Annotated in this window: 51 protein-coding genes and 1 tRNA gene; 29 read left to right on the top strand and 23 right to left on the bottom strand. The window is 63.4% G+C overall.

Annotated features, from left to right (window positions below):
* Nucleotides 1–309: hypothetical protein (locus AC1DWF_RS07925; RefSeq protein WP_476841575.1), on the bottom strand; the 309-nt coding region annotated here is incomplete at its 3' end.
* Nucleotides 310–714: 405 nt separating this feature from the next.
* On the opposite strand from AC1DWF_RS07925, the gene sdhC reads away from it, so the two are divergent.
* The 7 genes from sdhC (at nucleotide 715) to AC1DWF_RS07890 (ending at nucleotide 6,212) form a co-directional block, all read left to right on the top strand.
* Nucleotides 715–1,131, top strand: a complete 417-nt coding sequence (gene sdhC, locus AC1DWF_RS07920) for a succinate dehydrogenase, cytochrome b556 subunit (protein WP_476782130.1) — start codon at nucleotides 715–717, stop codon at nucleotides 1,129–1,131.
* A 1-nt stretch (nucleotide 1,132) separates the two neighbouring features.
* The gene (gene sdhD, locus AC1DWF_RS07915) at nucleotides 1,133–1,531 is read left to right on the top strand and encodes a succinate dehydrogenase, hydrophobic membrane anchor protein (RefSeq protein ID WP_476782129.1); all 399 of its coding nucleotides are present in this window, start codon (nucleotides 1,133–1,135) and stop codon (nucleotides 1,529–1,531) included.
* A 4-nt stretch (nucleotides 1,532–1,535) separates the two neighbouring features.
* Nucleotides 1,536–3,371: a succinate dehydrogenase flavoprotein subunit gene (sdhA, locus tag AC1DWF_RS07910; protein WP_476841574.1), complete on the top strand. Its 1,836-nt coding sequence runs from the start codon at nucleotides 1,536–1,538 to the stop codon at nucleotides 3,369–3,371.
* A gap of 97 nt (nucleotides 3,372–3,468) precedes the next feature.
* The gene (locus AC1DWF_RS07905) at nucleotides 3,469–4,326 is read left to right on the top strand and encodes a glycosyltransferase family 25 protein (RefSeq protein WP_476782127.1); all 858 of its coding nucleotides are present in this window, start codon (nucleotides 3,469–3,471) and stop codon (nucleotides 4,324–4,326) included.
* A complete protein-coding gene (locus AC1DWF_RS07900) occupies nucleotides 4,323–4,799 on the top strand; it encodes a DUF3052 domain-containing protein (RefSeq protein WP_476782126.1) in 477 nt (158 codons plus the stop codon). The genes AC1DWF_RS07905 and AC1DWF_RS07900 overlap by 4 nt, the downstream gene beginning before the upstream one ends.
* A complete protein-coding gene (locus AC1DWF_RS07895; protein WP_476782125.1) occupies nucleotides 4,787–5,566 on the top strand; it encodes a succinate dehydrogenase iron-sulfur subunit in 780 nt (259 codons plus the stop codon). The genes AC1DWF_RS07900 and AC1DWF_RS07895 overlap by 13 nt, the downstream gene beginning before the upstream one ends.
* Nucleotides 5,567–5,579: 13 nt before the next feature.
* Nucleotides 5,580–6,212: a YceH family protein gene (locus AC1DWF_RS07890; RefSeq protein WP_476782124.1), complete on the top strand. Its 633-nt coding sequence runs from the start codon at nucleotides 5,580–5,582 to the stop codon at nucleotides 6,210–6,212.
* A 139-nt stretch (nucleotides 6,213–6,351) separates the two neighbouring features.
* On the opposite strand, the gene AC1DWF_RS07885 is transcribed toward AC1DWF_RS07890, so the two are convergent.
* Together AC1DWF_RS07885 and AC1DWF_RS07880 are read right to left on the bottom strand one after the other, a co-directional pair.
* Nucleotides 6,352–7,470 carry a Glu/Leu/Phe/Val family dehydrogenase gene (locus tag AC1DWF_RS07885; protein WP_476787813.1) on the bottom strand — a complete coding sequence of 373 codons (1,119 nt, stop codon included), beginning with the start codon at nucleotides 7,468–7,470 and terminating at the stop codon, nucleotides 6,352–6,354.
* 270 nt (nucleotides 7,471–7,740) lie between these two features.
* Nucleotides 7,741–7,917 (bottom strand): hypothetical protein, encoded by a 177-nt coding sequence (locus tag AC1DWF_RS07880; RefSeq protein ID WP_476782122.1) that lies wholly within the window; start codon nucleotides 7,915–7,917, stop codon nucleotides 7,741–7,743.
* A gap of 231 nt (nucleotides 7,918–8,148) precedes the next feature.
* Between AC1DWF_RS07880 and AC1DWF_RS07875 the strand changes: the two genes are divergently transcribed.
* Nucleotides 8,149–9,123 (top strand): AraC family transcriptional regulator, encoded by a 975-nt coding sequence (locus AC1DWF_RS07875; protein ID WP_476782121.1) that lies wholly within the window; start codon nucleotides 8,149–8,151, stop codon nucleotides 9,121–9,123.
* A 44-nt stretch (nucleotides 9,124–9,167) separates the two neighbouring features.
* Here the strand turns inward: AC1DWF_RS07875 and AC1DWF_RS07870 are convergent, their stop codons facing one another.
* A complete protein-coding gene (locus tag AC1DWF_RS07870; protein ID WP_476782120.1) occupies nucleotides 9,168–9,593 on the bottom strand; it encodes an OsmC family protein in 426 nt (141 codons plus the stop codon).
* Between the two features lie 84 nt (nucleotides 9,594–9,677).
* Between AC1DWF_RS07870 and AC1DWF_RS07865 the strand changes: the two genes are divergently transcribed.
* Together AC1DWF_RS07865 and AC1DWF_RS07860 are read left to right on the top strand one after the other, a co-directional pair.
* Entirely contained in the window at nucleotides 9,678–10,001 is a 324-nt protein-coding gene (locus AC1DWF_RS07865; protein WP_476782119.1) for a hypothetical protein, read from the top strand.
* 1 nt (nucleotide 10,002) lies between these two features.
* Nucleotides 10,003–10,359, top strand: a complete 357-nt coding sequence (locus AC1DWF_RS07860) for a YciI family protein (protein WP_476782118.1) — start codon at nucleotides 10,003–10,005, stop codon at nucleotides 10,357–10,359.
* Here the strand turns inward: AC1DWF_RS07860 and AC1DWF_RS07855 are convergent.
* Nucleotides 10,356–11,618, bottom strand: a complete 1,263-nt coding sequence (locus AC1DWF_RS07855; protein ID WP_476841573.1) for a ubiquinone biosynthesis hydroxylase — start codon at nucleotides 11,616–11,618, stop codon at nucleotides 10,356–10,358. The genes AC1DWF_RS07860 and AC1DWF_RS07855 overlap by 4 nt on opposite strands.
* Nucleotides 11,619–11,710: 92 nt before the next feature.
* On the opposite strand from AC1DWF_RS07855, the gene tesB reads away from it, so the two are divergent.
* The 3 genes from tesB (at nucleotide 11,711) to AC1DWF_RS07840 (ending at nucleotide 14,557) form a co-directional block, all read left to right on the top strand.
* On the top strand, nucleotides 11,711–12,583 hold the full coding sequence (tesB, locus tag AC1DWF_RS07850; RefSeq protein ID WP_476782116.1) for an acyl-CoA thioesterase II: 873 nt from the start codon (nucleotides 11,711–11,713) through the stop codon (nucleotides 12,581–12,583).
* Between the two features lie 222 nt (nucleotides 12,584–12,805).
* Complete coding sequence (locus AC1DWF_RS07845; RefSeq protein ID WP_109574243.1) at nucleotides 12,806–13,144, top strand: P-II family nitrogen regulator; 339 nt, start codon at nucleotides 12,806–12,808, stop codon at nucleotides 13,142–13,144.
* 30 nt (nucleotides 13,145–13,174) lie between these two features.
* Nucleotides 13,175–14,557, top strand: a complete 1,383-nt coding sequence (locus tag AC1DWF_RS07840; protein ID WP_476782115.1) for an ammonium transporter — start codon at nucleotides 13,175–13,177, stop codon at nucleotides 14,555–14,557.
* Between the two features lie 144 nt (nucleotides 14,558–14,701).
* Here the strand turns inward: AC1DWF_RS07840 and AC1DWF_RS07835 are convergent, their stop codons facing one another.
* Nucleotides 14,702–15,121 carry a hypothetical protein gene (locus AC1DWF_RS07835; RefSeq protein ID WP_476782114.1) on the bottom strand — a complete coding sequence of 140 codons (420 nt, stop codon included), beginning with the start codon at nucleotides 15,119–15,121 and terminating at the stop codon, nucleotides 14,702–14,704.
* Between the two features lie 277 nt (nucleotides 15,122–15,398).
* Here AC1DWF_RS07835 and AC1DWF_RS07830 point away from each other — a divergent pair, with 277 nt between their 5' ends.
* The 3 genes from AC1DWF_RS07830 to xth all read left to right on the top strand — a co-directional run bounded on the left by AC1DWF_RS07830 (nucleotide 15,399) and on the right by xth (nucleotide 19,835).
* Nucleotides 15,399–18,056 (top strand): DNA translocase FtsK, encoded by a 2,658-nt coding sequence (locus AC1DWF_RS07830; protein ID WP_476841572.1) that lies wholly within the window; start codon nucleotides 15,399–15,401, stop codon nucleotides 18,054–18,056.
* 117 nt (nucleotides 18,057–18,173) lie between these two features.
* The gene (locus AC1DWF_RS07825; protein WP_476781967.1) at nucleotides 18,174–18,851 is read left to right on the top strand and encodes an outer membrane lipoprotein carrier protein LolA; all 678 of its coding nucleotides are present in this window, start codon (nucleotides 18,174–18,176) and stop codon (nucleotides 18,849–18,851) included.
* A gap of 177 nt (nucleotides 18,852–19,028) precedes the next feature.
* A complete protein-coding gene (xth, locus tag AC1DWF_RS07820; RefSeq protein ID WP_476781966.1) occupies nucleotides 19,029–19,835 on the top strand; it encodes an exodeoxyribonuclease III in 807 nt (268 codons plus the stop codon).
* A 184-nt stretch (nucleotides 19,836–20,019) separates the two neighbouring features.
* Here xth and AC1DWF_RS07815 read toward each other — a convergent pair whose 3' ends face one another.
* Complete coding sequence (locus AC1DWF_RS07815; protein ID WP_476781965.1) at nucleotides 20,020–20,475, bottom strand: cyclic nucleotide-binding domain-containing protein; 456 nt, start codon at nucleotides 20,473–20,475, stop codon at nucleotides 20,020–20,022.
* A 70-nt stretch (nucleotides 20,476–20,545) separates the two neighbouring features.
* A complete protein-coding gene (locus AC1DWF_RS07810; RefSeq protein WP_476781964.1) occupies nucleotides 20,546–21,229 on the bottom strand; it encodes a response regulator transcription factor in 684 nt (227 codons plus the stop codon).
* Between the two features lie 146 nt (nucleotides 21,230–21,375).
* Between AC1DWF_RS07810 and AC1DWF_RS07805 the strand changes: the two genes are divergently transcribed.
* Nucleotides 21,376–21,906: a L,D-transpeptidase family protein gene (locus AC1DWF_RS07805; protein ID WP_476781963.1), complete on the top strand. Its 531-nt coding sequence runs from the start codon at nucleotides 21,376–21,378 to the stop codon at nucleotides 21,904–21,906.
* 71 nt (nucleotides 21,907–21,977) lie between these two features.
* Here AC1DWF_RS07805 and AC1DWF_RS07800 read toward each other — a convergent pair whose 3' ends face one another.
* Entirely contained in the window at nucleotides 21,978–22,226 is a 249-nt protein-coding gene (locus AC1DWF_RS07800) for a hypothetical protein (RefSeq protein WP_476781962.1), read from the bottom strand.
* Between the two features lie 134 nt (nucleotides 22,227–22,360).
* Here AC1DWF_RS07800 and gcvA point away from each other — a divergent pair, with 134 nt between their 5' ends.
* Nucleotides 22,361–23,278 carry a transcriptional regulator GcvA gene (gene gcvA, locus AC1DWF_RS07795; RefSeq protein WP_476781961.1) on the top strand — a complete coding sequence of 306 codons (918 nt, stop codon included), beginning with the start codon at nucleotides 22,361–22,363 and terminating at the stop codon, nucleotides 23,276–23,278.
* Here the strand turns inward: gcvA and AC1DWF_RS07790 are convergent, their stop codons facing one another.
* From AC1DWF_RS07790 to tsaD, 5 genes are read right to left on the bottom strand one after another with little or no spacing between them, the layout of a single operon-like run.
* Entirely contained in the window at nucleotides 23,279–23,992 is a 714-nt protein-coding gene (locus tag AC1DWF_RS07790) for a class I SAM-dependent methyltransferase (protein WP_476841571.1), read from the bottom strand. It abuts the gene before it with no gap.
* Nucleotides 23,947–24,381 (bottom strand): EVE domain-containing protein, encoded by a 435-nt coding sequence (locus AC1DWF_RS07785; RefSeq protein WP_476781959.1) that lies wholly within the window; start codon nucleotides 24,379–24,381, stop codon nucleotides 23,947–23,949. Before AC1DWF_RS07785 ends, AC1DWF_RS07790 begins: the two co-directional genes overlap by 46 nt.
* Nucleotides 24,382–24,413: 32 nt before the next feature.
* Nucleotides 24,414–24,710: a YciI-like protein gene (locus AC1DWF_RS07780; protein ID WP_476781958.1), complete on the bottom strand. Its 297-nt coding sequence runs from the start codon at nucleotides 24,708–24,710 to the stop codon at nucleotides 24,414–24,416.
* Nucleotides 24,711–24,738: 28 nt separating this feature from the next.
* A complete protein-coding gene (locus tag AC1DWF_RS07775) occupies nucleotides 24,739–25,722 on the bottom strand; it encodes an NAD(P)H-dependent glycerol-3-phosphate dehydrogenase (protein WP_476781957.1) in 984 nt (327 codons plus the stop codon).
* On the bottom strand, nucleotides 25,719–26,804 hold the full coding sequence (gene tsaD / locus AC1DWF_RS07770; protein WP_476781970.1) for a tRNA (adenosine(37)-N6)-threonylcarbamoyltransferase complex transferase subunit TsaD: 1,086 nt from the start codon (nucleotides 26,802–26,804) through the stop codon (nucleotides 25,719–25,721). The genes AC1DWF_RS07775 and tsaD overlap by 4 nt, the downstream gene beginning before the upstream one ends.
* A 98-nt stretch (nucleotides 26,805–26,902) precedes the next feature.
* Here tsaD and hemC point away from each other — a divergent pair, with 98 nt between their 5' ends.
* The 6 genes from hemC (at nucleotide 26,903) to AC1DWF_RS07740 (ending at nucleotide 32,867) form a co-directional block, all read left to right on the top strand.
* Complete coding sequence (gene hemC / locus AC1DWF_RS07765) at nucleotides 26,903–27,832, top strand: hydroxymethylbilane synthase (protein ID WP_476781956.1); 930 nt, start codon at nucleotides 26,903–26,905, stop codon at nucleotides 27,830–27,832.
* Complete coding sequence (locus AC1DWF_RS07760) at nucleotides 27,833–28,549, top strand: uroporphyrinogen-III synthase (RefSeq protein WP_476781955.1); 717 nt, start codon at nucleotides 27,833–27,835, stop codon at nucleotides 28,547–28,549.
* A gap of 121 nt (nucleotides 28,550–28,670) precedes the next feature.
* Nucleotides 28,671–30,041 (top strand): COG4223 family protein, encoded by a 1,371-nt coding sequence (locus AC1DWF_RS07755; protein ID WP_476841570.1) that lies wholly within the window; start codon nucleotides 28,671–28,673, stop codon nucleotides 30,039–30,041.
* A gap of 10 nt (nucleotides 30,042–30,051) precedes the next feature.
* Nucleotides 30,052–31,626, top strand: coding sequence for a heme biosynthesis HemY N-terminal domain-containing protein (locus AC1DWF_RS07750; protein WP_476781953.1), 1,575 nt, complete (start codon nucleotides 30,052–30,054; stop codon nucleotides 31,624–31,626).
* A gap of 46 nt (nucleotides 31,627–31,672) precedes the next feature.
* Nucleotides 31,673–32,152 (top strand): tellurite resistance TerB family protein, encoded by a 480-nt coding sequence (locus AC1DWF_RS07745; RefSeq protein WP_476781952.1) that lies wholly within the window; start codon nucleotides 31,673–31,675, stop codon nucleotides 32,150–32,152.
* A gap of 7 nt (nucleotides 32,153–32,159) precedes the next feature.
* Nucleotides 32,160–32,867 (top strand): glutamine amidotransferase, encoded by a 708-nt coding sequence (locus AC1DWF_RS07740; protein ID WP_476781951.1) that lies wholly within the window; start codon nucleotides 32,160–32,162, stop codon nucleotides 32,865–32,867.
* A 61-nt stretch (nucleotides 32,868–32,928) separates the two neighbouring features.
* Here the strand turns inward: AC1DWF_RS07740 and AC1DWF_RS07735 are convergent, their stop codons facing one another.
* Nucleotides 32,929–34,170, bottom strand: coding sequence for an MFS transporter (locus AC1DWF_RS07735; RefSeq protein ID WP_476781950.1), 1,242 nt, complete (start codon nucleotides 34,168–34,170; stop codon nucleotides 32,929–32,931).
* A 322-nt stretch (nucleotides 34,171–34,492) separates the two neighbouring features.
* Between AC1DWF_RS07735 and AC1DWF_RS07730 the strand changes: the two genes are divergently transcribed.
* Entirely contained in the window at nucleotides 34,493–36,502 is a 2,010-nt protein-coding gene (locus tag AC1DWF_RS07730; protein ID WP_476781949.1) for an acyltransferase family protein, read from the top strand.
* Nucleotides 36,503–36,539: 37 nt separating this feature from the next.
* Here the strand turns inward: AC1DWF_RS07730 and AC1DWF_RS07725 are convergent, their stop codons facing one another.
* Nucleotides 36,540–37,805 carry an AGE family epimerase/isomerase gene (locus tag AC1DWF_RS07725; RefSeq protein WP_476781948.1) on the bottom strand — a complete coding sequence of 422 codons (1,266 nt, stop codon included), beginning with the start codon at nucleotides 37,803–37,805 and terminating at the stop codon, nucleotides 36,540–36,542.
* 225 nt (nucleotides 37,806–38,030) lie between these two features.
* Here AC1DWF_RS07725 and AC1DWF_RS07720 point away from each other — a divergent pair, with 225 nt between their 5' ends.
* Nucleotides 38,031–39,125, top strand: coding sequence for a fatty acid desaturase (locus tag AC1DWF_RS07720; RefSeq protein ID WP_476787810.1), 1,095 nt, complete (start codon nucleotides 38,031–38,033; stop codon nucleotides 39,123–39,125).
* On the opposite strand, the gene AC1DWF_RS07715 is transcribed toward AC1DWF_RS07720, so the two are convergent.
* A complete protein-coding gene (locus AC1DWF_RS07715; protein WP_476781946.1) occupies nucleotides 39,100–40,596 on the bottom strand; it encodes a glycosyl transferase family protein in 1,497 nt (498 codons plus the stop codon). The two genes, AC1DWF_RS07720 and AC1DWF_RS07715, sit on opposite strands and share 26 nt — an antisense overlap.
* 284 nt (nucleotides 40,597–40,880) lie before the next feature.
* Here AC1DWF_RS07715 and AC1DWF_RS07710 point away from each other — a divergent pair, with 284 nt between their 5' ends.
* Nucleotides 40,881–42,929 (top strand): TonB-dependent receptor domain-containing protein, encoded by a 2,049-nt coding sequence (locus AC1DWF_RS07710; protein WP_476787817.1) that lies wholly within the window; start codon nucleotides 40,881–40,883, stop codon nucleotides 42,927–42,929.
* A 29-nt stretch (nucleotides 42,930–42,958) separates the two neighbouring features.
* On the opposite strand, the gene AC1DWF_RS07705 is transcribed toward AC1DWF_RS07710, so the two are convergent.
* Both AC1DWF_RS07705 and AC1DWF_RS07700 read right to left on the bottom strand, forming a co-directional pair.
* Complete coding sequence (locus AC1DWF_RS07705) at nucleotides 42,959–43,969, bottom strand: Lnb N-terminal periplasmic domain-containing protein (protein ID WP_476783304.1); 1,011 nt, start codon at nucleotides 43,967–43,969, stop codon at nucleotides 42,959–42,961.
* A gap of 313 nt (nucleotides 43,970–44,282) precedes the next feature.
* A tRNA-Ala gene (locus AC1DWF_RS07700) sits at nucleotides 44,283–44,358 on the bottom strand.
* Nucleotides 44,359–44,610: 252 nt separating this feature from the next.
* Here AC1DWF_RS07700 and AC1DWF_RS07695 point away from each other — a divergent pair.
* Both AC1DWF_RS07695 and AC1DWF_RS07690 read left to right on the top strand, forming a co-directional pair.
* Nucleotides 44,611–44,901: a YggT family protein gene (locus tag AC1DWF_RS07695; RefSeq protein ID WP_476783303.1), complete on the top strand. Its 291-nt coding sequence runs from the start codon at nucleotides 44,611–44,613 to the stop codon at nucleotides 44,899–44,901.
* A 6-nt stretch (nucleotides 44,902–44,907) separates the two neighbouring features.
* Nucleotides 44,908–45,222, top strand: a complete 315-nt coding sequence (locus tag AC1DWF_RS07690) for a DUF167 family protein (RefSeq protein ID WP_476787809.1) — start codon at nucleotides 44,908–44,910, stop codon at nucleotides 45,220–45,222.
* Between the two features lie 117 nt (nucleotides 45,223–45,339).
* On the opposite strand, the gene ppa is transcribed toward AC1DWF_RS07690, so the two are convergent.
* From ppa to AC1DWF_RS07670, 4 genes are all read right to left on the bottom strand, one after another.
* Complete coding sequence (gene ppa, locus AC1DWF_RS07685; protein ID WP_476841569.1) at nucleotides 45,340–45,876, bottom strand: inorganic diphosphatase; 537 nt, start codon at nucleotides 45,874–45,876, stop codon at nucleotides 45,340–45,342.
* A gap of 104 nt (nucleotides 45,877–45,980) precedes the next feature.
* Nucleotides 45,981–46,487: an N-acetyltransferase family protein gene (locus AC1DWF_RS07680; RefSeq protein ID WP_476783300.1), complete on the bottom strand. Its 507-nt coding sequence runs from the start codon at nucleotides 46,485–46,487 to the stop codon at nucleotides 45,981–45,983.
* A 128-nt stretch (nucleotides 46,488–46,615) separates the two neighbouring features.
* Nucleotides 46,616–47,254: a TPM domain-containing protein gene (locus AC1DWF_RS07675; protein ID WP_476783299.1), complete on the bottom strand. Its 639-nt coding sequence runs from the start codon at nucleotides 47,252–47,254 to the stop codon at nucleotides 46,616–46,618.
* A 6-nt stretch (nucleotides 47,255–47,260) separates the two neighbouring features.
* A complete protein-coding gene (locus AC1DWF_RS07670; protein ID WP_476841576.1) occupies nucleotides 47,261–48,046 on the bottom strand; it encodes a TPM domain-containing protein in 786 nt (261 codons plus the stop codon).
* Nucleotides 48,047–48,128 lie beyond the last annotated feature (82 nt).

Genomic DNA, 48,128 nt, shown 5'->3' with positions numbered 1-48,128 from the left:
GCCATACATATAGTCGCGGCCCTTCAACAGCATCGGCGGACGGTAGCAATTGCTGACGGTGTTTTCGCCCTGCTGGTCGAGATAGACGACCTTGGGCCCGCCCGCATTCAGGTAGTTCGACATCTTGCGGGCCGAACTGCCCTGGCCGACCAGAATGCGCTTGTAGCCGGCTGCGCCGTCGATGACGAGGTTGCCGAACGAATCGGCATGGACGCGGTCCCGGTCCCAGCCACCGGCCGATGCCGGTGCCGAAAGGCCGATGGTTGCGGCCAGCGATGCAGTTGCGGTCAAGGCCAGTGCCAGACGCATGGCGCCATCTCCGTGGTTAGTCGAGTCGGAGATTAATCGTTTCTTAATCTTTGTTAAGCCTTGGGCGGCAAAGATTAAGAAACATGGTTAATTTTACCTGAGGGCCGGGCACCCTTGCGTCCCAACGGACGGGTAGTGCGACGATTGTGCCATCGGGGAGGTGTTCGCCACCGGTTTTGCTGGGCCGGTTGGTGCCTGCATACCCATCCGGGTGGTCGTGCGAGGCTTCAATCGATTGAAGGCAGGTCCGGTCATCCGCTGCGACTAAATAGGTGCGCCAGAACGGTTTTCCGACTTTGACGCGGTGCAAAAAGAGCATTAGAAAGCGCGCAGTCCGACGTCGCAAAACGGTGCGGCGGCGCCGTATTCAAACATAGCCACGCTCGGATGCAGACCGGGGGAGCCATGAGCAAATCACAAGCAACCCAATCGACAGTACGAGCGCGGCCCTTGTCGCCGCATCTTTCGATCTATCGCCCGCCGATCACCATGACGACGTCGATCCTGCACCGCATCACCGGCGGGGGGCTTTATTTCGGCACGCTGCTGGTTGCCTGGTGGCTGATCGCTGCGGCGACGTCGCAGCACTATTTCGAATTCGTAAGCTGGGTGTTCGGCACCTGGATCGGGCAGCTGGTTCTGCTCGGCTACACATGGGCGCTGATGCTGCACATGCTGGGCGGCATCCGCCATCTTGTCTGGGACGCCGGTGCCGGGCTCGAAAAGCACACGGCATCCAAGATCGCCTGGGCATCGCTGGTCGCATCGGTGGTGCTGACGGCGCTGATCTGGATCGTCGGCTACATGGTGCGGGGAGCCTGACATGAGCGGCAGCAACAACAATGACATGCGCACGCCGCTCGGCAAGGTGCGCGGCCTCGGCTCCGCCCGCGAAGGCACCGAACATTTCTGGCGCCAGCGCCTGACCGCGGTCGCCAACATTCCGCTGATGCTGTTTTTCGTCGGCCTTTTGATCGCGCTCAACGGCGCCGATTTCGCGACCGTCCGCTCCTCGCTCGCCAACCCGTTCGTATCGCTGGTGATGGCGCTGATGCTGATCTCGGGCCTCTACCACATGCGGCTTGGCATGCAGGTCGTCATCGAGGACTACATCCATGGCGAGCTGCTCAAGGTGACGCTCATCATGCTGAACACTTTCTTTACCGTAGCGGTCGGCGTCGCCTCGCTGTTCGCCCTGCTCAAACTGGCATTTGGAGGCTGACAAGGTGGCCAAGGACGGCAAGACCAGCGGAGCTTCCGCCTATACCTATGTCGATCACAAGTTCGACGTCGTTGTCGTCGGCGCCGGCGGTGCCGGCCTGCGCGCCACGCTCGGCATGGCCGAGCAGGGGCTGAAGACCGCCTGCATCACCAAGGTGTTTCCGACCCGTTCGCACACGGTCGCAGCACAAGGCGGTATCGCCGCCTCGCTGCAGAACATGGGCCCGGATTCCTGGCAGTGGCACATGTTCGACACCGTCAAGGGCTCCGACTGGCTCGGCGATGTGGACGCGATGGAATACCTGGTGCGTGAAGCACCCGCCGCCGTCTACGAGCTCGAGCATTACGGCGTGCCGTTCTCGCGTACCGAAGAAGGCAAGATCTACCAGCGGCCCTTCGGCGGCCACATGATGAACTATGGCGATGGTCCGCCCGTGCAGCGCACCTGCGCTGCCGCCGACCGCACCGGCCATGCCATCCTGCACACGCTGTATGGCCAGTCGCTGAAGCACAACGCGCAGTTCTTCATCGAATATTTCGCGCTCGACCTGATCATGGAGCCGGATGGCACCTGCACCGGTGTCGTTGCCTGGAACCTCGATGACGGTACCATTCACCGCTTCTCGGCGAAGATGGTGGTGCTGGCGACCGGCGGCTATGGCCGCGCCTATTTCTCCGCGACCTCGGCCCATACCTGCACTGGCGACGGCGGCGGCATGGCCTCGCGCGCCGGCCTTCCCTTGCAGGACATGGAGTTCGTGCAGTTCCACCCCACCGGCATCTACGGTTCGGGCTGCCTGATCACCGARGGCGCGCGCGGCGAAGGCGGCTAYCTYRYCAATTCCGAGGGCGAGCGCTTCATGGAGCGYTAYGCGCCGWCSGCSAAGGACCTSGCCTCGCGCGACGTSGTYTCGCGCKSCATGWCGMTGGAGATCCGCGARGGMCGCGGCGTCGGCMMGMACAAGGAYCACATCTWCCTGCACCTCGAKCACCTCGATCCGGCGGTGCTGCACGAGCGGCTGCCCGGCATTTCGGAATCGGCGAAGATCTTCGCTGGCGTCGATGTGACCCGCGAGCCGATCCCGGTGCTGCCGACGGTCCACTACAACATGGGCGGCATCCCGACCAATTATTGGGGCGAAGTGCTGAACCCGACCAAGGGCAATCCCGACCGCGTGTCGCCTGGCCTGATGGCGGTCGGCGAGGCGGGTTGCGCTTCTGTGCATGGCGCCAATCGCCTCGGCTCCAACTCGCTGATCGATCTCGTGGTGTTCGGCCGTGCTTCGGCGATCCGCGCCGGTGAAGTGGTCGACCGCAACGCGCCGATCCCAGCCCCCAACGCCGCCTCGGTCGAAAAGATCATGGACCGCTTCGACCGCCTGCGTCACGCCAATGGCGGCACGCCGACGGCAGTGCTGCGCGAGAAGATGCAAAAGGCGATGCAGGACGACGCCGCCGTGTTCCGCACGCAGGATTCGCTCGAGCAGGGCTGCAAGCGCATCTCCCAGATCTGGGGCGAGATGAAGGACATCAAAGTCTTCGACCGCTCGATGATCTGGAACTCGGACCTGGTGGAGACGCTGGAACTCGAAAACCTGATGTCGAACGCGATTGCCACCGTCTATGGTGCGGAAGCCCGCAAGGAAAGCCGCGGCGCGCATGCGCGCGAGGACTTCTCCGCCCGCGACGACGCCAACTGGCGCAAGCATTCGCTGGCCCACGTCGCCGAGGACGGCAAGGTGACGCTGACCTATCGGCCGGTGCACACCGAGCCGCTGCTCAAGGAAGAAGACGGCGGCATTTCCCTGGCCAAGATCGCGCCCAAGGCGCGGGTGTACTAGACATGGGCGAACCGCGGCGCCGTGCTGACCAAGCGGGAGGGCCGGTAGCGGCCGTCCGCGCTTGCGCGCGCGCCGGCCATGGCCGGGAATACCGGCCATGAGCGAACTCGCCTTCTTCGCCATCAATCTCGACCGCTCGCCGCATCGCTGGGCCGAGATCCAGCGGCTGTTCGGCGCAATGCCGTGGCCGCTCGCACGCGTCAGGGCCGTCGATGCGCGCAACCCGGATGAAGTGCTTGCTGTTCGCGGCCAAAAACTGACCATGCCGCCCAACGGCATTGGCTGGAACCCGCTGCGCCACCGCATGTTCGCGCTGGTTGAGGAGGCGTGCTTTGCCAGCCATATGCTGGCGCTGAAGGCGTTTCTCGAAGCCGACCATGAACACGCGGTGATCCTGGAAGACGACGCGGTGCCGCTCGACGGCTTTGAAGACGCAATGCGCCGGTTGCTTGCCAGCGGCATCGACTTCGACGTGGTCAAGATGGAAGGCAAGGTGCAGGCGGGCGGGCGCATGGCGCTGCCCGTGCTTGGCCTTGGCACGGCGCGGCTTGTGCGGTCGTTCCGGCCGTCTTCGGGCGGCGCTGGTTATCTGGTGACGCGCAAGGCCGCAGCACAACTGATCGCCAAGGCCGGCAAGCAGCTTCTGCCGGTGGATGATTTCATTTGCAATCCGGGGCTGCATGGCTGCGATGTGATGCATCTGTCGCCCTGGCTCATCGTCCAGGCCGGCTCGGATACGACCATGGGCGACCTGCGCACGCCGCACCGCCACGTCAAACGGCGCGACCCGTTCCATTTTATCCAGCAGGGGCTTATGCGCAGCACCCTCAGGCTCAAGCTGTGGCTCGGTGCGATGCACGGTTCGCCGTTGTCGCTGCTCAAGCTCACCAAGGCGCCGTGGTGCACTGACGACGTGCGCCAGCAGATGCGCCGCCTGGTGCTGGAGGCCGCATGATGATGGCCGCGACGCGCCCCGATGCAGGATATTCGGCTATGCCGCTTGCGGCCAAGCTCGGCCTCAAGGACGGCCAGAGCGTGGTGTTCGTCGGTCTTCCCGACGAGCTTGGCGAACTGGCCGTGTCGCGCGATTTCGCGGCAAAGGCGCTGACCGGTTGGCCAGCGCTTGCCGAGGCGGGCGAGGGGCATGACGTGGTTCACGCCTTCACCAAGCGCCGCGCCGATCTCGACCGCAATGTCGAGACGCTGAAGAAGATGATCGCGCCCGATGGCGCTGTCTGGATCTCCTGGCCCAAGAAGGCAGCGAAGATCGCCACCGACATCACCGAGGATGTCATTCGCGACGTCGCACTGCCGAAAGGGCTGGTGGACGTAAAGGTCTGTGCCGTGGACGCCGTGTGGAGCGGGCTCAAGCTCGTCATCCGCAAGGAACTGCGCCAAGCTGTGAGGAACCGATCGTGGTCGAACTAACACTCCCCAAGAACTCGCAGATCAAGCAGGGCAAGACCTGGCCGAAGCCGGAGGGTGCGACCAATCTGCGCGAATACCGGATTTACCGGTGGTCGCCCGATGATGGTGACAACCCGAGCATCGACACCTATTTCGTCGATGTCGACGATTGCGGCCCGATGGTGCTGGACGCGCTGCTCTACATCAAGAACAAGATCGACCCGACGCTGACGCTGCGCCGCTCCTGCCGCGAGGGCATCTGCGGTTCCTGCGCGATGAACATCGACGGTTCGAACACACTCGCCTGCACCAAGGGCTGCGACGACATTTCGGGTGCGGTGAAGATTTACCCGCTGCCGCACATGCCTGTCGTGAAGGACCTGGTGCCCGACCTCACAAATTTCTATGCCCAGCACCGCTCGATCGAGCCGTGGCTCAAGACGGTGTCGCCGGAGCCGGCGAAGGAATGGCTGCAGAGCCATGAGGACCGCCAGAAGCTCGACGGCCTCTACGAGTGCATCCTATGCGCCTGCTGCTCGACCTCGTGCCCGAGCTACTGGTGGAACGGCGACCGCTATCTCGGCCCAGCAACGCTGCTGCAGGCCTATCGCTGGCTGATCGACTCCCGCGACGAAGCCAAGGGCGAGCGCCTCGACAACCTCGAGGATCCGTTCCGGCTCTATCGCTGCCACACGATCATGAACTGCGCCCAGACCTGCCCGAAGGGTCTCAACCCGGCCAAGGCGATCGCAGAGATCAAGAAGATGATGGTGGAGCGCCGGGTCTGAGGCTAGAGCGCACATGACAGACCTTCCCAACCTCACCCCGGCCGAAGCACGAGTACTCGGCTGCCTGATCGAGAAGAAGGAACTGACGCCCGACGTCTATCCGATGACTTCAAATGCGCTGGTTGCTGCCGCCAACCAGAAGACGTCGCGCGAGCCGGTCATGGCCCTGGAGGTCGCCGATATCGCCCGGGCGCTCGGCACGTTGCAGGCGAAGGGGCTGGCGCGCCAGCAATTCGCCTCGCGCGTCGAACGCTACGAACATCAGATGGCGCAGAAATTCTCGCTGACGCGCAACCAGAGCGCGCTGATCGGCATGCTTCTGCTGCGCGGACCGCAGACCGTCTACGAATTGCTCGCCCGCACCGAGCGTATGGCGAACTTCGCCGATGCCGACGCCCTGCGTAGCGAACTCGACATGCTGATCGGCCGCCGGCCGGCGCTGGTCAAGGAGATCGGCCGCGCACCCGGCCAGCGCGAGGATCGTTTCGCGCATCTTTTGTCAGGTGATGTCGATGCTGCAGTTATTACGACAAGCCGGGCACCGAACGCCACCGCCCCCATTGTTTCGGAGCTCGAGGAACGCGTCCGTATTCTGGAAGAGGAAGTGGCGGCGCTCAAGGCGCGGCTCGACGCTGTCGGAGGATAGGCCGGGCGGCAGAATGATTGAAAACGGCCCGGTTGCGGAAGCATCCGGGCCGTTTTGCGTTGGTGTCTTGTTCGGAGAGGGCGGCGATGCCCTCGTCCGCCTGCCGGCACCTTCTCCCGTGGGGAGAAGGGGGCCAACCTTACTTCCTTGCCGCTTCGACGATCTCGCGGGCCATGGTTTCGGCGATGGCGTCGGTGGTGCGGCCCTCGCGCTCGGCACGCGCGAAGATCGCGGTCAGCGTGTCGGCGATCTTTTCCACGCGCGGCGTCACTGCCTCGACACTGTAGCCGCCATCGGCCTTTTCGGCTGCGACGTTGATCACGCCGCCAGCGTTGATGACGTAGTCGGGGGCGTAGAGGATGTCCTTTTCGACGAGGCGTGCGCCGTCCTCGGCGGTGGCGAGCTGGTTGTTGGCGGCACCGGCGACGATCTTCGCCTTGAGCTGCGGGATGGTGTCGGCGGACAAGATGCCGCCAAGCGCGCAGGGCGCGAAGATGTCGACATCGGCCGACAGGATGGCATCGCCGGTAACGACAGTCGCGCCCAGGGCTTCAGCCGCGCGGTTGGTGCGGGCCGGGTCGAGGTCGGAGATGGTGAGCACAGCGCCTTCGCGATGGAGCTTCTGGCACAGCGACCAGCCGACCGAGCCCAGGCCCTGCACCGCGACGCGGACGCCAGCGAGATTGTCGCTGCCAGTGCGGTGGCGAAGGGCCGCCTTGAGGCCGAGGAAGGTTCCTTGAGCGGTGAAGGGCGAGGGATTGCCGCTGCCGCCCTTGGTGGTGCCGCTGACATTGGCCGCGCGCTCTGCGAGGAAGTCGGCGTCGGAGAGCGTCATGCCGACGTCTTCGGCGGTGATGTATTGGCCTTCGAGCGCGTTGAGCATCTCGGCATAGGCTTCGAGCATCGCAGGCGTCTTGTCCTTCTTGGCGTCGGCGATGATGACCGCCTTGCCGCCGCCGAGCGGCAGGCCAGCGATGGCCGATTTGAAGGTCATGCCTCGCGACAGGCGCAGCGCATCGATGACACCGGCTTCAAAGCTCTTGTGCGGCCAGATGCGCGTGCCGCCCAAAGCAGGCCCGAGCACGGTGGTGTGGATCGACACGATGGCGGTCAGCCCGCGCGCGGTGTCGCGGCCGAGCCAGACCTGCTCGTGATGGTCGAAACCATCGAATTGGGCGACATCAGCGGTGATGTCGGTGATTTCGAGCGTGGTTGCGGCCGACAGTTGCGGGTTGCGCGGTTCAAGGACGTTCAGCATGAGGGTTCCTCCCGGTGAGCTGGTCCTCGGAAGGATAAACCGATCAGACGTTTTTTGGTTTCGAAGTGGCCCTGTGCGGCGACCGCGCATTGCGCTCGCGCGGCGTGCCGCGCAACAAACGAAAAGATTGCCGGTGATGAAAAAGATGGCCGGACGCTGGTCTGCCCCCCTGCGTCCGGCCTGCTGTGCTGCCGCATCGATGCCACACCCTCTGGCACCCCTATGGCAGCCAACCTGTCATTCCATTGCGTCGCCAAGGCGACCGCCAGTTCACGGCTCCGGCTTGTCCGCCTCCGCTGGTGGCCCCTTTGCCGGCTCTCGGGGCGGCTTCGGTTCGGCCGGCTTCGGAAGCTTGCCGCCGAAAGCCATCGGAGCCAGAAAAGCACGCGGGTTGAAGCCTGCAGCGGCGAGAGCCGCGAGCGTCTTCAGGAACTGAAGGTGGTGCATGCCCGGTTTCCTCGTTCCGCCGTCGGGACTGGACCCGCTTCGACTTCGAGCGGCAAACTAGATGGCCTCGTTGGCGCGATCTTGGACTGTGCGGCCCCATGATGCGGCCCAGGCGGCCACCCACAACGGGCCTATCGTGGGCTGTCGAGCGCCGTCTTGACGGATCGGATAACGCGAACTAAAAGGCGCGACCTCACGTCTTGGTTGTGCTGCGTAACATGAGTTGATCCGATGACGAGTGCTAACGGACAGTTCGCTTCATTCCGCCTGATGACCGACGACCTGCCTGCGCAGGACAGGTTGCCGATACTGCGCGAGGTCTATGGCCGGACCATTCTCAATGCCGATTTGGAGCCGGTCGACGATTCGCCCGTCCACATGGATATGCGGGTGAGGCTGTTGCCGGGGATCGGCATCGCCACCGGTGTCGCCTCGCCGATCCGCGTCGGGGTTACATCGCGGATGGTGGACAATGACGACGTCATCCTGCTCGCGGCACTTGCCGGTGGCAGTCACATGCAGATCGGCAAGCTGGAAGAAAGCGTTTTGCCCGGCTGCGCAATGTTCGTGCCCGGTGGCCAGGTGGGGGCGAACGTGACGCGGCCCGGCTTCACCTATGTCAATCTGCGCCTTGAACGGAAGGCGTTGCAGCCTTTGCTGGGCGACGTCACCAGCATGATGATGCGGCCGATACCGGTGCATGAAGGGCCGATACGACTGCTGTTGAGCTACGCCACGGCACTTCAGCAGATGGACGAGGCGTTGCCCGGCAACATGGCGCGCATGGTGGCGACCCATCTGCTCGACCTGACGGCCCTGACGCTTGGTGCGACACGAGATGCGGAGCAGGTGGCGCTGGGGCGCGGCTTGCGTGCCGCGCGGCTGGCGGCGATCAAGTCGGATATATCGGCGCGTGCCGACCTGCGCGGAATCTCGGCCGAAGAGATAGCAGCCTCGCACCGACTGTCGCCGCGCTATGTCAGGAAGCTGTTCGAAAGCGAGGGGCTGTCGTTCACCGAATTCGCGCTTGGCCAAAGGTTGAAGCGCGCGCACCGGATGCTGAGCGACCCGGTTTGGGCGCGCCACAGCATCACCGATATCGCCTATGAGGCCGGTTTCAACGACCTGTCTTATTTCAACAGGGCGTTTCGCAAGCGCTACTATGCTACGCCATCGGACATCCGCGCCGAAACGCTGGCGGCGTGAGCGAGTGCGCGCCGAGCATTGCCCGGCGCCCTTGATTGTTTCGGTCAGGCAAGCTTGGCGTCGAGCGAAACCTTGATGGCGCCGAGTGCCTTGGAGACCGGGCAGCCTTCCTTGGCCTTGGTGGCCAGTTCCTGGAACTTGGTATTATCGATGCCGGGCACGGTGCCTACGAGCGTGAGCGCGCTCTCAGTGATGCCGGTGCCGGGGATGAGCGTCACGACTGCCTTGGCGTCGAGTTTGTCGGCCGGCGTGCCGTTTTCGGCGAGGAAGTGCGACAGCTGCATCGCAAAGCAGCCGGCATGGGCTGCGGCGATCAGCTCCTCGGGGTTGGTGCCCGATTTGCCGGTTTCATCCTCGAAACGCGCCTTGAACGAATAGGGCTGGCCCTTGAGAGCGCCGCTCTGTGTGTCGAGCGTTCCGGAACCTTCCTTCAGATTGCCCTTCCAGACGGCGTTGGCACTGTGGTTCATGGACTTTCTCCTGGTTCAAACTGAGCGGCGGTTGAAAGACTATAGCGTCGCCGCGCGCGCATGCCACCTTCGCATGAAGGACCGGTGAGAAAACCGTGGCCTTCGAAAAAACTGTCTCGCGAAAATGTCTGGATGGTGGCGGGCGCGTCGTCCTTGGAACGTCGTGGCGTGGTGCCGCGCCTGCCGGAGGGTGAGATGCAGTTGCTACCGCATGGCAATCTCGGAAAAGGGATCGTCGAGGCGAATGCCCTGGGTGGATTTTGCGTGCCGTCCTCGGGCGTCGGCCGGGTGCTGCTGGCATTCGGCATCATCATTGTGCTGGGTTTGCTTTTTGACGCGATGGCAGGGCAACCGGCCAGCAAGTCCGCCGCACCGGTGCTAGGCTTCCAACACAGCAAGGGAGAGTAGGATGAAGTATCTTTGCCTGGTTTATCATGAGGAACAGCAGCTTGGCGCGCTTTCGCGGGACGCTGCGGCGAAGCTCGACGCGGATTCGCTTGCCTATGACAGGATGCTGGAAAACAGCGGCAAGCTGATCGCGGCTCAAGCGCTGCAGTCGGTGAAGACGGCCAAGACCGTCAAGCGCCGCAATGGCAAGAAGCTGGTCACCGACGGCCCCTTCGCCGAGACCAAGGAGCAGCTGATCGGTTTCGTCATGATCGAGGCGGCCGACCAGGACGAGGCGCTGGAGATCGCCTCGAACATCCCGCTTGCCGCGATGGGGCAGATCGAAGTGCGGGCGATCTACGATATTCCGGGGTCCTAGATCGCGTCGCCCTTGAGCAGACGCGGGGTTTCGCCAGTCAGGCCCGAGGCCTGGCGGATGAAATAGTCCTTGAGCTGCGGCACACGGTCGACCAGGCCCAGGCCGATGTCGCGAATGGCGCGGATGGGAGCGATGTCGTTGGAAAACAGCCGGTTGAGCACGTCGGTGGTGACGCCCATGCGCACGGTGTCGAAGCGGCGCCACTGTTCGTAGCGCTCAAGCACGTCGAGCGAGCCGATGTCCTGTCCCAGCCGGTCGGCCTCAACGATGGTCTCGGCAAGGGCTGCCGCATCCTTGAAGCCGAGATTGAGGCCTTGGCCCGAGATCGGGTGGATGCCGTGGGCTGCGTCACCGGCCAGGGCGAAGCGGTTGGCGACGAAGGCGCGGGCCAGCGTCAGGCCGAGCGGCCAGGCGCGGGGCTTGTCCTCGACGCGGATCTCGCCGAGCTGGAGGCCGAAGCGCTGCTCCAGCTCGATCTCGAAGACGAATGGGTCGCCATTGACCAGCTTTTCGGCGTCCTCGGTGCGTTCGTTCCAGACGATCGAGGAGCGGTTGGTGCCATCCTTGGTCGGCTTGAGCGGTAGCGTGGCAAAGGGCCCGGCCGGCAGGAAGTGCTCCTCGGCGCGGCCGCCATGCGGGCGCTCATGCGCCACCGTGCAGACGATGCCGGACTGGCCGTATTCCCAGCGCACGGTCTTGATGCCGGCCATGTCGCGCAGCCTGGATTTTACGCCATCGGCGGCGATCAAAAGTTTGACGTCGAAGCTTACACCGTCGGCGAGATGGACTTTGGACCCAGCGATGCCGGCCTCGAAGGCCTGGACGGCGACGCCTTCGATGATGTCGATGCCGAGCTCAGCAGCTCGGCGGCGCAGCGCTCCGTTGAGCACCTTGTTTTCGACCATGTGGGCGAAGGGCTCGCCTGCGCCGACTTCGCCGTCGAAGGTCAGGAAGACAGGGCGGACCGGATCGGAGGTTTTGGAATCGGTGATGATCATGCTGGTGATCGCCTGCGCCTCGGGCGCGATCTCCTCCCAGCAGCCGAGCTGGTCGAGCATGCRGCAAGCGGCGGCGGCAATCGCGGAAGCGCGGCCGTCCTTGCGCCAGACTTCGGCAGGGGCGGCATCGACGATGGCGATGTGCAGATTGGGCCGCGCCTGCTTGATCGACACTGCGGTGGCGAGGCCGACATAGCCGGCACCGGCGACCAGCACGTCGAGCTGCGTCGATTTATTGGCGTCAGATTCGCGCGTGACCATGGCGACGTCCTTTACGGCTAGGCTTCCCGCCTTGACTCGACGGGGGCTTCCTGCTGGAAACCGGGGATACTTCGTCCCGAAAAGGGGAAAGCATGCCGGCCGGAATACAAGAGCTTCTCAGCATTCTCAATCTCGAGAAGCTGGAACACAACCTGTATCGTGGTCGCAGCCCGCAGGTTCAGTGGCAACGTGTGTTTGGCGGCCAGACAATCGCCCAGGCGCTGGTGGCGGCGCAGCGCACGGTCGAGCCCGATCGGCACGTGCATTCGCTGCATGGCTACTTCATGCGGCCGGGCGATATCACCGTGCCGATCATCTACGAGGTCGACCGCATCCGCGATGGTGGCAGCTTCACCACGCGGCGCGTGGTGGCGATCCAGCATGGGCATGCTATCTTTTCGCTCGAGGCCTCGTTCCAGGTCGAAGAGACCGGCCTCGAATATCAGATGCCGATGCCGCTCGACGTGCCGCCGCCCGAAGAGCTGAAGTCACAGCGCGAGCTGTTGCAGGAGGCAACCCATGTGCCCGAGCAGATCAGGCTGTTCTGGGCCAAGGAACGGCCGCTGGAGCTGCGCCCGGTCTATGCGGAGCACTATTCGAGCCGAGACAAGCTGCCGCCGCTGCAGAAGGTCTGGATTCGCCTGACCGGCCCGGTGCCGAACGACCGTGCGTTGCGCTGCGCCGTGCTTGCTTATCTCTCCGACATGACGCTGCTCGATACGGCAACCTTTGCCCATGGCCGCGGCATCTTCGATCCCGACATCCAGGCGGCAAGCCTCGACCACGCCATGTGGTTTCATCGCGAGCATCCGCTCGACGGCTGGCTGCTCTACACCCAGGATAGCCCCTCGACGTCGGGTTCGCGCGGGTTCACCCGCGGCGCGCTTTACGCCCAGGACGGCACGCTGATTGCCTCGGTGGCACAGGAAGGGCTGATCCGCCTGCGCACAAAGCCTACAAAATAGGCATTTTAGGGTTTTTGCACGTTCTGTAGGCAGGTGCATTGCTGCACGTGCGAAGGGCGCTGCCTGCTTAGAGCAAATTAATCTTAAATTTCAATGACTTGCTCCGTGCTACTGCAAACTGGCACGGAGCTTGAATCCTTGCTGTTACTCACTGGTGACTTTCGGGTCCGCTGGGGATGTCTGCAAACGCGGGGGACCCGCATCAGCAAAGGGTGAAACCTGATGAAAATCGTGATGGCAATCATCAAGCCTTTCAAGCTCGACGAGGTGCGTGAAGCGCTCACCAATGTCGGCATACAGGGCCTGACCGTCACCGAAGTCAAAGGCTACGGGCGGCAGAAGGGACATACCGAGATCTACCGCGGCGCCGAATATGCCGTGAGCTTCCTGCCCAAGATCAAGATCGAAGTCGCCGTCTCGACCGAGCTCGCCGACAAGGCCGTCGAGGCGATCACCGCTGCGGCCAAGACCGGCCAGATCGGCGACGGCAAGATCTTCGTCTTCGGCATCGACCAGGCCGTGCGCATCCGAACCGGCGAAACCGACACCGACGCGCTCTGAGCGGGCCAACCAATTGTCATGGAGACCTCAATGCAAATTCCTACCTCATTGAAGACGGCGGCGCGCTCGGCCCTGCTTGGCACGCTCGCACTCGCCGCACTGGGCACGGTCGCGGCTTTTGCCCAGGAAACCGCACCTGCCGCAGCCGACGCGGCCGCAGCTGCACCCGCGCCCGCCGATGTCATGGACAAGGGCGACGTCGCCTGGATGCTGACGTCGTCGCTGCTGGTGCTGTTCATGGCCTTGCCGGGCCTGGCGCTGTTTTACGGCGGTCTCGTGCGCGCCAAGAACATGCTGTCGGTGCTGATGCAGTGCACGATGATCGTGGCGCTGGTGATCGTGATCTGGACGTTCTGGGGCTATTCGATGGCCTTTGGCGACGCACCGAGCCCCTATTGGGGCGGCCTCGGCAAAGCCTTCCTGATTGGGGTGACACCTGAAAGCATGGCGGCGACCTTCACCAAGGGCGTGGTCATTCCCGAATATGTCTTCATCGTCTTCCAGATGACCTTTGCCTGCATCACGCCGGCGCTGATCGTCGGCTCGTTCGCCGAACGCATCAAATTCCCGGCGGTGCTGCTGTTCGTGGCGCTGTGGGTGACCTTCGTCTACTTCCCGATCGCCCATATGGTCTGGGATTCGGACGGCCTGATCTATGGCTGGGGCGCGCTTGATTTCGCTGGCGGCACCGTCGTGCACATCAATGCGGGCATCGCCGCACTGGTCGGTGCCCTTTTGGTCGGCAAGCGCATCGGCTACGGCAAGGACAACATGGCGCCGCACTCGATGACGCTGACCATGGTCGGCGCGTCGATCCTGTGGGTCGGCTGGTTCGGCTTCAACGCCGGCTCCAACCTTGAAGCCAATGGCGGTGCGGCGCTTGCCATGATCAACACCTTCACAGCCACCGCAGGCGCTATCCTCGCCTGGGTGATCATCGAAGTGGTTACGCGCGGCAAGGCATCGATGCTGGGTGCTGCCTCGGGCATGGTTGCAGGCCTTGTTGCTGTGACGCCGGCTGCCGGCTTTGTCGGTCCGGTCGGCGCCATCGTGCTCGGAGCGATCGCTTCGGCCATCTGCTACTTCTTCGTGGCGGTGGTGAAGATCAAGCTTGGCTATGACGACTCGCTCGACGTGTTCGGCATCCACGGCGTCGGCGGCATCGTCGGCGCTATCGGCACCGGCGTCTTCAACGCCAAGGCGCTGGGCGGCGTCGGCTACGGGACGCTTTCGATCGGCGGCCAGGTGTGGACCCAGTTTCTCGCCGTATCAGTGACGGTGCTGTGGTGCGGCATCGGCTCGCTGGTGCTCTACAAGCTGGTCGACCTGCTCATCGGCCTGCGCCCGAGCGTCGAAGCCGAACGCCAAGGTCTCGACCTGACTTCGCATGGCGAGGTGGCCTACCACTCGTAATCACCCCACTTGTAATAACCAAGGGCGGCGGAGCTGCAGCTTTGCCGCCGCATTCTCCCCATCCCGTCGTGGCCGCCCGAAAAGCAGCCACGCTTTGAGGCCCGGAGCAATCCGGGCCTCCTTTTATGCAAACACCCGTAGCAATCAGGCGAAGAACGCCTGGATTCGTGGCCACCAGCCCATTGCGGCGCGAACGCGCCGGGCGGCGCTGGCGCCTCTGACGGCTTCGCCGAAGTGGCAGTAGCAAACGATGTTGTGCAGCTGCCGGTCGGACAGGTCGAAGAAGCGTTTGGCTTCGCCGTAGCTGTCGTCATTGAGGCCGGATGACCGGAAGTGTGGGTCCTCGAATGCCACGGTGAGCGGCGAACCCGTGACACGCATCGCCATGCGCTCGGCGCGCGGGGCATACTCGGTGCCCGGAAGCGTGCCGAGGCGCCGTTCGGGCTGGTGTTCCAGCAATTGGGCCCAGCGTTCGAGGCGCTGGGTCCGCGTCATGGGCAGATAGGGAGCTGCGGGTTGGATTTCAGCGAATGCCTGCAGTTGCTCGATGGTATGGTGTTTCATCGTCGCCTCCTGTCTTAGCTCTTGCTAATATTGGAAGGTATGGCGGTGCGAGCGCCGGGGCAAGCCCGAATAGCGCTGCCAATGGAAAAACCCCGGCGTCAATGATGGCTGTGACTCGGCGAGGTTTTGCGCGTGTTCCGGGTCGCTGCAGACGCTCGTGCATGAACGATGGCTTAACCTTAATGCGGCCTTAACCTTCCCCTCGATAGTCTGACAACCGAATCTGCCCGCGATGCGTTCGCATGTGGGCCACGGCATCAATGGACGGGGACGAGGCATGCGTTCTGGGGTTTCCTCACCGCTCGCGCTGACCGACGCAGGGCACGGCATTCAGGCATTCGCGCGACGGCAGGCAGGCCGCGCGGCGGGCCTGGGTTTGTTCGCCTTCGTGGCCTTCGGCCTGGCGGCACTCGGTACCTGGAATGTCGCCGACCCGAGCTTCAGCCATGCCACCGACAGCCCCGTCACCAATGCCATGGGTTATCCCGGTGCTGTGTTCGCAGACCTTGCCATGCAGTTCTTCGGCCTGGCCTCGGTCGCGGCGCTGATGCCGGCGGTGATCTGGGGCGTGCTGTTTGTCACCGCGCGTGGCGTCGACCGCATGCCCAAGCGCGGCCTTGTCTGGTTTGGCTCGGCACTCCTTGCCGCGRCAATCGCGGGCTGTGTCGGCGCGCCGCCAACCTGGCCACTGCCGACCGGTCTTGGTGGCGTGTTCGGCGACATGGTGCTCAAGGTGCCGGGCCTGTTCATCGGTGGTTATCCGACCGGACTGATTGCAACGGTCATAGGCGTGCTGTTGATCGCCCCGGCGATCTGGCTGTTTGCCTTTGGTGCCGGCTTGCTGAAGCGTGAGAACGGCTTTGCGGTGGTCAATCCCAAGCCCAAGCCCGACATGCGCGAGCAAGATTTCGCCAGCTTCGACGATGAGGAAGACGACGACAACGAGGGTGTGCTGGCGCTCGGAGCGATCACGCATTGGTGGCTGTCGGCCAAGGCCTATATGCGCCGCCGCGCCGCCAAGCGCCGAGAGCTGGAGGGCTACGACATGCCGCCGGTGAAGCGCGAAAGCGCCTGGCGGCAGGCTGCCGAGCGCGTCGAATCGGCCGAGCGCGCCGAACAGCGCGTTACAACAGGCGGCCGCGCGCGGGTCGAGCCCGAGTTCTTCGCCCAGATGGTGGCGCATGAGCGCTCGGTTTCCATCGATCCGGAAGACCAGGACGTCTTCGGCGACGACGACATGGACATGTCGCCCGAGCCGCGCCGCGGTGCCAATGCCCAGGTGCAGAATTTCCGCTCGCCGGCGAATGGCTCTCCAGCCGCGCGTGTTGCAGCACCCGCACCCCGACCGGCTCCAGGCGCCCGCGTCCAGCGCGAGGCGCAGACCACGCTGATCGGGGCCGAGACCTTCGAGATGCCGTCGCTGCATTTCCTGGCCGAGCCCAAGAACGTGGTCCGCGATGCCTCCTTGTCGAAGGACGCGCTCGAACAGAATGCGCGCCTGCTTGAAGGCGTGCTTGAGGACTTTGGCGTCAAGGGCGAGATCATCCATGTCCGTCCCGGTCCGGTCGTCACCCTCTACGAGCTTGAGCCGGCGCCCGGCATCAAGTCGTCGCGCGTCATCGGCCTTGCCGACGACATTGCGCGTTCGATGAGCGCGATCGCCGCGCGCGTCGCTGTCGTGCCGGGACGCAATGCCATCGGCATCGAACTTCCCAATGCCAAGCGCGAGACCGTCTATCTCAGGGAGATACTGGCGAGCCGCGATTTCGAGACGACCAAGGCCAAACTCGCGCTGGCGCTCGGCAAGACCATCAATGGCGAGGCGGTCATCGTCGACATCGCCAAGATGCCGCACGTGCTCGTTGCCGGTACCACCGGCTCGGGCAAGTCGGTGGCGATCAACACCATGATTCTGTCGCTGCTCTATCGCATGACGCCGCAGGAATGCCGGCTGATCATGATCGATCCGAAGATGCTCGAACTGTCGGTCTATGACGGCATTCCGCACCTTTTGACGCCTGTCGTCACCGACCCGAAGAAGGCTGTGGTGGCGCTGAAGTGGACGGTGCGGGAGATGGAAGACCGCTACCGCAAGATGTCCAAGGTCGGCGTGCGCAATATCGACGGCTTCAACGCCCGCGTCAGCCAGGCCGAGAAAAAGGGCGAGCAGATCTCACGCACCGTGCAGACCGGCTTCGACCGCCAGACCGGCGAGGCGATCTACGAGACCGAAAACCTCGATCTGGCGCCGCTGCCCTACATTGTCGTCGTCATCGACGAGATGGCCGACCTGATGATGGTCGCCGGCAAGGATATCGAAGGTGCAGTCCAGCGCCTGGCTCAGATGGCGCGCGCGGCGGGCATCCACGTCATCATGGCGACCCAGCGTCCCTCGGTCGACGTCATCACCGGTACGATCAAGGCCAACTTCCCGACGCGCATCTCGTTCCAGGTGACGTCGAAGATCGACAGCCGCACCATCCTGGGCGAGCAAGGTGCCGAGCAGCTGCTTGGCATGGGCGACATGCTCTACATGGCCGGCGGTGGGCGCATCCAGCGCGTCCACGGTCCGTTCGTTGCTGACGAGGAGGTCGAAAAGGTCGTCGCCCATCTCAAGCTGCAGGGCGTGCCGGAGTATCTCGACGCCATCACCGAAGACGACGGCGAAGACGATGACGAGCCGTCGGGCAAGGGCGGTGGCGGCAATGGCGGCGGCGGCAACTTCGAGGAATYGGACGATCCCTACGACCAGGCGGTGGCCGTGGTGCTGCGCGACGGCAAGGCCTCGACCAGCTACATCCAGCGTCGGCTGGGTATCGGCTACAACCGTGCCGCCTCGATTATCGAGCGGATGGAGAAGGAAGGTATCGTCGGCGCCGCCAACCATGCGGGAAAACGCGAAATCCTGGTGCCGACCGAAGACGACAAGATGTGAGGACGGAACCAGCGATCACGTTTTCGCGTTGATGGCGTGACGCGGACATGTGTCAAACTTCAGCCCCACTGGGCGGCGATAGAGTTGCCGAACTGGAATGAGACGAGAGTTATCGGCATGACAGACAATCTTTTTGCCACCAAGGGTGGCTTTGGCCTGACGCGGCGCCGCCTGCTTGGCCTGGCAGCAGCGATGGCGCTGACCGCAGCACCAGTGATGGGGCTCAGTTCGCAAGCGCAAGCCCAGTCATCGGAAGCCGCCCAGCGCATAGCCGACCACTTCTCGAGCGTGCGCACGATGTCGGGCGAGTTCGTGCAGTTTGGCCCGCGCGGCGAGCAGACGGGCGGCAAGTTCTTCCTGCAACGCCCGGGCAGGATCCGTTTCAACTACGAGGCGCCGTCCAACTTCAAGGTCATCTCCGACGGCCAGTCGGTGGTCATCCTGAATTCCAAGATGCGAACCTCCGACCTTTATCCGCTGTCGAAGACGCCGCTGAAGCTTTTGCTCGACGAGCGCATCGACCTCAGCGGCAACAAGGTCAAGAGCGTCACCGAAGAAGACGACCTGACCACCATCAAGCTTTCGGACAGGCAGGTGTTCGGCAACTCGACCATCACCATGATGTTCGATCCCAAGACCTATGAACTCAGGCAGTGGACGATCACGGACGCGCAGGGCAAGGACACCACCGTGATGGTGTTCAACGTCAAGCAGGGCGGCGCATTTCCCGCCGACACGTTCAAGATCGACTACAAGCTCAACCGCGAGCTCAACACCCACAAGAAGAACGACTGAGCCTTGTTCGCCAACCCTGTCCTGCTTAGCAGGGGCGAGGGATGAGACAGTCTTTGCGGCTGCGTTGCCCGGCTTAGTTGTGGACAGCGGCGCCGGTGAGGCCGCGCCCACCTTCTAGCCTTGTCATTGCGTGACCGTGCTGTCAGTTTCCGCCGCAACGTCTTGCCGGAACCTGCTATGCCCTTTTCCATCGCTACCTGGAACATCAATTCCGTGCGCCTGCGCATGCCGCTGGTCGAGCGGCTGTTGAACGAGTACGCGCCCGACGTCTTGTGCCTGCAGGAAACCAAGTGCCCTGACGACCAGTTTCCGTCGGCCGCGTTTCGCAAGATCGGCTACGAACACATCGCCATCCATGGCCAGAAGGGGTATCACGGCGTCGCCACGGTGGCGCGGCGGCCGCTTGAAATCGTGGAGAAACGCCGCTTCTGCGAGATCGACGACAGCCGACATCTGTCGGTGCGCTTCGATGCCGGCGGCAAGAAGGTGACGCTGCACAATTTCTACGTTCCCGCCGGCGGCGACGAGCCCGATCCGGAGATCAACCCGAAATTCCGCCACAAGCTCGACTTCGTCGCCGAGATGAACGCGATCCGCGCCGAACAGGACGACACTTCCGCCTCGGTGCTGGTCGGCGACCTCAACATCGCGCCACTCGAACACGACGTGTGGTCGCACAAGCAACTGCGCAACGTCGTCAGCCACACACCGGTGGAGACCGAAAGCTTCGAGGCGATGCGCAAGGCCGGCGACTGGGTCGACCTGATGCGGCTCAATGTGCCGGACGACCAGAAGATCTACACGTGGTGGAGCTACAGGGCGAAGGATTGGGAGATTTCCAATCGCGGCCGCCGGCTCGATCATGTCTGGTCCTCGGCGAACCTCGCGCCTGATCTCGCCGGCATCGACATAGTGAGTGCCGCGCGTGGCTGGGAACGGCCGTCGGATCACGTGCCGGTGATTGCGAGGTTCAATCTGGACTGAAGTTTAGGTCCGGCCGGCAGTTGGGGCAGGCCGGCTTCGCCGGTTTACCCCGACCTTGCCAGCTTCGCGGCATGGTTCCCGACACTCTCCGCTCATTCCACTCGCTCACGAGGTCGGGAATGACGGGCTTAGTTGGCACCAGAGCACAAGCTGTTGCCGTGTCCAGAAGCCCGGCCGACTGCAGCTACTTGCCGAATCGCGGGGCCATGCTTTCTATCCGCGCGATCATGTCCTGGAGGTCTTCGAGGATGTGCTGGTGCAGCCGGGCGGCGGCCTCGGGATATTCCTCCAAAATGCGGTGGAACATTTTCCGGTTGAGGCGGATGACCTCCGAATCGATGGCCGCTGCCGCACTGGTCAGCCGCCTGGTGTCGGCGATCAGTGCAAGTTCGCCGAGCATCGAGCCGGGTCCGGCCGAGCCGACTTCGGCGCGCGGTCCGTCAACCTCGCGGTAAAGCGCTATTCGTCCCGATATGACGACATAGGCCGAATCGGCCTCGTCATCCTCGCGATAGAGCTTGCGATCGGCGGGGAGATGCACATTCTCCGCGCCAAAAGCCAGCAAACGCAGCTGTTCTTGTGTGAAGCCCTCAAATAGCCTCACGCCGGACAGGATGCGGATGTCGTCATCCAGCGCCATTATGTCCCCGACTTCTCAGACCGGCTCCCCCTTGTCGTTAGCCGGCGGCCCCACTCGCCGGGTAAACCAGTCAGGGGACCAGCTTGTATCCGCCGCTTTCTGTCACAAGAATTTCCGCATTGGAAGGATCGCGCTCGATCTTCTGGCGAAGACGGTACACATGCGTTTCCAACGTGTGCGTCGTGACACCTGAATTGTAGCCCCAAACCTCTTCGAGAAGTACGTCGCGGGTGACCACCTTCTGGTCGGCCCGGTAGAGATATTTGATGATCGAGGCCTCCTTTTCGGTGAGCCTGACCTTGCCGCCGCGCGCGTCGATGAGAAGCTTCTGGCTCGGCTTGAAGGTGTAGGGCCCGACGGCGAAGGTGGCATCCTCGCTCTGTTCGTGCTGGCGCAGCTGGGCGCGGATGCGCGCGAGCAGGACGGCGAAGCGGAACGGCTTGGTGACATAGTCGTTGGCGCCGGCCTCGAGACCGAGGATCGTGTCCGAATCGGTGTCGTGGCCGGTCAGCATGATGATGGGCGCCTTGTAGCCGCCCTTGCGCAGGATCTTCACCGCCTCGCGGCCATCCATGTCGGGCAGGCCGACATCCATGATGAGCAGGTCGATGAGGCCAGCGCGCGCTGCGTTGACGCCCTTGGTGGCCGAGGCCTCCTCCAGGACTTCGAACTCCTCATAGAGCGCGAGCTGCTCGACAAGCGTGCCGCGCAGATCGTCGTCATCGTCGACAATGAGGATGGTGCGTGAGGTCATGGAGCATCCGTTGTTTTAAAATCAAAATTCTGTTGACCACAGACTATGGATGCGGAAGCTGACTGCGACAACCATTGACCGGGTGATTTGTTCCGCGATGCGATCATACAAGAAAAATCAAAGGCGTAATTGGGGCGGATGAATTTTTGCGCAAGGGCATTTCCACAATCGTCGTAAGGGCCAAACCCGGCGACCCGACCAAGGGCCTGCTGCAAGTGGGTGCAACGGTGTTTCCTTGTGCGCTGGGGAGTGGCGGCATTTCGGCCGACAAACGCGAAGGCGATGGCGCGACGCCGCTCGCGACGATGCGTCTTTTGTCGGGCTATTTCCGGCGGGATCATTTCGCAGCGGGCCAGACGCGGCTTGCCATGCGCGCGATCGCGCCTGATCTCGGCTGGTGCGAAGTGCCTGAGGACCGCAACTATAACAGGCCGGTGAAGATCCCTTATGGCGCGAGCCATGAGCGGATGAAGCGCGACGACCGGCTCTACGATGCCTGCATCGTGCTCGACTGGAACATCCGGCCGCGACGGCGCGGACGCGGCAGCGCCATCTTCTTTCACCTGGCGCGGCCGGGTTTCAGCCCGACGCAAGGCTGCGTGGCGGTGACGGCACGCGTGATGGCGCGGCTATTGCCGCATCTTTCGAACCGCACGGTGCTGAAAGTGGTGCGCTGAAGAAAGCGGCCCGAAGATGGGAGACTATCTTCGGGCCGAGTGTGCTCCCAGAGTGAGCTTGGGAGATCAGTTCAACGGTGGTCGTGGCGGCGCGGCTGTTGCCAGCCGATATCGAGCAGCCCGAGCCGGCCTAGATCGGCGTCGACTGCCTTCGCGATATCCTTGCAAGGGATGCCGGTGTCGCGGCGATAGTGTTCGGTCAGGCAGCCGAAATCCTGGGCGGGCACGTTGAGGGCTGCCTTCATCTGGCGGAACCAATCCATGACCGGCTGCAGCCGGGCCGGCTGGACGTATGGGGTTTTCAGGATATCGGTCGACATGGTGTGGTCCGTTTCGTCCGGATATCAAATCCGGTTTGACATTGCTCTAACTGGTCCCATGATGTGGCGTTGAAAGACAAAAGAGAAACGAGTAGTTCTTTCTCAATCATCAAATTCAGCTTGAAGATCCATCGATGCGCTTCGTACCCGGGACACGTGCACTGCGGACGCTGGAGGCTGCCGGTCGGCATCTGAATTTCACGCGTGCCGCCGACGAACTCGGCCTGACGCCGGCGGCGGTCAGCCATCAGATCAAGGAAATCGAGGATCAGCTCGGCGTCGTGCTGTTCACCCGCACCAGCAGAAGCATTCGGCTGACCGAGGCGGGGGCGGCGCTGTGCGATGCCTCGTCGGATGCCATCGAGCTGCTCAACCGGGCCGTCTCCAAGGCGCGAAAACTGACGCGCGGGACCGCGCAGCTGAAGGTTACGCTCGACGCGCAATTCGCCGGCAAGTGGCTGATGCGGCGCGTCGATGGTTTCCGCAAGCTGCATCCCGATATCGATCTGCGTTTCGACATCAGCTACGACGTGCGCGACTTCGATCTCGACGACGTCGATGTCGGCATCCGCTTTGGCATGGGCAAGTATCCGGGCCTCGTCGCCGAGCGGTTGTTCGACAACATGATCATCCCGGTGTGCAGCCCCAAGCTGCTGGCGTCGGGGCCGCCGCTGCGCGTGCCGCGCGACCTGTTCCACCACACGCTCGTCCACATCGAATGGTCGCAGCAAGGCGTGACCTGGCCGAACTGGCGCATGTGGATGGCGGCCGCCGGCGTCGACGATTTCGACGACAGCCGCTCGATCGTCTTCACCAATTCGTCCGACGCAGTGCAGGTGGCGATCGACGGCAGTGCGGTAGCGCTTGCCGATTTCGCCATGGTCGCCAATGACCTGTCAGAGGGGCGGCTGGTGCGGCCGTTTGAACTGGGCATCAAGGTGTCGCGCGAGTTCGCCTATTTCCTTGTCTATCCCAAGGCGACTGCCGAAGATCCGCGGATTGTCGCGTTCCGGGAATGGATTTTGGAAGAGGCGGCGCAGACGCAGACTTAGTCAGGCGAAGCGCCAGACGGTGGTGCGCTTGACCTCGGCGTCCTCGAGCGCGCGGGTGACCGGCACCTCATAGGTGGCGAGCTTTTCCAGACGTTCCTTGGGCAGGTAGGAGCGGCCGGGGTCGCCGACGAGCACGTCAGCGCCGCGTTGGCGCAGGGCCGAAAACCACGGTATGAGACGGTCGGCGAAGGGCTTTTCGTAAAAGACATCGCCGGCGAGCACGACGTCCCAGCCATCGTCGCGCCCGACCTGGTCGGCGCCAATGAAATGGACGTCAACCGCGTTGGCATCGGCATTGAGCCGGATCGCTTCTTCGCAGAATGGGTCGATGTCGGCGCCGACGACTGAAGCAGCACCCGCCTGCATGGCGGCGATGGCGACAAGACCGGAGCCGGAAGCGAAATCCAGCACGCGCTTGCCGGCAACTGTATCAGGATGGTCGAGCACATAACGCGCCAGCCCTTGTCCGCCGGCCCAGKCAAAGGCCCAGAAGGGCGGCGGCAGGCCGATCTCGGCCAGCTGTTCTTCGGTGCGATGCCAGAGATCATGCGCCTCGTCGGCGAGATAGAGCGCGACTTCGGGCACATGCGGCGGCCGCATCAGTGCCGTGTTGGCGCGGATGAAGTTTTCCGCGCTCTCGGGTGTGAGTTTTGCCACGGAACCTGTCGTCACGGCGCCTTGTTGAGCCCGGCCATGCGGCAGACTTCCTGCCATTCGTCCGGTGTCACCGGTTGGACGGAAAGACGCATCGAGGTGACCAGTGCCATCTTCTCAAGTGCCGGATTGGCCTTGACGTCGACGAGGGTGACGGACTGAGGAATCTCGCTGTGGTAGCGGATGTCGACGCATTCCCAGCGTGGATCGTCGGTGGTGGTGTCGTGATGCGCCAGCGCGCAGACTTCGGCGATGCCGACGACCTCCAGCCCCTCATTGGAGTGGTAGAAAAAGCCGAGATCGCCAATCTGCATGGCGCGCATGTTGTTGCGCGCGAGATAATTGCGCACGCCGTCCCATTGCGTGCCTTCCTTGCCCTTGGCCTTCAGCATCTCCCAGGAGAATTTGAACGGCTCGGATTTGAACAGCCAGTAATTCTTGTCGCTCATTCGTTGCGTCCCCTCGATCTGCTCGGCTGGAATCAGGCGCTGGCCGGATTGTTGAACACCCAGTTCCACGGCCGGATCTGGACGTTCTCAAACAGCCCGGCCTTGGCGTAGGGATCGGCGTCGGCGATCGCCTGGGCTGATGATGTATCGGCGGCCTCGATGACCACGAGGGAACCGTCCGGCTTGCCGTCGGCGTCAAGGAAGGGGCCGGCGAATTTGAGGGCGCCCTTGGCGTTCAAATCGTTGAGGAAGGCGACGTGATCGGGACGCGCGTCGAGGCGAACCTGAAGACGGCCCGGCTTGTCCTTGCAGATCAGTGCGAAAAGCATGTTTGCATATCCTCTTTGGTTCAGGAGTTCAGTCGGCTTCGGCGCGCAGCGGCCTGGTCATCAGGCCGGCGACGGCCTCATTGATGGTGATGGCGCGATCGAGCAGGGCAGCGACCGCTTCGACGATCGGCGCGTCGATGCCGCGCTCGCGGGTCAGGCGCGCGGCGATGTAGGCCGTGGCGACGCCTTCGGCGAGCGGCCGGCCGGAAAGTTCCTCGCCTTTGCCGAGCGCCACGCCATAAGCGAAGTTGCGCGATTGTACCGACGAGCAGGTCAGCATCAGGTCGCCGAGGCCGGACAAGCCCATCAGCGTTTCCGGACGGGCGCCGAAAGCCGCACCGATGCGGCGCAACTCGACGAAGCCGCGCGTGACAAGCGCTGCCTGTGCGCTGGCGCCGAGGCCAGCGCCGGTGACGGCACCGGCGGCGATGGCGAAGACATTCTTCAGCGCGCCGCCGATCTCGACGCCGATCAGGTCGTCGGTCGAATAGCAGCGCAGATTGGCGGCGGAAAAGCGCAAGGCGAGTGCCGAGGCCCGGGCTTCGTCTTCCGAAGCAACGACAACTGCAGTCGGCAGGCCCCGCGCCACGTCGGTGGCGAAGCTTGGGCCGGACAGTGCGGCGACCGGGTTTTCGGGCAAAATCTCCGTGGCGATGGCCGACAGGAGCCTGCCGGTATCGCGCTCGATGCCCTTGGCGCAAAGCACCAGAGGCACGTGGGCTGTGACATGCGGCTTGACCTGGGTCAGCACGGCACGCAGTGCCTGCGCCGGGGTGACGACCAGCACGCAGTCAGTGCCGGCAAGGGCCACGGCGAGGTCGGTGGTGGTGGCGATGCCGGTCTCAAACGTGATGCCGGGGAGATAGCGGGGGTTGGTTCCGCTGCGAATGGCTTCGACGCTTTCGCTGTCGCGGGCCCACAAGGTGACGGCATGGCCCGCGTGCAGCATGGCGAGCGCCAGGGCCGTGCCCCAGGCGCCGCCGCCGAGAACGGTGACCTTGTATGCGCTCATGCCTTGGCTCCCCGCCTGCCGGAGCCGACCACGGGTGCTGAGACGCTGTCCAGCGGCCAGCGCGAGCGCGGCACAAAATCGAATGCGTCTGGTTCAACGAGATTGGCGCGCAGCCGCTCGATACCGGCCCAGGCGATCATGGCGGCATTGTCGGTGCACAGCGCCATGGGCGGCGCGACAAAGCCGAAGCCGTTGTCGGCGCAGAGCTTTTCCAGCAAGGCGCGGATCTGCTTGTTGGCGGCGACACCGCCGGCAACGACGAGGGCCGGTGCTTTGCTGTCAGGGAATTCGTCGCGGAAACGCGCCAGTGCGCGCTTGACGCGGTCGCCGAGTGCATCGGCTACGGCCGCCTGGAACGAAGCGCAGATATCGGCGACATCCTGATCGCTTAGAGGTGCCACGGCAGTCGCTGCCTGGCGCACGGCGGTCTTGAGGCCGGAGAACGAGAAATCGGGTTGAGCCGAGCCCTTCATCGGGCGCGGGAAGACGAAGCGGGTGGCATCGCCCGACTGTGCAGCCTTTTCGACATTGGGTCCGCCGGGATAGGGCAGGGCCAACATCTTGGCGGTCTTGTCGAATGCTTCGCCAAGCGCATCGTCGATGGTGGTGGCCCAGCGTTGATAGTCGCCAACACCCTTGACCAGAACGATCTGGGTGTGGCCGCCGGAGACCAGCAAGAGCAGATAGGGGAAGTCGAGCCCGTCGGTCAGCCGCGCGGTCAGCGCATGGCCTTCGAGATGGTTGATGGCAATCAGCGGCTTGCCGGCGGCAGCGGCAATCGCCTTGGCCGTCATGAGTCCAACGATCAGCCCGCCGACGAGGCCGGGGCCGGCGGTCGCGGCGATCGCGTCGATGTCGGCAAGCGACAGGCCCGAATCCTCAAGCGCTGCCTCGACAATGCCGTCGAGCGCTTCGACATGGGCGCGCGCGGCGATTTCCGGAACGACGCCGCCAAAGGCCGCATGTTCCTCGATCTGGCTGAAGACAGTGCTCGACAGAATGCGCGGCGCTTTGCCTGCTTCGAGCGCAACGACGCTGGCCGCGGTTTCGTCGCAGCTCGTCTCGATGCCCAGAACACGGATCAATTGGTCGCTACCCTGCATGATTGCCCGGTGGTAAATTCCTAGATAGGAGGTACGGGACCGCCCCGCCAGCGCGGGGTTATCACGGACCAAGCGCTATGCAAACAAGAGCCTTGAGAATCGGAACACGCGGCAGCCTGCTGGCGCTCGCGCAAGCGCATGAGACGCGGGCGCGGCTGATGGCGGCGCACGCCTTGCCGGAAGAAGCGTTCGAGATCGTGACGATTTCGACCAGCGGCGACCGCATCCAGGACCGGCCGCTGTCGCTGGCCGGCGGCAAGGGCTTGTTCACCAAGGAGCTGGAAGAGGCACTTTATTCGGGCGAGATCGACTTCGCCGTGCATTCGTCCAAGGACATGCCGACGCAGTTGCCCGACGGACTCGAACTGTCGGCGTTCTTGCCGCGCGAGGATCCGCGCGATGCGTTCATCGGCCGCGCCGCGCCCAAGATCATGGAACTGCCTGAAGGTGCTGTCGTCGGCTCGTCGTCGCTCCGCCGCCAGGCGCTGATCCGGCGCATGCGGCCCGACCTTAACGTCGTGATGTTTCGCGGCAATGTGCAGACGCGCCTGCGCAAGCTCGACGAAGGCGTGGCGCAGGGCACCATCCTTGCCAATGCCGGCCTGCGGCGTCTCGGACTTGCCGAAATCATCACCGACCTGATGCCGCTGGACGTTTTCCCGCCAGCACCGGGGCAAGGCGCGATCTGCATCGAAAGCCGCATCGGCGACACAGATGTCACCGACAAGCTTTCGGCAATCGACCATAGGCCAACCGGACAGGCGCTGGCTTGCGAACGGGCGTTTCTCGCCGCACTCGACGGCTCGTGCCGGACACCGATTGCCGGATACGCTGTGATCGATGGCGACAGGCTGTCATTTTCCGGCCTGATCCTGACGCCGGATGGTACCTTGTGGCACGAAGCCAGGGCCGAGGGCGTTGCAGCCGATGCGGCAACGATTGGCCGGAAGGCCGGTGAAGACGTCAGGGCGCGAGCCGGCGAAAAATTCTTCGAGGGGTGGAGCTAGATGGCACGCCGTGTGCTGGTGACGAGGCCGGATCCCGGCGCCACCCGCACCGCGCGGCGCCTTGAAGCGCTCGGCTTCGAGCCGGTGCTTCTGCCATTATCCGAAACGCGCGCCTTGCCGGTTGTGCGCGGAAGCGTTCCAACCGATGCGACGGCAGTGGCTGTGACCAGCGCCAATGCGTTGCGCCACGCGCCAAGCGGGCTGATCGAGCGGCTGCGGCAACTGCCATGCCATGCAGTGGGCGTACGGACCGCTGAGAGCGCGCGCAAAGCCGGATTTTTCTCCGTCAACGAAGGCCCTGGCGATGCCGCCGCCCTTGCCGACATGATTGCAATCGAACTTGGGACGGCCACGCTTGCCTATCTCTGCGGTCGCGTGCGGATGCCGGAGTTCGAACGCCGCCTCGGTTTGAATGGTACCAAGGTGGTGCCGATCGAGACCTACGACACGATCGCGCTGGCACCTGATCCGATTTTCGTGCGCCAACAGCTTGGCGGGCAACCTATCGACGCGGTGCTGCTCTATTCGGCGCGCTCGGCCGCGGCCTTCGGCACCTTGATGGAAATGCATGCGGAGGCTGATCTGCTGATGCGCGGCGCAACCTGTTTTTGCCTGTCCGGGCGCATCGCCTCGGCGCTGGTCGAGGGCCTGCGCGTCGCGGTTGCGCCGGATCCCAACGAGGATGCGCTGCTTGATCTTCTCGGTGAGCCGGATTGACGTTGGAGTGACTGCGCCATCACGCGGCCTTTTTTCGCGGGACGGTGGGTGTTACTGATTTTGATCTTCGACCCCGCACCGCTTGCGGGACCTGTGCCAATGAAATCGCGGAGCCCCAAGCATGGTCAAGACGCCGAATACGCGCCACTCAAAGACGCATCGCGACCCGGTGACCATCGAGCTGGAGCCGGGCGCGGTTTCGCGCGTCGAAGACGCAGCCAAGGCGGAAGCCGTGCACGAGCCCGTTTCGGAAGCGATGGGCGAGGAGGCATTGGACAAGACGGCAAAGCCGGAATCCAGYGAGACGGCTGCCAAGGTCGATGCGGGATACGCATCCTACGACTACAGTTTCGACAATGCACAGCCGACGCGACAGCCTGAGGCCGAAGCGCCGAAATCGTCGTCGAGCGCCAGCAGTTCAAGCACCTCACGCGCGGCGTCACCTGCGCCGGCGCCGCGGCAGTCCACTTCAGGCATGTTGCCCGGCCTGGCTGGTGGCCTGATCGCCCTTCTGGTGGCGGGCGGGCTGCAATATGCCGGCGTGCTTGGCGCGCCCGGTGGCGCAACTGGGCCGGCTGGCGGCGGCGAGCAGATGCAAAGCGAAATCGCCTCGCTGAAGTCACAAATTGCCGATCTCGGCGCTTCGAGCGTTGGCAGCGAACTCAAGGGCGAGCTTGACGGGCTCAAGACCGAAGTCGGCCAGGTGAAAACCGAAGTCGAGGCCCTGAAATCGACAACCGGCCAGGCCGGATCGAGCGACGCGCTTGCCGGGCTCGACGGGCGCATCAAGCAGATCGAAACCACTGTTTCGTCGCTGAGCCAGGATGGGGCGCCGGCTTCCGAATTCACGGCGCTGAACGAGCGCATCGCCGCCCTCGACGCAGCCATCAAGGCAACAGGCGAGGCAACGACGGTCGACGATGGCAAGATCGCGACGCTGGAGCAGTCGGTTTCTTCGCTTGCTACCAAGGTCGAGGCGCAGGCGTCGCAGCCCAAGATCGCGATGGCGATTGCCGCATCGGCGCTCAAGGCGGCGGTCGAGCGCGGGGCGGGCTTTGGTGCCGAACTCGAAACTTTCGCTGCCATTTCGCCCGACGCGCCCGAACTGGYGGCACTCAGGGCGCAAGCCGAAAAGGGCGTTCCGACACGCGCCGAGATCGTGGCTGCGACCGATGCGGCGGCCAATGCGATGATCGCGGCGGCCAAGCCGGTCAACGAGAACGCCGGCATCTTCGAGCGGCTGGTTTCGAGCGCCGAGCAGCTGGTGCAGGTGCGGCCGATCGGTGCCGTCGAGGGCGCTGGCGTACCGGAAACGGTGGCGCGCCTGGAAGTGGCGGTCAACCAGGGCGATTTCGCCAAGGCGCTCGCCGAATACGACACGCTGCCGGAGACGGCGAAAGCCGCAGGCGCGGACTTCATCGCCAAGCTCAAGGCGCGGCTGGACGTCGAAACGCTGGTCGACAAGCTCGTCGCCGGCGCGATGAAGGCATGAGGGGCACCAGATGATCCGCATCCTGTTCTTCCTCGCCGTCGTCTTTGCGCTCGGGCTTGGCTTTGCCTGGCTGGCTGACCGCCCGGGCGACATGGTGGTGACCTTCAGCGGTTATCAGTACAAGGTCAGCCTGATGGTGGCGGCGGTGACGGTCACCGCAATCGTCGTGGCTGTCATGCTGCTGTGGTGGCTGACCAAGTCGATTTGGAACAGCCCCTACACGATTGCCCGGCATTTCCGCGCTCGTAGGCGCGACCGGGGCTATCAGGCGCTGTCGACCGGCATGATCGCGGCCGGTGCTGGCGACGCCGCGCTTGCGCGCAAGAAAAACAAGGAAGCGGCCAAGCTGATCCGTTCCGACCAGGAGCCGCTGATCCATCTGCTCGACGCCCAGGCCTCGCTGCTGGAAGGCGACCATGACGGCGCCCGGCAGAAATTCGAGACGATGCTCGACGATCCTGAAATGCGCTTGCTTGGCCTGCGCGGGCTTTATCTTGAGGCCGAGAGGCTGGGCGACCGGGCAGCTGCGCGCCACTATGCCGGACGTGCTGCCGGGCTTGCGCCGCAGCTCGGCTGGGCGGCGGATTCGACGCTTGAGGAAAAGACCGAGCGCGGCGACTGGGACGGGGCGCTGGCCCTTGTCGATGCGCAGAAATCGACGCGCCAGATCGAGCGCGACGTGGCCAACAACAGGCGTTCGGTGCTTCTGTGTGCCAAGGCGATGTCGCTGCTCGACAGCGACTTCAACACCGCGCGTACCGCAGCACTCGAAGCCAACCGCCTGCGGCCGGAATTTGGACCAGCGGCGATCATTGCCGCCAAGACGCTGTTTCGCCAGAACGACGTGCGCAAGGGCTCGAAGGTGCTTGAGGCTGCGTGGAAAGCCGAGCCGCAGCCTGATATCGCCGAGCTCTACGTCCATGGCCGTTCCGGTGATGCCGTGCTTGACCGGCTGGCGCGGGCAAAGAAGCTGCAGTCTTTGAAGCAGAACCATCCTGAATCCTCGCTCGCCGTCGCACGGGCGGCATTGGAGGCGCAGGACTATGCGCTTGCCCGCAGCGAGGCCGAAGCTGCGGCCAGGATGCAGCCACGCGAGGGCGCGTATCTTTTGCTCGCCGACATCGAGGAAGCGCAGACCGGCGACCAGGGCAAGGTGCGGCAGTGGCTGTCGCGCGCGGTACGTGCGCCGCGCGACCCCGCCTGGGTCGCCGACGGCGTGGTATCAGAGCGCTGGGCGCCGTTTTCGCCAGTTACCGGCAGGCTCGATGCTTTCGAATGGCGCGCGCCCGAGGAGCGGCTTGGCCATCTGATCGAACAGCATGATGATGAACCTGCCGAACGCGTTGCGATCCCGGCGATCCGGGCGGCGCAGCCAGCCGGCGATGATATCGTCGATGTGACAGTGGAAAGTGATATCGAGCCGGAAAAGAGCGCTGAAGCGGTGAAGGTTGTGGCGCCGGCGCCCGACCCTGTCGCAGGGCTCGTGGACGACGACAAGGTCGAACCGATCCGCTTGCCCGACGATCCCGGTGTCGATCCTGATGTGGCGCGGGAAAACGCCCAGAAGCGGTTCCGTTTGTTTTGATGTCCCACCGAACCTAGATCTAGGCTTGCTCAAACAGGATTCGGCTATGTTCGAACGCATGATTTCGTTTCTGAAAGACCTGCCCGCCGCAGGTTCCAGGCATTCGCCCGACGACGATACGCGCGTGGCCGCAGCGGCGCTGATGTATCACGTCATGAATGCCGACGGCGACCGGCAGGACGTCGAGTGGGAGCGCGCCAAGCAGCTTCTGAGCCAGAGTTACGGCGTATCGGGCGTTGAACTCGATCGGCTGATCAAGGCCGGTGAGCAGGCCGACAACGAGGCAATCGATCTCTATGCCTTCACCAGCGTGCTCAAGCGTAGCCTCGATGAGGAGGCGCGCAAGGACTTCATCGGCATGATGTGGGAGATCGTCTATGCCGACGGCGAGCTGCACGAGATGGAAGACAACACCATCTGGCGCATTGCCGAACTGATCGGCATCGACAGCCGCGACCGTATCGAGGCCAAGCGCAAGGCTGCGCGCAAGGCGTCGCTTCCCGGCGAATCTGAAACGAACGAGTAGGGGTTCGATGCCGGGGAGGGCGAGATCAAAGATCCTGGTGGTGCTGCATCAGGAGCATTCCAGCGCCGGTCGTGTCGGCCATGTGCTGATGGAGAACGGTTTCGACCTCGACATTCGCCGGCCGCCGCTCGGCGACCACCTTCCTGAAACGCTCGACGGACATGCCGGTGCGGTGGTGTTCGGCGGGCCGATGAGCGCCAACGATCACGACGAGTTCGTGCGCCGCGAGACCGATTGGCTGGCCGTGCCACTTGTCGAGAACCGGCCGTTCCTCGGCATCTGCCTGGGTGCGCAGATGCTGGTCAACCATCTCGGCGGCAAGGTCGAGGGCCATGGCGAGGGGCTGGTCGAGATTGGCTGGTATCCGATCAAGGCGACCGACGACGGCCGCAAGCTGATGCACTGGCCCGAAATGGTCTACCAGTTCCACCGCGAGGGTTTTTCGCTGCCAAGCGATGCGGTCCTGCTGGCATCATCCGACACCTATCCCAACCAGGCCTTCCGCTATGGCGACAACGCCTGGGGCATCCAGTTTCATGCCGAACTGACACGCGTGATGATGCAGCGCTGGGTGGTGCGCGGGGCCGAGCGTTTTGTCTTGCCCGGTGCCCAACCCGGCCGGGACCATCTCGGCGGCCGGCTGATCTGGGACATGCATCTCAAGCGATGGCTTGATGAGTTTCTGGTGAAGATATTTGGGGATGTAGGGCAGTAGGGCAGTAAGCGAACTCTAMTGCCCTACTGCCCTACTGCCTTATTCCCCTACTCCCCTAACGTCACACCCTTCCGTCGAGACGCCTGACCTTCCGCAGCGCCGGGAACGTCCAGGCCCAGATTCCGGCGACCGCCACGGCACCGATGCCACCGAAGACCACGGCGGGGGCTGTGCCGATGAGGGCGGCCATGGTGCCGGCGCGGAACTCTCCGAGCTCGTTGGAGGCGCCGACGAAGACGCCGTTGACCGCGTTGACGCGGCCGCGGACATGGTCGGGCGTCCAGAGCTGGATCAGCGTTTCGCGGATGTAGACGCTGACCATGTCGGTGGCGCCGATGAAGGCGAGGCAAACGATCGACAGCCACGGTATTGTCGAAAAGCCGAATATCGCGGTGAAGACGCCAAACAAGGCGACGAAGAAAAACATGATCCGGCCGGCGTGATCGCGGATCGGATGGCCGGCAAGCCAGACGGCAACCATGATGGCGCCAACGCCCGGGGCCGCGCGCAAGAGGCCGAGGCCCCACGGCCCAAGCTCGAGGATATCGCGGGCGTAGATCGGCAACAGGGCGACAGCCCCCGACAACAGCACCGCAAACAAGTCGAGCGAGATGGCACCGAGCACGATCTTTTCGCCCCAGATGTAGCGGAAGCCGGCAAACAGCGTCTCGACCGATGGCTTGCTGGTCTCGCTGCGCTGCCTGGGCTTGGGGATCGAAAAGATCAGGACCGCCGAGGCGAGCATCAAACAGGTTGCCGCACCATAAGCAGCCGACGGCGAGATGCCGTAGAGCAGGCCACCTGCGACCGGTCCGACGATGGTGGCTGTTTGCCAGGCCGACGAATTCCAGGCAACGGCATTGGCGAAATCCTCAGTCGGCACCAGATTGGCAACGAGTGAGGCCGAGGCCGGGCCGAAGAAGGCGCGCGCAATGCCGAACACCGCAAGCACGCCGAAAATCGGCAGCGGACTGGCAAGGCCGTGGTAGATCAGCGCGAGCAGGGCAGCAGCACAGGCCGTCTCGACAAGGGCTGCCAGACCCATGATGAGCCTGCGGCCGAAACGGTCGGCGACGACGCCAGTGACCAGCACCAAAAGAAGCGCTGGCGCGAACTGGATGACGCCGACAAGGCCGAGGTCGAAAGGATTGCGGGTGAGGTCATAGACCTGCCAGCCGACACCGACCGAGATGATCTGGGTCGAGAAGGTGGCCAGGAAGCGCGCGATCCAGAAACGCGCGAATGCGCCATGGCGAAAGGCGGCGAAGCGCTGTTCGGGTGCTGTGGCGGGCTGGGATGTCATGGGGGCGGGCGAAAGCACCTGTTGCAACGCCGGCCAAGATCGCTTCGAGCCGACGGCGCTGCAATAGCGCAGTTTCCAGCGCAGCGGGCCGATTTTGTGTGGCTGGATCAAAGCTTTTGCCTGTCATAGCCAGAGGCCCGGCCCAGGCTGCAGGACATGTCTACGCGTTATCGGCGAGAAAATTCCGGCCGCGCGTTACGGAATGGAGGGGCCGCAACGCCCCTGTTTCCAAGGCACCAGGGCTGATCGCCCGCCGGACGGCATATTGCATTGCAACATAGTTTGAATTGTCCGGTCGCCTCACGTCGCCGATCTTGCCGGCATGTTCAACAAGCTCACGGGTGAAGGCATCAGCGCACCTCCCTCGACGTTTCGGCCCGACATCGAAGGCCTGCGCGCCATTGCTGTGGGCGGCGTGGTCGCCTTTCATTTCGGCATGTCCGACCTGCCCGGCGGCTTCATCGGCGTCGATATCTTCTTTGTCATCTCCGGCTACCTGATCACCAGGCACCTGATGCAGGAGATCGACTGCTGCGGCACGGTCGACCTCTGGCGCTTCTATGGACGCCGGGCGCGGCGCCTGCTGCCGGCGTCGCTTTTGGTGATCGCGGTAACGCTTGCGGCCGGCTATTTCATCCTGGCGCCATCGGAACAGCAGCTCTATGCCAAAGGCGCGCTGTTTGCTTCCAGCTATGTCATCAATCTGTGGCTGCTGCGCTGGTCGTTCGATTATTTCGCCGCGGACACCGCAAACAACCCGTTCCTGCATTTCTGGTCGCTGTCGGTCGAGGAGCAGTTCTACCTGCTGTGGCCGGCATTGTTGCTTTTGGCCGCGCGGTTTCGACCGGGCGAAAAAGGCATGGTGCTTTTCCTTGGCGTGGCTGCGGTCGTGTCGTTTGCGGCCAGTGCCTGGATGACTGTGGTTTCGCAGCCCTGGGCCTTCTATTTCTCGCCGCTGCGCGCCTGGGAATTCGCCGTCGGCGGTCTTGTCTCGTTCGCGGTTGCCGAACGGTGGGCCTCGGGTTTTCGTTTCTCGCCTGCGATGGGCTGGGCCGGCATCGGGCTGATCGCAGCGACCTATCTGACCGTGTCGGAAACCGATCCCTTTCCAGGTTTTATCGCGCTTGTTCCCGTTTCAGGCACGGCGATGCTGCTGCTTTCCGGTGCCCGACGGAGTGCCGCCGGGCCGGCGGCACTCCTGTCGCTGCCACCGTTCCAATGGACCGGAAGGCTGTCTTATTCGCTGTATCTCTGGCATTGGCCCGTTATCGTCTATGCAACGATCCTTTGGCCCGACCTTTCGCTCGCCGGCCGGCTGACGTGCCTGCTGGTGACGGTTGCCTTGTCCTATCTCAGCTATCGTTTCGTTGAAAACCCGGTGCGGCTGAATGGCTGGCTTTCAGCCGGTTCGGCACGCTCGCTGGGGCTTGCGGCACTGCTCACCTCGCTTGGCGTGACGTTGTCTTATGGGGCGTCCCAGATCGCGGCGCGCAGTGTCGATCCGAACCAGAAGCTGATCGCGGAGAGTGCGGCGCGGTCTTCATCGGCGCGCGAGATCGACACTAATTGCGTCGCCAGCCTCGAGCAAACGAAACCGCGCAGCTGCAGTCTCGGCGCATCCCAGCCGCGAAAGACGATCGTGCTTTTCGGCGATTCGCATGCCGACCATTGGTCGACGCCACTGGCAAAGGTCGCCGAGGCCAACAACTGGCGCGTGGTGACGTATCTGAAATCCTCCTGTTCGGTCGCGGCGGTGCCGACATGGAACGTGCGCCTGATGCGGGCCTATTCCGAATGCGACGCGTGGCGGAAATCAGCGATGAAAGAAATCGCCGAACTGAAGCCCGACACGGTGATTGTTGCGCAGTTTTCGTACAGCTATGTCGAAAATGACGTGAATGGCGGTCTGGACCATCTTGTCAGCCGCAATGTCTGGGCCGAGGGCCTGCGGGCGTCGCTCAAGGCACTTCGCGACACAAACGCCGAGGTCGTCCTGCTCAGGGACGTTCCCGTGCACAAGTCGTATCTCGACCGCTGCGTCGCCCGCTCGTTGTGGCAGGGCAGGAAATCGAGCGTCTGCGACACGCCGAGAAACGAAGCGATCGACGAGCGGGTGTCCCAGGCCGAACAGGCAGCGACTGCCGGTCTGGCGGGCGTCAGATATGTCGATCTTACAGAACTATTCTGCAATGACGTCACCTGTCCGGCGATGATCGGCGGCAAGCTGACCTTCCGTGATCGGCACCACATCGCCACGCCCTATGCGGCGACGCTGGCCGGTTCGATGCAGCGCGCGATCTTCGGCAATCAGGTGGCGGCGCATTGGCGGTGAGCCTCGGCTCGCACGCTTTGATTGTAGTTCTGAATCGCTAGATCTGGACGCGGGTTGTGGCGAGGCCCCGCGTGATGCTGCCGGTGGTCGGCAAAAGCGGGATCAGGCAGGCCTGGAGCGCGTGGTAGATGTCGGGCTTGCCGTAGAACGGGCCGGCATTCGGCTTGAGATCGTTGTCGAGCTGGGCGTGCCAGCCACCATTGGTGCGGTCGATGAAGCGGGTGGCGCAGAAGCTCCAGATGCGCCGGTACCACTCCTCATAGGCTTGGTCGCCATCGATGGCGTTGAGAAAGCTGGCCGCACCGAGTGCCTCGCAGCACGGCCACCAGTAGCGGTCCTTGATGCGGGCCGAGCCGTCCCATTCGAGCGTGTAGTAAAAGCCGCCCTTAGCGACGTCCCAGCCATCGGCGGTTGCCTGTCCGAACAGGTTCTTTGCGGCGTCGGGCAGCCAGGCGAGCTTGTGGCCGCCGAGTTCCCAAAGCTGCAGCAAAAGCCGCGCCCATTCGAGCGAATGGCCGGGAGTGGTGCCGTATGGGCGGAACATCGGGTCGCCGGAATAGTCGCGGTCGACCTTCCAGTCGGCGCTGAAATGTTCGGGCAGGCGCCAGCCGGCGGCGGCTGAATGGCGGCGGATGATCAGGTCGGCGATGCGTTCGGCCATCGACAAATAGGTGCTGTCGCCAGTCGCTTCAAAGGCGGCCATCAGCGCCTCGGTCAGGTGCATGTTGGAATTCTGGCCGCGATAGCTGTCGAAGGGTTTCCAGTCGCGGGTGAATTCTTCCGCCACCGCGCCGTGTGCCTCTTCCCAGAATTTCTCGGAGAGGATTGTCGAGATGTCGGTCAGCAGGCGATCGGCGTCGGGATGGCCGGCGACCTTGGCGCTCGAGGCGGCGAGCAGCACGAAGGCGTGGCCATAGGCCTGCTTGGTGTCGTTGGTCGGCCCGTCATAGCCGACACCCCAGAAATAACCGCCATCGACCGCGTCGCGATGGCCGTTCCACAGAAAATCCATGCCGTGGTCGACAAGTGTGTCGGCGCCGGGCCGGCCAAGCAGATGGGCGATGGAAAAGCAGTGGACCATGCGGGTGGTGGCATGGATCTGGCGGCCGGCGAATTTGCCTGGAACGGCGCCAGGCACCAGCGGTCGGCCGTGATCGTCGAGGTCATAAAAGCCGCCGAGCGGATTGAGGCTTTGGCGCTCAAAGAAGGAAAACAGCGCGTCAGCCTGCTGCATCAGCCACAGGCGATGGCTTTGGAGCGTCGTCCATTTGGCCGAGCCGGCGGGTATTTCCAAAGAAGCCATGGATCAAGTTCCTCTGCGGCAGGTGGTCCATCCTGACTGATACCCGCGACCTAAGACGTTATGGCGCAAGCACTCAACAGGAAAACGCCATGATTTGCGTGCAGCGGTGCATGGACGCTGGATTCAGCAAATATGCCACGGTGGTGCCACTAGCCATGGCGCTTGCCGCGCTTTATGGACAAATGGCGCGCTTGACCGAGTTGGCAGCGAGATTTCGGGGACTAAATGACGAAATTGATGTCGTCCACGGCGGACGACCTGCCTACAGGGTCTGCACAGGCTGCAGGTCATGCTGCTGAAAAAGCGCTGGTTCGCCGGCTTGCATCGCATTGCAATCGCTTTCGCGATCCAGACGACCGCCGCGCGGCGTTCGAATTGGCGGTGACGCTGGTGCCGTTCCTGGCGATGGGCGCGGCCTTGGTCTGGCTCGCCGCTTATGCCGAGCCAGTGCTCGGCGGCTGGCGTTGGCTTTTGCTGGCGCTTGTGGCGCCGGTCTGTGCCGCGTTCCTGGTCAGGCTGTTTGCGATCCAGCACGATTGCGGCCATGGCTCGTTCACCAGCTCGCGCGAAGCGAACCGGATGATCGGCCGGGTGCTGAGCGTCTTCACCTTCACGCCCTATACGCTGTGGCAGAAGGCGCACGCCGTGCATCACGGCTCGTCGGGCAATCTCGACAAGCGCGGCATCGGCGACATCGATACGCGCACAGTCGCCGAATATGAGGCGATGACCACCAGCCAGCGGCTGATGTACCGCATCTACCGCAATCCGTTCATTCTGATCGTGATCGGCGTGCCGATCTATTTCCTGATCATGCACCGGTTGCCCTACAACGAAGCCATTCCGCGCGTCGAAGCCTGGCGCAGCGCTGGCGGGCTCAATGTGGCACTGGTTGTCGTCTATGGCGGGCTTGTGCTTCTGGCCGGCTGGGCTGTGATGCTGGCGGTACTGCCGGTCGTGGTGATGGGTGCCTGGGTCGGCGGCTGGCTGTTTTATGTCCAGCATCAGTTCGAAGAGACGCGCTGGGATGCCGGCGATGCCTGGGACCTGCATGTCGCGGCATTTGGCGGCAGCTCGTGGTATGCCTTGCCCGCGGTGCCCCAGTGGCTTACCGGGTCGATCGGCCTGCACCACATCCATCATTTGTGCAGCCGCGTGCCGTTCTACCGCCTGCAGGCCTGCTTCGACAGCAATGCCGAGCTTCGCGATGCGAGCAAGACCGTCAAGCTGACCTTCTGGAAGAGCGTGGGCTGCATCAATCTCGCGCTTTGGTGCGAGAACCGCCGGCGCCTGGTCACCTTTGCTGAAGCGCTGAGGTAGGCGCCAGGCGCCTGCGCCAGCACTCTGCGGCCCGGCGACGGGCATCGTCGAAGGCCAGCATCGGGTTTAACGCCACAAATGCGGCAGCGGCGGTATCGACGACAATTCGTTCCGCCGTTTCGTCCCTTGCTTTCCCAAACCACACCGCCCGCCAGTATTCGAAGCTGGTGAGGCCTGTCGGCAGCTCGGCCTTGGGCCGAGGTTGCGAGGCAATGAGCAATTCGCCGGCTTTGCCATTGTCGAGCGTAAACATGGTCGTCGCCCGAAAGGGCGTGGCCTGCGCCACATCGCGGCTGTTGCCCAAAATGCCGAGTCTCGGCCAGTCGAGCAAGGCGGCAGCATCCCGGTGCAGATCGCGGTAGTTGGGCCGAAACGCCGCGAGCAGGCTAGCGTCGGCGTTCAGCGGGTTGAGCAGGTGCACGACGGCACTGAGCGGCGAGCGCATCTCCAGAAGATTGTATATGCCGAGCAAACCATGAAGCTGCGCTGACATCGCTGCGAGCGGCAGATAGGCGATGCGCTGCGCCTGCAGGATTTCTTTCGCTTCGGTGACGTTCGCCGCGACAGGAATGCCGATGGCGCCTGCTGCCATCCCGATCGTGCCTCTTGCCGCCCCGTTGCCGCTGTTGCCGTGCAGGAGAACGCGGCAGCCAGCATCCGCCACAAGCCGGGCGGCCTGCAGAAACCAAGGGGCAGATCTCGATTTCGGCGACACATAGGCGGGCCAGTCGAGATCGGCAAACCTTGGCGGACTCGTAGAAGGATCGAGATGGCGCCGACTTGCCCTTGTCAGCCCCGCAAGTTCGACAGCCGTCAGTCCGCGATACTGCAAGACGACCAGCAGTGCCCCCACCTGTATGGGGTCGGCCTCGCCGGCAAGCAGCAGCGAGAACGCCTCGTCTGCCTCCTCCAGGGATAGTGGCCGGGCGCCGCCGGTACCGGCGCCGATCGTTGCGATATGCCTGGCAAGTCTTTGCCGAGGAGCGGCATCCCCGCCGATCGATGCCAGCTTGCGGGCAAAGTCGGCCGGCAGCGGCTCTCCTTCCAGATAGAGGCTGGGACGCATGGCAAGCGGCGGCGCATCGATGATCGTGGCGTGGTTCCAATCGGGCGCGCCCGAAGAAGCTGCGCCAGTATCTGCGTCCCGTTTCGGGTCGAGCAGATGTTCGGTCTCCGCCGCCACCGCCCGCAGCCGCAGGCGCAGCGTTTCGGCGAATGGCGTGGGCACCATGCCACGTGCGCTCCTGATCAGGATCGGATCGCCATAGAGGTCGCGAATCTGCTTCAGGAGCCGGCTCATGGCGGGAGCGCCAAGGCCCATCCTCGCGGCGGCCTTGCCGACGCTGCCCTCAACCAAAAGCGCATCCAGCGCCACCAGCAGGCGGAGCTGGCCAAGACGCGGCTCCGCAGCGTCGCCGGTTGGGTTCGCCGACTTTTGCGGCAGGTCTTTATGCAGGTCGGTTCTGTCCATGCCCACTCGTCATCAAACGCGAAGACCCCAGGCGAGATGCCGGCGCGGGTCCAAATTGCGTTTTTCTGAATTTGGAATCGCTCGCAAACACCAAGGTTGACCGTCCCTATTCGATAAATAAGAAGACTTTTATACTCAAGTTTAAGTGATGGGGCGCTTTCATGAATAATTTCAACCGTATGGATGCTGTCCGGGCAGGCCGCATGGGCTTCAGTCGAGCGCGCGTCAGGCAGGCCAGGTTGCCTCGGGTCCACATGTTGCTTGCCTGCACCTGCCTGTCGGCCATGGCATTGCTCGTGTCTTCCGCCGCTTTCGCGCAGACCTCGCAAAAGCGGGCCGCGGCCAGCGACACCACGGTCCTGCCGCAGCTTGTGGTGACTGCGTCCGGCTTCGAGCAGAACGTCAAGGATGCTCCGGCGAGCATTACCGTTGTTTCGCGCGAGGAACTGAAGAGGGGCACGTTTCGCGACCTGACAGATGCCTTGCGCGACGTCCAAGGCGTCACCGTGACCGGTCCGGCCAACGAAAAGGATATCTTCATCCGGGGATTGCTGGGCCAGTACACGCTGATCCTCGTCGACGGCAAGCGCCAGAGCACACGTGAGGCGCGCGCTAATGGCAATGCCGGTTTCGAGCAAAGCTTCTTGCCGCCGCTTGCGGCGATCGAGCGGATCGAGGTCGTTCGCGGGCCGATGTCGTCGCTTTACGGCTCGGACGCGATGGGCGGCGTCATCAACATCATCACCCGCAAGGTAGGCGAGACGTGGTCGGGCTCGTTCACGACCGACGGGACCGTGCAGCAGCACAGCGAATTTGGAGATACTGGCCAAGGGACATTCTATCTCAACGGGCCTGTCCTCAAGGACTCGCTTGGCCTGCAGGTCTGGGGCCAGGGACTGAAGCGCGGCGAGGATTCGCTGCTCGGCGGCATCACCGGTGCCAAGGAAGGCACGCTCGGCGGCCGGCTGACTTTCGTGCCGAACGAAAATCACGAATTCCGGCTTGAGGGCGGCACGTCGCGGCTACGGCGCGAGGCAAACACCGGCCAGACGCTCGCTGAAAACGGCATTTCGACATACAACAACAACGATCGCGATCACTGGTCGCTGACGCATATCGGCGACTGGGGCTGGACGACCTCCGAATTCTCGTTCCAGCAGGAATGGGCCGAGCGCAGCAACTTCAACTGGGACAAGAAGCGCCGTGACTTCGTGGAAAACCCTCGCTCGCCCGAAATCCGCAACTCCGTCCTCGATGGCAAGTTCACCACGCCGTTTGAGCTTCTCGGCTCGCACACGCTGGTGACGGGCGGGCAGGTGTTCGATGCATTGCTGACCGACCAGAATCCCGGCCGCAGGACAAGCCGTGACGAGCAGTTTCAGATCCTGCAGTGGGCGCTGTTTGCCGAAGACGAATGGAGGCTCTCCGACAGCTTTGCCCTGACCGGCGGGCTCAGGCTGGACAATCACCAGGAATATGGCTCGCACCCGAGCCCACGGCTGTACGGCGTCTGGAATCCCACGGATCAGCTAACGCTGAAAGGGGGCATCTCGACGGGCTTCCGCGCGCCCGATGTGCGGGCGATTTCACCTGGCTATGCCTACACGACCGGTGGCGGTGGCTGCACCTATGGCCCGAACGGCTCCTGCGGCGTCATCATCGCCGACCCAAACCTCAGGGCGGAGACCAGCACCAGCTTTGAATTGGGCGCGCTGTGGGACAACCATGACGGCATCACCTTGGGGGCGACGTATTTCTACACCGATTTCAAGGACAAGATCGCCAATGCCCCGGTGCTCGACAGTGCGGGCAAACCGGTGCGCTGGAGCGAAGACCCCAACTATCGCCTCTGGTACAATTACAACATCGACGACGCCATCATACAGGGGCTGGAACTGACAGCGAGCTGGGAGGCGACCGATGCGCTTTCGATCCGTGGCAGCTATACCTACACCCATTCCGAACAGCAGACAGGCGTCTATGCCGGCTTCTCGCTCTCCCGCACGCCTGAGCATACGGCCAATCTACGCCTCGACTGGATAACACCGATGGATGGGCTTTCGGCCTGGGCATCTGCAAACTATCACGGTGCCGAGATCAACGCTGGCCCCCGCATTGGAACAATCGGCAAACCGGTCGCGATCAAGGGGGTGGTTGGCCGCAAATACGATGCCTATGCCACCGTCGACCTGGGCGCCACCTATGCGTTCACCGAAAACTTCGTGATGAACGCCGCTGTCTACAACCTGCTGGACGAGAGGGTTGAGACCTCCGAGCATAACGCTGTGATGGAAGGCAGACGCTTGTGGGTGAGCTTGACGACGAGTTTCTGACCCTGTCGGTTCCTGCCGCGTCGCGTCGCTTACTCGGCCCGAACAGGCGAGGGCACGCCGACGCGGATAAGCTGCGAAAAATCAGGGGTCAGCCCGGCTGCCTGCGCGCGCTCACGGATATGGGCGCGCTCGCGCAGTTCCTGCATCGATAGCTGGCTATCGAGCGCCCCTTGATCATAGGTATATTCGGGAAGGTAGCCGTTGACGATCAGGCGCCAGTCGAGCGGGATCATGTCGCCAACCGCACGGATCATCTTGACGATGACGGTGGTGCAGTTGGTGGTGATCGAGTTGTAAAAACGCGGCGTCTTTGCCAGCGCATTGGCATCAGCGACATACTCGAGCAGCAATGCCTTGGCGGCTTGCGGCGAAGCCCTGAGGCGATAAAGCTGGACGTCTTCGCCCCGGACGTTCGATCGGACGCCGACGACGTCGCGCTCATCGGCTGCGATGATGACAAGGGCATTGCTTTTGAACAGATCGGCGAGCGGCGAGAATGCGCCACCATTGAGCCGCCGCACTTCGATCGACCAGGCGAGATAGTCGCCACCTTCGAAACCGAAGCTCATGATGACATGGGCCATTTCCGGTCCGGCCCAGTAGGACATGAACAGGTCGAGTGTCTGGAGCTTGGTCAGGTCATAGGTCCTGGTCGTCCAGCGCTCGGTGAAGTCGGTTCTGCTGCGCCATTCGAAATCGCGAACATAGGTCAGCGTCAGCATGTCGCCGTCGCGCGTTCCCGTCACCTGACGCGAGACATCGGGCGCGAAATCGGCGTGTTCGGGCGGATGGATGGTGCTCCACCACAATAGGACCGCGGCGAAGGCGGCCGCGAAAGGCACAAGCGTACGAAGGTGCCAGCGGCTGAACAGGGCAATGGCGGTGGCGAAGCCGAGCAGGGCAAACAGGCATGCGGCGAGCCCTCGGGCCAGTTCTGGCAGAGGCAGCCGGTACCACAGGGCAAGAGCGGCCCAGGCTGTCGCAACGACGATGACGAGCGTGAGAATGATCGCGGAAACGATCCGCAGGGTGCTTCGCAATCTCACGTCCAGCCAGCTTTCCATGTTTGACGGCGGCTCAGGGCAGCCGATCAAGTCCCTTCGCCAAGCGCTACCCGACTGAAGTCGATGAGTCGAGAGTGGGTGGCCTGTCGAACATGAAGCAAAGAGGGCATTGGGACGCTAGGCGCGCTTCCTCGACAGCGACGTCAATGTCCATCCAAAACCCATGCGTCCTTCATCCTTCCGACGCGATTGCCAAAAACCGCGCGGATGGGCGCATTACGCTTCCAGGAGTGCGCTCGGGCGGCCGCGCAATGATCTTGATCCTGAGGAAATCAGCCAATTGATCCGCTGGTGGAGCTGAGGAGGATCGAACTCCTGACCTCGTCATTGCGAACGACGCGCTCTCCCAGCTGAGCTACAGCCCCGTCCAGCGGATGGCCGCATTTATTGGCTGCGCGCGGCGTCTGTCAAGCGAGCAGTTGACGTAGGGGCGATATAGCACGGTGACGAAAGGTGTTGACCGCAATGCGGCTCTGAAGGCAGGTGCAGCCGCCAAATCTGACAAGTGGAGCAAAAAATCCGTGGCGTGTCCCCGTCGCGGCGCGTACGCAGGCGGCGGCGGGGCTTGCCGCTCAGGCGTGCAATGGCTAAATGTCGGCAATTCATTGGAGAACGGCATGCTCGCCCTCATTCAGACGATCGTTCTGGCCCTCGACCTGTATTGGTGGATCATCATCGCTTCGGCGATCTTCTCCTGGCTCTATGCTTTCAACGTGGTCAATCCGCGCAACCAGGTCGTCGGCACCATCGGCAACATGCTGTTCAGGCTGACCGAACCGGCGCTGCGGCCGATTCGCCGCTTGATGCCCGATCTCGGTGGCATCGACATCTCGCCGATCATCCTGTTGCTGTTGCTGTTTTTCGTGCGCCAGTTCATCTTGACCACGGTGGCGCCGCTCGTCATCTGACGCGTCATGTCCGGCTTCTTCAGGGAGCGTGACGACGGGCTCGAGTTGTTCGTACGGCTGACGCCACGCTCCTCGAAGGACGCTGTCGAAGGCATCGAGCAGACGGCCGACGGGCGCAGTCATCTGACGGCACGGGTGCGCGCGGCGCCGGAAAAAGGCGAGGCCAATGCGGCGCTCGAAAAGTTGCTCGCCACGGCACTCGGCATTCCCAAGAAGTCAGTGTCGGTGGTCGCCGGCGGCACGTCGCGGCTGAAGACCGTGCGCATCGCAGGCGATGCCGGCGACCTGGCCAGGCTGTTGGTGGCGTTGGCGAAGGGCTGAGCGCGTACTCTGCCGGCGAGCCGCCGTTCAATTCGGACGATGAGACACAAAATGAGGGCGCGGTCAGCTGAGCCGGCCGCGCCCTTTGGCGATTGAACCTGTCCAGCCCGAGAGGCCTCAGGCCTTGAGCTGCTTGGCGCGCTCGATGGCTTCCACGATCATCTTCTTGGCGTAGTCCGCGTCGTGCCAGCCCTCGATCTTGACCCACTTGCCGGGCTCCAGATCCTTGTAGTGGGCAAAGAAGTGCTCGATCTGCTGAAGCGTGATCTCGGGCAGGTCGGTGTKGTTGAAGACGTTTTCGTAGCGGCGGGTCAGCTTGGGCGAGGGCACGGCGATGACCTTCTCGTCCTGGCCGGCATTGTCTTCCATCACCAGCACGCCGATCGGGCGCACATTGATGACGCAGCCGGGGATGAGCTGGCGGGTGTTGCAGACCAGMACGTCGATCGGGTCGCCGTCGCCGGAGAGCGTGTGCGGCACGAAACCGTAATTACCCGGATAGTGCATCGGGGTGTAGAGGAAACGGTCGACGACGAGCGTGCCGGCTTCCTTGTCCATCTCATACTTGATCGGCTGCCCGCCAACGGGCACCTCGACGATCACGTTGACATCTTCGGGCGGATTCTTGCCGATCGAAATGGCGTCGATGCGCATTGGGAAAGCTCCAGATTAAAGGTGCCTCCCGATAAACGCCTTGGGCCGCGTGTGCAATGCAATATTGATTCGACCAAAGGCGAGCGACTTTGGTCAGCCAGGGATCATTCCCAGACGAAGGCGACCTTTTTCAGTGCCTTCTGGTCGAAGACCTCGACGCCTTCGGCGATGTCGCGGCCGCCAGCACCAGTGTAGAAGGACAGGGCGTTCTCGTTTTCCTCGAGCGCCCATACCACCATACCCTTGAGGCCGTGGTCGGCGAGGCGCTGGCGGGCAGCGGCGAACAGGCGGCTGCCGAGACCAATGCCCTGGCATTCGGGGCGAAGGTAGAGTTCGTAAATCTCGCCTTGCTGCTTGAGCTCGCGGGCGCGGTTGCGGCCGAGCGTGGCGTAGCCGGCGACCTTGCCGCCGATCTCGATGACCAGGACGGTCGCAGCGCGCCTGATCGCATTGGCCCACCATTCGCCGCCGCGGCGGTTGATCATGGTTGTCAGCGCGCGATGGGGAATGATGCCGGAGTAGGCACCGCGCCAAGCCTCATGGTGTACCTCGGCGATGGCGTGGGCATCGCGCGGCTCGGCTTTTCTGATGTCGATGGTCAGCGTGTTCATAGTTTCTTAACCATAAACCGCGTTTCGACCGTTGCAAAGAGTCCGCCAGCTAGCGGAGAGGCCTTTCACACGATTGGGAACGAGGATCACGCCATGGTGTGTCCAAATGGACTCACCTTGGCGGCAAGCTAGATTTCGACGAGGTGATCGTCGAGTTCGTTGACGTCGTCCGATGACACCGGGAAATGCTCGGAAAGCAGCGCCCCGACAGTGGCGACGGCCGAAACAAAGCCATCGGCGAGGCGGTTTTCGCGGGCCTGCTCCATCAGGTCGCCGACGATGCCGTCCCAGGCATGTTGTGGCACCTTGGCGTTGATGCCCGCATCGGCGACGACCTCGGCATAACGCTCGGCCAGCGAGACGAAGACCAGCACGCCCGTGCGCGACGTCGTCAGGTGAATGTTGCGGGCATAGAACTGCCTAAGCGCATTGGCGTGCGCGGCACGCCAGAGCAGGCGGCGCGGCACCAGCCAGATGCGCAAGCCAGGTGCCCACCACAACAGCGCGCAGGCGGCCGCGACCGCAAGCAGCTGGACGATGACAAAATGCGGCAGCCGCACCGCGACCCACCAATGTTCGAGCGCGAACGCTGCCGCCAGGCTGACGAGCAGGACCCCGACAGTGACGGCAAAGGCTGCCGCGAAGAAATAGCCGTCGCTGCGGTGGGCGACGACGCAGTAGATCTCGCCAGCCGTTTCGGCCTCGGCGGCGCTGATGGCAGTGGCGATGCGTTGGTGGTCGCCGGGTTTGAGCGTGGTTTGGGTCATGTCGTCTTACCAGCTCCCCGAAGAACCGCCGCCGCCGGACGAACCGCCTCCACCCGAGAAGCCACCGCCGCCTGAGGACCAACCGCCACCGCCACCGGACCAGCCACCACCGCCTGAACTCCACCCGCCACCGCCGCCCGAGCCTTGGGCGTAGTTGAAGGTCATGCCGAGCCAGATGTAGCGGCCAGGCCCGAGCTTGCGGCCGTAGATGCGCGGCAAGACCGCCATCGCCATGCCGCCGAAGAACAGGGCTATCCACAGCGCGACGAATACGAAGAAAATGATGTCGTCTTCGCTCATGCCCGTCAGGCCGGTCTGTTCGTTACGCTTGGCACGGGCCTCGAGCTCGGCGCCGTCGCCCTCGACCACCATGACGATGTCGTCGACGGCCTTGGAAATACCGCCGGAAAAATCGCCGGCGCGAAAGGCCGGCACCATGGTGTTTTCGATGATCAGCTTGGTGTGCAGGTCGGTCAGCACGCCTTCCAGGCCATAGCCGACCTCGATGCGCATGCGCCGCTCGTTGGGCGCGACGACCAAAAGCACGCCGTTGTCTTCGCCGGCCTGGCCGAGCTTCCAGGCGCGGTACAGTCGGTTGGCGTAGGGTTCGATCTCCTCGCCGTCGAGACTGGGAACGGTGGCGACGACGATCTGGTCGGAAGACTTTTTTTCGAAATCGGCCAGCTTCTGGACGAGTGCGGCTTCGGTTGCCGGGTCGATGATACCGGCATTGTCGACGACGCGGCCGGTGAGGGTGGGGAGTTCAGCGGCGAGGGCGGGAAGTGAAAACAGCCAAACGAAAGCAGCTACGACGACGAAAAGAACCGCCCAAGCGCGGGAAGCTTTGCGCTGCCCCTCATCCCCCTGCCGGGAC

The sequence above is a fragment of the Aminobacter sp. P4_D5 genome (assembly GCF_056401815.1).
This window is presented reverse-complemented; position numbering and strand designations above follow the sequence as displayed.

Coding starts and splice junctions, on each gene's coding strand:
- AC1DWF_RS07740 (WP_476781951.1), top strand. CDS start 32,160: ATGCCGGGGAGGGCGAGATCAAAGATCCTGGTGGTGCTGCATCAGGAG.
- AC1DWF_RS07900 (WP_476782126.1), top strand. CDS start 4,323: ATGATGATGGCCGCGACGCGCCCCGATGCAGGATATTCGGCTATGCCG.
- AC1DWF_RS07675 (WP_476783299.1), bottom strand. CDS start 47,254: ATGACCCAAACCACGCTCAAACCCGGCGACCACCAACGCATCGCCACT.
- AC1DWF_RS07885 (WP_476787813.1), bottom strand. CDS start 7,470: ATGCTGAACGTCCTTGAACCGCGCAACCCGCAACTGTCGGCCGCAACC.
- AC1DWF_RS07800 (WP_476781962.1), bottom strand. CDS start 22,226: ATGTCGACCGATATCCTGAAAACCCCATACGTCCAGCCGGCCCGGCTG.
- hemC (WP_476781956.1), top strand. CDS start 26,903: ATGCAAACAAGAGCCTTGAGAATCGGAACACGCGGCAGCCTGCTGGCG.
- AC1DWF_RS07825 (WP_476781967.1), top strand. CDS start 18,174: ATGACAGACAATCTTTTTGCCACCAAGGGTGGCTTTGGCCTGACGCGG.
- sdhC (WP_476782130.1), top strand. CDS start 715: ATGAGCAAATCACAAGCAACCCAATCGACAGTACGAGCGCGGCCCTTG.
- AC1DWF_RS07810 (WP_476781964.1), bottom strand. CDS start 21,229: ATGACCTCACGCACCATCCTCATTGTCGACGATGACGACGATCTGCGC.
- gcvA (WP_476781961.1), top strand. CDS start 22,361: ATGCGCTTCGTACCCGGGACACGTGCACTGCGGACGCTGGAGGCTGCC.
- sdhD (WP_476782129.1), top strand. CDS start 1,133: ATGAGCGGCAGCAACAACAATGACATGCGCACGCCGCTCGGCAAGGTG.
- AC1DWF_RS07725 (WP_476781948.1), bottom strand. CDS start 37,805: ATGGCTTCTTTGGAAATACCCGCCGGCTCGGCCAAATGGACGACGCTC.
- AC1DWF_RS07905 (WP_476782127.1), top strand. CDS start 3,469: ATGAGCGAACTCGCCTTCTTCGCCATCAATCTCGACCGCTCGCCGCAT.
- AC1DWF_RS07745 (WP_476781952.1), top strand. CDS start 31,673: ATGTTCGAACGCATGATTTCGTTTCTGAAAGACCTGCCCGCCGCAGGT.
- AC1DWF_RS07835 (WP_476782114.1), bottom strand. CDS start 15,121: ATGAAACACCATACCATCGAGCAACTGCAGGCATTCGCTGAAATCCAA.
- AC1DWF_RS07690 (WP_476787809.1), top strand. CDS start 44,908: ATGTCCGGCTTCTTCAGGGAGCGTGACGACGGGCTCGAGTTGTTCGTA.
- AC1DWF_RS07875 (WP_476782121.1), top strand. CDS start 8,149: ATGACGAGTGCTAACGGACAGTTCGCTTCATTCCGCCTGATGACCGAC.
- AC1DWF_RS07780 (WP_476781958.1), bottom strand. CDS start 24,710: ATGCTTTTCGCACTGATCTGCAAGGACAAGCCGGGCCGTCTTCAGGTT.
- xth (WP_476781966.1), top strand. CDS start 19,029: ATGCCCTTTTCCATCGCTACCTGGAACATCAATTCCGTGCGCCTGCGC.
- AC1DWF_RS07785 (WP_476781959.1), bottom strand. CDS start 24,381: ATGAGCGACAAGAATTACTGGCTGTTCAAATCCGAGCCGTTCAAATTC.
- AC1DWF_RS07750 (WP_476781953.1), top strand. CDS start 30,052: ATGATCCGCATCCTGTTCTTCCTCGCCGTCGTCTTTGCGCTCGGGCTT.
- AC1DWF_RS07815 (WP_476781965.1), bottom strand. CDS start 20,475: ATGGCGCTGGATGACGACATCCGCATCCTGTCCGGCGTGAGGCTATTT.
- AC1DWF_RS07880 (WP_476782122.1), bottom strand. CDS start 7,917: ATGCACCACCTTCAGTTCCTGAAGACGCTCGCGGCTCTCGCCGCTGCA.
- tesB (WP_476782116.1), top strand. CDS start 11,711: ATGCCGGCCGGAATACAAGAGCTTCTCAGCATTCTCAATCTCGAGAAG.
- AC1DWF_RS07890 (WP_476782124.1), top strand. CDS start 5,580: ATGACAGACCTTCCCAACCTCACCCCGGCCGAAGCACGAGTACTCGGC.
- AC1DWF_RS07680 (WP_476783300.1), bottom strand. CDS start 46,487: ATGAACACGCTGACCATCGACATCAGAAAAGCCGAGCCGCGCGATGCC.
- AC1DWF_RS07720 (WP_476787810.1), top strand. CDS start 38,031: ATGACGAAATTGATGTCGTCCACGGCGGACGACCTGCCTACAGGGTCT.
- AC1DWF_RS07860 (WP_476782118.1), top strand. CDS start 10,003: ATGAAGTATCTTTGCCTGGTTTATCATGAGGAACAGCAGCTTGGCGCG.
- AC1DWF_RS07695 (WP_476783303.1), top strand. CDS start 44,611: ATGCTCGCCCTCATTCAGACGATCGTTCTGGCCCTCGACCTGTATTGG.
- AC1DWF_RS07730 (WP_476781949.1), top strand. CDS start 34,493: ATGTTCAACAAGCTCACGGGTGAAGGCATCAGCGCACCTCCCTCGACG.
- AC1DWF_RS07870 (WP_476782120.1), bottom strand. CDS start 9,593: ATGAACCACAGTGCCAACGCCGTCTGGAAGGGCAATCTGAAGGAAGGT.
- AC1DWF_RS07775 (WP_476781957.1), bottom strand. CDS start 25,722: ATGAGCGCATACAAGGTCACCGTTCTCGGCGGCGGCGCCTGGGGCACG.
- AC1DWF_RS07760 (WP_476781955.1), top strand. CDS start 27,833: ATGGCACGCCGTGTGCTGGTGACGAGGCCGGATCCCGGCGCCACCCGC.
- AC1DWF_RS07735 (WP_476781950.1), bottom strand. CDS start 34,170: ATGACATCCCAGCCCGCCACAGCACCCGAACAGCGCTTCGCCGCCTTT.
- AC1DWF_RS07845 (WP_109574243.1), top strand. CDS start 12,806: ATGAAAATCGTGATGGCAATCATCAAGCCTTTCAAGCTCGACGAGGTG.
- AC1DWF_RS07710 (WP_476787817.1), top strand. CDS start 40,881: ATGGCATTGCTCGTGTCTTCCGCCGCTTTCGCGCAGACCTCGCAAAAG.
- AC1DWF_RS07840 (WP_476782115.1), top strand. CDS start 13,175: ATGCAAATTCCTACCTCATTGAAGACGGCGGCGCGCTCGGCCCTGCTT.
- AC1DWF_RS07715 (WP_476781946.1), bottom strand. CDS start 40,596: ATGGACAGAACCGACCTGCATAAAGACCTGCCGCAAAAGTCGGCGAAC.